We start from the raw sequence: 55,518 nt of genomic DNA, 5'->3' as shown, positions 1-55,518 counted from the left end.
CCAGAAACGTCGCCGACGCTGGTGTGGCTGACCGTGGGATCGGGCCGGGTCTCCGCACCGGCAGGCGCCCGATCGGAGCGGACGGCAGGCACTGCGAATCAGCGGAGGAGGCGCGTTCGCGTTGACGCGGCTTGCCGGCGTGCTTAACTGTTGGGCGATGACGCTCAGCTCGCGTGAGGTTGATCTGTTCGAGCGCTCCAGGGGCCGCCTGGAGGCGATCGCCTACCGCCTGCTGGGCTCGGCGGCAGACGCCGAGGACGCGGTCCAGGACACCTTTCTGCGTTGGCAGGCGGCCGACCGGGAACACATCGAAACGCCCGAGGCGTGGCTGACGAAGGTACTCACCAACGTGTGCCTCAACCAGCTCACGTCGGCGCGGGCCAGGCGCGAGACGTATGTCGGGCAGTGGCTACCGGAGCCCGTTCTCGCCGGGGATCGGATGCTCGGTCCGGCCGAGACCGCCGAGCAGCGTGAGCTGGTCTCGATCGCGGTGCTCACCCTGATGGAGCGGCTGTCGGCCAACGAGCGCGCGGTGTACGTGCTGCGCGAGGCATTCGGCTACTCGCACGGCGAGATCGCCCAGATCCTCGACATCACCGAGCCGAACTGCCAGCAGATCTACCGGCGGGCCAAGCAACACCTCGGCACCGACCGGACGCGCATGGAGATCGATGCCGCCGCCGCAGGGAAGATCGCCGAGGAGTTTCTCGCCGCCGCCCGCAGCGGCGACACCGAGCCGCTGGTCAGGCTGCTGACCGACGACGCGACGACCGTGGCCGACGGCGGCGGCCGGACCCCGGCCCGGACCACCCCGATTGTCGGCGCGCTCGCTATCGCTCGATTCCTACGGACCGTGTTCACGCCGACCGATGCCCAGCGGGCCGTCTTCCGGAGCGTCCTTGGCGGCCGCGTCGCCGTGTACGTCGCCGTCGTCAACGGCGGCCCGGCGCTGCTGGCCGTGGCCGGCGACCGGGTCGTCGGCGTCCTGTCGCTGGACGTGACCCCCGACGGCGTGGCTGCCATCCACGTCCAGGCCAACCCGGACAAGCTGGAGCGCGTCACTCGCCAGTGGGCGGTAGCCGAGCGCGGGGAGCCGCTCCTCGACGCTTGGTGACTCAGGTTACAAGCAACTCCTGTCAGGGATCGCGTCGCTGTCCGGTTCAGGAAGCGAGCAGGCCACACCAGACAGGAGGCGGAACATGAAGCACCGCATCGTCGTCCTCGGGGCCGGATATGCCGGAGCCCACACCGCCGGGCGTCTCGCCCGGCGGCTGCACTCCGACGACACCGAGATCACCCTGATCAACGCCGACCCGGAGTTCGTCGAGCGGATCCGGATGCACCAGCTCGCGGCCGGGCAGGACCTGCGGCGCCGGCCGTTGCGTGACGTCTACGCGGGTACGGGTGTCGCGGTACGACCGGCGCGGGTCACCGCCGTCGATGTCGACCGCAAGACCGTCGATATCGTCGACCAGCACGGCGCCGACGAGATCGGGTACGACACCCTGGTTTACGCCCTCGGCAGTACCGCCGCCGACCACGGTGTTCCCGGAGTCGCCGAGCACGCCTACCACGTCTCCGGCGAACAGGGTGCCCTGCGGCTGCGCGAGCGGCTGCACGACGTCGCCGCGGGCGGCACCGTGCTGGTGGTCGGCGGTGGCCTCACCGGCATCGAGGCGGCCACCGAGATCGCCGAGAGCAGGCCGGATCTCGACGTCGCGATCGCCGCCCGCGGTGGCGTCGGTGACTGGCTGAGTGACAAGGCCCGGCGGCACCTGCGCACGGTTTTCGACCGGCTCGGCATCACCGTCCACGAGGAGACCGACATCACGCACGTCGACGAGACCGGCGTACTCACCGGGGCCGCCGGGCGGATCCCGGCCCAGGTGACCGTCTGGACAGCGGGCTTCAGCACGCACCCGATCGCCGCCGCCACCACCCTGGAGGTCGCCGCCACCGGGCAGATCGTCGTCGACGGCACCATGCGCTCGGTCTCGCACCCCGACGTGTACGCCGTCGGCGACGCCGGGATCGCGCAGGGAGCGGGCGGCAAGCCGCTGCGGATGTCCTGTGCCTCGGGGATCCCGATGGCCTGGCAGGCCGCCGACGCCATCGCCGCGCGCCTGACCGGTCGCCAGGTTCCGGAGAAGACGATCGGCTACTTCCTGCAGTGCATCAGCCTCGGCCGCCGCGACGGCATCATCCAGTTCGTGACCCCCGACGACCAGGCCAAGCCGTCCGCCATCACGGGCCGGCCGGCTGCCCGGATCAAGGAGTTCGTCTGCGCGGGCGCGGCCTGGAGCATCGGCCACCCGACGGTCATGGTGCCGACCCGCCGCCGTCATGTCACGCCCGTCGAGACCGAGGCACTCCCGGTAACTGCCCACTGAGCCGCCCTGCTCGGATCGGGCGTCTTCGCCGGCCCTCCAGAGATCATCTGGAGGGCCGTTCCGTCTCTGTCCCCAGGGCCGCTCGCCAGCTCGTCCGGGGCTGCGGTGTGCCCGCCATGGTAGGAATGGGATCCAGCCGGAGGTCGGTGGTGTCGAGCGAGCGGGCTTCGCGTCCCAGTCAACCACCGAGGATCACACCGAGCTGCTCCGGGACGCCGAGCGGCAGCATGACGACCTGCGCCGACCCGATGCCGGCCCGGCCGGACATCTCGTACGCCGGTCGAGCCGGTTGGCCGGGCGATGACCGTGGGTTGAAAGGGTGGTGTGTTCTGCTCTTCCCACACGTCTGACCGGACGGGGAGAGTGCGGTGCCGGGACCACTGCCGGGGATGCCGGCGGAACCGACAGGAGGCGGGCGAATGTTGACCGGACTGGTGCTGGGAGCCGCCGCGATGACCACCGGGCTGGTGGCCGGGGTCTTCGTGCTGTACGCACACACGATCATGCCCGGGCTGGGCCGCACCGACGACCGTACGTTCGTGGGTGCGTTCCAGGCCGTCGATCGGGCGATCATCAACCCGTGGTTCATGTCCTGCTTCTTCGGGGCGCTGGTCCTCACCGGTGTCTCCGCCGCCCTGCACCTGCGGGCGGACGGGCACGGCGGGCTGCCGTGGATCGCCGTCGCGTTCCTGCTCTACCTGGTGGTGGTCGTGATCACGCTGGCGGTGAACGTACCGTTGAACGACGCGATCAAGGGGGCCGGTGACCCGGACCGGATCGCCGACCTCGCCCAGGTACGCCGGGACTTCGGCGAGGCGAGGTGGCGGGCGTGGAACCTGGTCCGCGTCGTACTCAGCTCCACGGCGTTCGGCTGCCTGCTCGTCGCGCTCGTCATGTACGGCCGCCGGCGCTGACCCCTCCCACCCGGCGAGCCGGCCGGTTGCCGGACCCCGTCGAAGATCGCCGGTAGCGAGCTCAGCACGATCGGCGCACAGCAGGTCACCGCATCGACCCGGCTCGCTGCACCGGCACCGTCCGAGGTTCAGGTCCGGTGATCGGCCGGGTTGCCGGCGGGACTTGCGAGTAGCCCCGAGGATGTAGCCATGGAGATTTTCCGGAACTGGTGGGTCCGCCTGACCGCAGTGCTCGGTACGGCGGCGTTGACAGTGTTCGTACCGGCTGTGGCCTGGGCGTCGAGCGGGCCCGGCGAGATGGTGGTGGAGGCGGCACGGGGACGCCGGGCCCGGGGCAGCTTCGGGATCTGGGGGCTGGTCTGCTGCCTGATCGTGGTCGGCGTGATCGTCGCCGTACTGGTCCTCGTGATGCGCAACCGCAGGTCGGGAGGGAAGCGCTGAGCAGCCGCGTCGGGTGACCCCGGCCCGGCGCACCGGCTGCTCGTCGCTCGCCGGGCGGGCCTCGCCGGTGTCCGGAAGGGGCCCCTCCGCCGCGGGGAGAACGGCGGGCGGGTCCCTTCGGCGGCTCAGCTGGTCAGCGCGGCGTTCGCCTGGCTGACGAAGGACGCCGCGGCGGTACGCGGGGAAGCCCTGCCGAACTGGACGTTCTCGGCCGCCTGGATCAGCAGTTGCTTGACCGTGGCGTGCCCCTTCGGCGGCGGCACCGGGGCCGGTCCGAACTTCTCCGTCATGGTGGTCTCGAAGGCGACCGACTGCTTCATGCTCTCGTCGGTCAGCGAGGCCTCCACGGTCCGCCGTACGTCCAGGTTGGCGCTCAGGCCCCGCTCGGTGCCGAGGATCTCGCCGGCCACGGCGTCGTTGACCAGGAAGTCGATGACGTGCACGACGGTCTCCGGATGGCGGGTACCCCGGAAGGCGGCCCAGTAGAGCGAGGCCCGGGCCCACTGCGCGGCCGGCTTGCCGGGATAGCTGACCACCTTGAGCCGGTCCCTGGTGAGCTTCTGCAACTCCGGGAGCTGGTTGGACCAGACGAACGAGGTCGCCGCCTGGCCGCTGGCCACCAGTTGCTTGGTCACGTCACCGCTGTTCGCCGGCTGGATCACCTGTGCCGGCGGGGCCGCCCCGCGCTTCCGCGCATCGGCCCACAGCTCGAACCAGCGAGCCAGGTCGCTCTCGGTGAAGCCCACCTGCCGACCCCGGTACAGCTCCTTGTCCTGGGAGCGCAGCCAGACCCAGAGCGCCTTGTAGTCCGCGGACGGGTCCATGGTGCCGTAGACCTCGCCGTCGGTGCGCTCGGTGATCCGCTCAGCCCACTCCAGATAGTCCTGGTAGGACATCCCGATCTGCGGCTCCGGCAGGTCGTACCGGTCGAGCAGGCTCTTGTTGTAGATCAGGCCGGGGGTGTTCTCCGCCGCCGCGGCGGCGACCGTACGGCCGGTCACCTGGCTGGACTGGGCGAGACCGGCGGGCAGCTTCCGCAGGTCCAGCACGTCGGCCCGGACATAGTCGGTCAGGTCCAGCAGAATCTCCCGCTGCGCGTACTCGGTGAGGTAGTTGTCGTCGATCTGGAAGATGTCCGGGGCGTTCCCGGCGGCGGCCTCGGTGGAGAGCCGGTCGAAGTAGCCGGCGTTGCCCTGGTAGGTGAACTTGAACGTGACGTCCGGATAGCGCTCGGTGTAGACCGCCAGCGCCTGCTTGGTCAGCTCGGCCCGGCGGTCGCCGCCCCACCAGAAGACGGAGAGTTCGACCTTGTCGTCCCGTGGCGCGGCGTTCTCGGCGGTGCAACCGGAGAGCGCGGTGACGACGACGAGCAGTGCGGCACCCAGACGCCGGCCAAGTCGGCCGGCCGGCGGTCTCTGGACCACGGGGGAGGGGAGGGGAAGAGGCACGACAACTCCTGACGACACCGGGTCAGCTGTGACGGCAACCGGATCATTTACACAGCCGACCTCGGCGGGTGTCAACGCCCGTACGGGCAGGATCGTCCCAACCGCCGCCCGGAACGGCCCGGGTGTCGGGGTCGGGCCGGCGACCCGGCCGACCTCGGGCCGCACCGGGTCCGGCCCGGCGACCGTGATGTACTTGGGCACGTGGAACTGCTGCATTCGGGCAAGGTCAGGGACGTCTACGCCGACGGCGACGACCTGATCCTGGTCGCCTCCGACCGGGTGTCGGTCTACGACGTGGCGCTGCCGACCCCGATCCCGGACAAGGGCAAACTGCTCACCGCGCTGTCGCTCTGGTGGTTCGAGCAGCTCGCCGACCTGGTGCCCAACCACGTCATCTCGGCCACCGACGTGCCGGCCGAGTGGGCGGGGCGGGCGATCCGGGTCCGCCGGCTGGAGATGATCCCGGTCGAGTGCATCGCACGGGGCTACCTGACCGGTTCCGGCATCACGGAATACGACAAGACCGGCGCCGTCTGCGGCGTACCGCTGCCGCCCGGGCTGGTGGAGGCGTCGATCCTGCCCGAGCCGATCTTCACCCCGACCACCAAGGCACCGCAGGGCGAGCACGACGAGGCGATCACCTTCGCCGACGTGGTGGCCAAGGTCGGCGCCGAGACCGCCGAGCGGCTCCGCGAGGTCACCCTTGCCGTCTACCGGCGCGGCGCCGAGCTCGCCGCCGACCGGGGCATCCTGGTCGCCGACACCAAACTGGAACTCGGCTGGGCGCCGGACGGCACCATGGTGCTCGGCGACGAGGTGCTGACCTCCGACTCGTCCCGGTTCTGGCCGGCCGCCTCCTACCAGCCCGGCCGCGACCAGCTCTCCCTGAGCAAGCAGTTCGTCCGGGACTGGGCGGTCGGCACCGGCTGGGACAAGACCGGACCGGCCCCCGAGATGCCGCCGGAGGTCGTCGAGGCCGCCCGGGCCCGCTACGTCGAGGTGTACGAGCGGCTCACCGGCCGCCGCTGGTAGCCGGCACCTCGGCCGGCGGGACGCGTACCGGCGCCACCTCGGCCGGCGGGACGCGTACCGGAAGGTCGTGTGCGGCCAGGAAGCCCGCCACCGCCGCCGACCACGGAAAGCGCTCGGCCTGCCGGCGCGCCGCCGCCCGGCGTTCCGGGCCCGGCCGGCCAGCCAGCTCCAGTACGGCGTCGGCGTAGCCCGGTCCCTCGCCCGGCGCGGCCAGCCCGGCCGGGCCGAGCACCTCCGGCAGCGCGCTCTCCGCGCTCGCCACCACCGGGGTACCGCTGGCCAGCGCCTCCAGGGCGGCCAGGCCGAACGTCTCCACCGGCCCCGGCGCCAGCACCACGTCGGCGGTGGCGAGCAGCCGGGCCAGCAGGTCGCGGTCGGCGACGTAGCGCAGGAACCGGACCGGCAGGTCGTCCCGGGCGGCGGTCGCACGCAGCCGCTCCCGGCGCGGCCCGTCACCGACCACCACCAGCACCGCGGGTACGCCCCGGTCCCGCAACCCGGCCAGCGCGGCGAGGGACCGCTCGGGGCGCTTCTCCGGCGACAGCCGGCCGCAGTGCAACAGGAGCAGCTCGTCCGGCTCGGCGTAGCCGGCGCGCAGCCGGGGGTCGTACCGGTCCGGCCGGAAGTGCTCGAGGTCGACGCCGAGCGGTACCTGACGGAGGTTGCCGGCGCCGATCCGCCGGAACTCCGCCGCCGCCCACGAGGTGGTGCAGACGATCTGGTCGTGCCCGGCGACGGTACGCAGGTTGAGCCGGTCGGCCACCCGGCGGAGCTGGCCACCGGGGAGCAGCCGGAGCAGCCCGTCGAGGCTCTCGTGCGACACCATCATGCTGCGTACGCCGTGCCGGCGGGCCCAGGCGCCGGTCCAGCGCAACGTCGTACGGTCGGAGATCTCCAGCCGGCCCGGGCGCAGCTCGCGCAGCAGCCGGGCCAGCCGTACCCGGTCGACGATCACCCGGTAGCCGCCCATCCCGGGTACGGACGGACTGGCCAGCGTGATCACCCGGCCCTGTTCGGTCTGCTCGTCGGTGTCGCGTCGGCCGGGCATCACCAGCACCGGTTCGTGCCCGGCGGCGGCGTACCCGGCGCCGAGCTGGCGCAGCGCGGTACGCAGCCCGCCCGAACTCTCGGTGATGAAGTTGGCCAGCCGCACGATCCGCACGCCGTCTCCCTGCTCTGTCCGTCGGCGGCCCGAAGTTCCGCACCGAAGAGATCGATCTGTTCGCCGCCCTGCCCGGAGGTCACCGGTTTCCCCATGGACAGGCCCGGTCACTTTCCCCATGGAGAGGCCCGGTCACGCGGCCGCCTGCCGCAGCCGGAACAGCCGGCCCGGCCGGGGACTGCCCACCGCCGGCGCCTCGGCGAGTACCGCCGTGTAGTGCCCGATCAGCTCGTCACCGATCGCCGCCCAGGTACGCCCGCGCACCGCGGCCCGCCCTGCCCGGCCGTACTCCGTCCGGCGGTCCGGGTCGGCGACCAGCCCGGCGATCGCGGCGGTGAACGCGTCCGGATCGTCCGGCCGGACCAGGTGACCGGTCCGGCCGTCCCGCACCAGGTCGAGCGGCCCACCGGCGGCCGGGGCCACCACGGGCAGCCCGCTGGCCATCGCCTCCTGCACCGTCTGGCCGAACGTCTCGTACGGGCCGGTGTGCGCGAAGACGTCGAGGCTGGCGTAGATCCGGGCGAGCTGCCGGCCGTGCCGGGGGCCGACGAAGAGCGCCTGCGGCAGTGCGCGGCGCAGCGCCGGCCCGGCCGGCCCGTCGCCGACCACCACCACCCGGACCCCGGGCAGCCTGCTCGCCCCGGCCAGCAGGTCCACCCGCTTCTCCACCGCCAGCCGGCCCACGTAGCCGACCAGTACCTCGCCGCCGGGGGCGAGGGCGCGGCGCAGCGCGGCGCTGCGGTGTTCCGGCCGGAACCGCTCGCTGTCCACGCCGCGCTGCCACAGCCAGATCCGCTGGATGCCGTGCTCGTCCAGGGCGCTCGCGGTGGCGCTGGACGGGACCAGGGTGCGGTTCGCCGCGTTGTGCACCCGACGCAGCCAGCGCCACGCCGCCGCCTCGGTCAGCCGTACCCGGTACGCCCGCGCGTACGCGGCGACGTCGGTCTGGTAGACGGCCACCGAGGGCAGCCCCATCGCGCGGGCCACCGCGACGCCCCGGGCGCCGAGCACGAACGGGCTGGCCAGGTGCACCACCTCGGCGTCGTGCCCGCGCAACGCCGCCGCCAGCTCCCGCCCGGGCAGGCCGAGGCGGAACTGCGGGTAGCCGGGCATGGGCACCGACGGCAGCCGTACCACCGGGTAGGGCAGCGCGTCGGCACCGTCCCGGGCGCCGGCCGCCGGCTGCGGTGCGATCACCAGGGGCCGGTGACCGCGCCGTACCAGGTGCTCGGCGACCCGTACGACCGAGTTCGCCACCCCGTTGACATCCGGCGGAAAGGACTCCGTGACGATCGCGATCCGCATGCGCTCACCGTCGTGCAGGTCCCCACCGTCCAGGTCACGGCATCATGACCTGCCGGCGAACTGTCAGCGACGAAGCGTGGAGCCGGTCGGCCGGACTGCGGAACGATCAGCGGCGCGCGCACGTTGCGCTTCGGGCTCGATCCCGCGGGTTCCGGGCTCCCGGGTGGCCGGGCCCGGCTGCTCAGCCCTGCTCGGAACGGTCGCCGTCGAGCAGGAACGTCCGCCGCTCGTCCGGGGTGAACGGCCGGGCGGCCCGGGCGGCCGCCGTGTCGAGCAGCTTCTCGACCGGACCGCAGATGTCGCAGCTCCAGATCCGTACCGAGCCGTCGGAGTGTACGGTGGCCACCCGTTCGCCGTCCGGGGCGAACGCGAAGCCGAGTGGCCCGGGGCCGAGGGTACGCAGGGTCACCGGCTCGGTGGCCCCACCGACCGCCCAGAGCTGGATCCCGGTCAGCTCCTCGCCACCGCCGAGGATCGCCAGGTGCCGCCCGTCGGGTGTGTAGCCGAGCCGGGTGGTGGCGGCGCCCTGGCCGGCGGAGGCGAGCACCACCCGGGCGGCCCCGCCGGTCGCCGGCCAGATCCGGATGGTGCTGTCCCGGCTCAGCCCGGCCACCGAACCGCCGTCGGGGCTGTCAGCCCGGTATCCCGTCCGTGACCAAGCGCCGGATCCGGGCTGCGGCCTGATCGGCGACGGGGTTGCCGGAAGGGCGGGTCACCAGGTCGCTGAGGGCGAACATGTCCAGCACCCGGCCCAGGTAGGCCCAGTCGTCGGCGAGCGGCAGGTCGGCCGGCTGGTGCTGCGCGAAGCCGGCCCGGAAACCGTCGACGAACTCCGCCGGATAGTCGGCGGCGAACCGCAGCATGTTGGCGGCGTCGCCGTACGGGCAGCCGGCGTAGCTGAACTCCCAGTCCAGTACGGCCACCACCCGCCATGCGTCGCCGTCCCGGCCGACCAGGATGTTCTTCGGGTTGATGTCGGCGTGCACCAGCCGGGCGTGCGGGTCGACCCGGGCCAGTGCCGGGGCGTGCGCCGCGCAGAGCTTCATCCAGTCATCCCGGGTGGCCCGGTCGAGCCGATCCGCCTGAACCGCGTCCATGCAACTCGCCGCGACCTCGGGCAACTGCACCGACCACGGCCGTTCGCCGCGTACCGTGAGCTGCCCGTCGGCGAAGAACCCCGGCCGGTCGTATGTCGCCGCGCCGATGTTGGCGACCACCCGGCCCACCTCGGTGCCGAGGTCGCCCAGCGGTGGCCCGGTCGACCCGTCGGCGCCGAGCACCTGCTCCAGCGGGGTGCCCGAGACGTACTCGATCACCATTGCGGGGCGGCCGGCCGGCTCCCCGCCGGCGGCAGCTACGACGAGCAGCACCTCGGGTACCGGGACGTGCCGGCGGGCCGTCGCCATCACCGCCGCCTCGACGGCCGGGTCCGGTCCGCCCAACCGGACCACGACCTGGCCGTCGGCGAGGGTGACCAGGCAGGTCTCGTGGGAAAACCCGCCGGCCAGCCGGCGGGTGGCCAGCACCCTGCTGCCCAGCGCCTCGGCGATCGTGCGGATCTCGTCCAAGGTCTGTCGACGGCGGCTGGGCGTTCGTGCCGTCACTCGTCCTCGACCCAGTCCAGGGTGCGGGCCACCGCCTTGCGCCAGTTGCGCAGCTCGCGGTCCCGGTGCGCCGGGTCCATCGCCGGCGTCCAGTCGGCGTCCTGGCGCCACTGGTCACGCAGCGTCGCCAGGTCCGGCCAGAAGCCGACCGCCAGGCCGGCGGCGTACGCGGCACCGAGGCAGGTGGTCTCGCTGACCTTCGGGCGGACCACCGGTACGTCGAGCACGTCGGCGAGGAACTGCATCAGCAGGTTGTTGGCGGTCATCCCGCCGTCGACCCGGAGCCGGCGCAGCGCCACGTCCGAGTCGGCGTTCATCGCGTCGACCACCTCGCGGGTCTGCCAGGCGCTCGCCTCCAGCACGGCCCGGGCGAGGTGGCCCTTGGTGACGTAACCGGTCAGGCCGGCGATGACACCCCGGGCGTCGCTGCGCCAGTGCGGCGCGAACAGCCCGGAGAACGCCGGTACGACGTAGCAGCCGCCGTTGTCCTGCACGGTCCGGGCCAGTTCCTCGATCTCCGGCGCGCTGGAGATCAGCCCGAGGTTGTCCCGCAGCCACTGCACCAGCGATCCGGTGACCGCGATCGCCCCCTCCAGGGCGTACGTCGCCGGCTGGTCCCCGATCCGGTAGCCGACCGTGCTGAGTAGCCCGTGCCGGGAGGTCACCGGGCTCTCGCCGGTGTTGAGCAGCAGGAAGCTCCCGGTGCCGTACGTGCACTTGGCCTCGCCGGGGTGGAAGCAGGTCTGCCCGAACAGTGCCGCCTGCTGGTCGCCGAGTGCGCTGGCCACCGGCACCCCGGCCAGCGGCCCGGTGCCGGAGAGGCCGTCGGCGGTGCCGGAGAGGCCGTCGGCGGTGCCGTAGACCTCGGCCGACGAGCGGATCTCCGGCAGAATCCCGGCCGGTACGCCGAGCACGTCGAGGAGCTCCGGATCCCAGTCGAGGGTCCGCAGGTCCATCAGCAGCGTCCGGCTGGCGTTGGTCACGTCGGTGACGTGCCGTCCGGTCAGCTTCCAGATCAGCCAACTGTCCATCGTGCCGAAGAGCACCTCGCCGCGGGCGGCCCGGTCCCGCAGGCCGTCGACGTTGTCGAGCAGCCAGCGCAGCTTCGGCCCGGAGAAGTAGGTGGCCAGCGGCAGCCCGGTGCGGTCCCGGAAGCGCTGCTCGCCGTACTCGGCGTCGAGCCGGCGCAGCAGCGGCCCGGTGCGGGTGTCCTGCCAGACGATGGCGTGATGCACCGGCCGACCGGTGACCCGGTCCCACACCACCGTGGTCTCCCGCTGGTTGGTGATGCCGATCGCGGCGAGCCGGTCGGCGCCGATCCCCGCCTCGGCCAGCGCCTCCGGCACCACCTGGCAGACGGCGGCCCAGATCTCCTCGGCGTCGTGCTCGACCCAGCCCGGGCGGGGAAAGATCTGCCGGTGCTCCCGCTGGGCCATCGACACGATGCCGCCCTCGGCGTCGAAGACGATGCAGCGGGACGAGGTGGTGCCCTGATCGATCGCGGCGACGAACTGACCGGCCATGCGCTGCACCGTACCCGGCCCCGTAGCCGCCGTCAGCCAGGGCCGCCGTCATCCGGGGAGCCGGCGTCCACACGCCAGGGAGGAGCAGTCACGCCGTCGGGTGTGCGGGGCCGGCGGGGCCCAGGTTGGCGCTGATCCGCACGGTGGTGCCCTCCGGGCCGCTGCGGACCAGCATCTCGTCGCTGAGCTGCCGGGCCAGCCAGAGCCCCCAGCCGCCGGCGATCTCCGGGACAGGCCGCCGCCGGTCGTCGAGCCGGTCGGCTCCGATGCCGGCCCCGGTGTCGGAGACGAGGCAGTGCAGAACCGCTCCGGTACGCCACAGCCGCAGCCAGCCCCGGCCGCCGCCGTGCCGTACGGCGTTGGTCATCAGTTCGTTGATGGCGAGCACGAAGTCGTCCAACCGCGGGCCGGCCAGACCGGCCGCCTCGACGCAGCCGGCGACAGCGTGTCGGATCTCGGTCACCCGGTCGCCGTCGAAGGTCTCGGCGAGTAGTGGCGGCGATCCGCCGGACGCGACGGCGGTGGGCGCGAGGGGATCTATGTCGCTCATGGCCGTCCCACCGCTGGTCGTCGAGTCCTTTCGTGGCTTTCCCACCCTACGTCAGGGTATGTAGCTGCGCATCCGGGCGCCGAGGTCGGCGCGGCCGGGTATGCGGGGTCGTCCCGCAGGGGAGGCTGTGCGATGGTCGGTTCGTGCCGGACTCGTCGAGCGACGCGCCGGGCGGCCGCCGCCGCGACCCGCCGGGCAGCCTCCAGGCGCCGCTGTGGCGGTCCATCGCCGTCTACCGGTTCGCCGCCCTGGCGTACGTGGCGGTGCTGGCGGTACGGAACCTGAACGACTACACCCATCCGGTGTCGGGTGCGGTGCTGCTGCTGGCGATGACCGGCTGGACGGTGTTCAGCGGCTACGCGTACGCCGATCCGGTCTGGCGGCGCTGGCCGCTGCTCCTGGCCGACCTGGCCGTGGTGCTGGCGGTGGTGGTCGCCGCTCCCCTGGTGGTCGGCCGGGACGTCATGAACGACGGCGGGATACCCCCACCCAGCGTCGCCTGGCTGGCCGGGCCGGTACTCGCCTGGGCGGTCTCCGGCGGGCGGCGGCGCGGCGTGGTGGCGGCACTGGTGATCGGCGGTACCGACCTGGTGGCCCGGGAGCGGTTCGCCCAGGCCTCGCTGACCGGCGCCGCGCTGATGCTGCTCGCCGGGATCGCGGTCGGGCACGTCGTCCGGCTTGCGGTGATCGCGGAGGAGCGGTTGCAGCAGGCCGTCGAGTTGGAGGCGGCGACCCGGGAGCGGGAGCGGCTGGCCCGGGGGATCCACGACTCCGTTCTCCAGGTGCTGGCCCTGGTCCAGCGCCGGGGCGCACACCTCGACGGCGAGGCCGGCGAGCTGGCCCGGCTCGCCGGCGAGCAGGAGGCGGCGCTGCGGTCGCTGATCGCGAGCCGGGCACCGAACGGGCTGGACCGGCAGGAGGTCGACCTGCGTTCGCTGCTCGGCCGGTACGCCTCGGCCACGGTCTCGATCGCCGCCCCGGCGACGCCGGTGCCGCTGCCCGCCGGGGTCGCCGGCGAGCTCGCGGCGGCGGTGGGCGCGGCGCTGGACAACGTGACCCGGCACGGCGGCGGGCGGGGCTGGGTACTGGTCGAGGACGACCGGGCGGCGGTCACCGTCTCGGTCCGCGACGACGGGCCCGGGATCCCGCCAGGGCGGCTCGACGAGGCGGCCGGTCAGGGGCGGCTCGGCGTGGTCCAGTCGATCGAGGGGCGGATCGCCGACCTCGGCGGGACCGTCCGGATCAGCTCCGCCCCGGGCGAGGGGACCGAGGTCGAGCTGCGGATACCCCGTGGCCCCGCGATCCCGGAGCAGCGCACGGACCGGTGACCGTACGGCCGGACGGCCCCGGGGCGGTGGACGGATTCGTGACGGTGCGGAGAGGTCGGGCTCGTCTAGGCTCCCCGGTGTGACCGACGAGGGCGTGCCGGCAGTCCGGGTGATGGTGGTCGACGACCATCCGATGTGGAGGGAAGGGGTGGCCCGCGACCTCACCGAGGCCGGCTACCACGTCGTCGCCACCACCGGTGAGGGGAGGCAGGCGGTCCGGGTCGCCCCGGCCACCCGGCCCGACGTCGTCGTACTCGACCTGCAACTGCCGGACGTCTCCGGCGTCGAGGTGCTCCGGGCCCTGCTGGCCGAGCTGCCCGAGGTGCGGGTGCTGATGCTCTCGGCCAGCGGCGAACAGCAGGACGTGCTCGACGCGGTGAAGGCCGGGGCCACCGGTTATCTCCTCAAGTCGGCCGGGCCGGCGGAGTTCCTGGACGCGGTCCGACGTACCGCCGCCGGGGACGCGGTCTTCACACCAGGGCTGGCCGGCCTGGTGCTCGGGGAGTACCGGCGGATCGCCGCCGCGCCGGCACCCCCCGGCGACGACCTGCCCCGGCTGACCGACCGGGAGACCGAGGTGCTCCGGCTGGTCGCCAAGGGGTTGTCCTACAAGCGGATCGCCGACCGGCTCGGTCTGTCGCACCGTACGGTGCAGAACCACGTGCAGAACACGCTCGGCAAGCTGCAACTGCACAACCGGGTCGAACTCACCCGCTACGCCATCGAGCAGGGGCTGGACGACTGATCCCCGGCGGGAGGCCGGGCACGGAGGTCCGCGCGGGAGGCCGGGTCACGGCGGCGGCTGCGTCTCGTTGATCGCCAACTCCTCGGCGCTCGCGCCGCCGCCCGCCGCACCCCGGTCGAAGGCGACGGAGTCGGTCTCGTCGTCGCCCCGGGCACCCTCGTCCGGTTCCACCAGCCGGCCGACCGGACCGCCGCCCGGCGCGTCGCCGAGGTTGCCGTGATCGTAGATCGAGACCGCAGAGTGCGGGTCGGAGGTGGGACCGGGGTCCATCACGTCCGCGTCGAGCTGTGCCTCGGCCGCAGCCTCGTCACTGTCCGCCTCGCCGGAGATCGCCTGGTCGACCGGGCCGGCCCGCGGATCGTCGACCGGCAGTTCGGGTTGCTCCTGGGCGAGTTTGTAGTCCAGCGGCTCGCCGTCGGCCTGCTCCTCGGCGGTGTTGCCGTACCGGTCCAGCGCCAGCGGCCGGTCGGTCGGAAGCGCGGCGGGATCCCAGCCGTCCGCCTCTCGACCGGTCGCGACGTCGTCACCGGCCGTCGAGTCGTCGTCGGCGGTGCCGGGCAGGCCCTCCGCCTCCGGGTCGGACACGGGCGTCGGAAACTCGTCATCGCGCATGACAGATCACTACCCGCTCCCGGGGTAACCGTAACCGGGCGAAGGTGGACCGGGCGCCCCGCTGGCCGCTGCCGCCGGGCGCCGTCCGTCGCCACGCGTCGTTCCCGGGCGGGCGGGCCGGCGGCCGTTGCCGACGTGGTCCGGTGGGAGCTGATCCGGTGGGAACCGCCTACTTCGCGGTCGGCCGGCCCGGTGCGGATTAGGTGGCGGCGAAACGGGAAGGACGGCGACGGCGCGGTCGGTGACCGGCTCCCGCGACGCCGGCCGTCGGCGACGGGGGGCCGGGCCGGTGGGGTCGGCGGACCGGTTTGCCAGGTTTCCGCTCGGTCCGCCGTGGTTAATGGGAGCCTCTGATCGAACGGCCCTAGCCAGCCCTAGCCGTCGCTGGAGGTGACCCATGCGCGTTGGCCTCGTCTGCGCACACGCCGGCCCGCCGCAGGAGCATCGTGGCCAGTTCGCCGGCACGCACCAGCACGTGGCCCGGGTGGCCGCCGAGCTGACCGGACGGGGCCACGACGTGCGGGTGTACGAGCGGCTCGACGACCCTGACGCGCCGCCGACCACCGAGATCGGCGGGTACCAGGTGGAACGGGTGCCGGTGGGTCCGTCCCGGCGTACCGCCACCGGCGAACTGGTGCCGCACGTGCCGGAACTCGGCCGCTGGCTGACCGATCGCTGGGCCGGGGACTGGGCCCCCGAGGTGGTGCACGGGCACTTCTGGATCGGCGGGCTGGCGGCGGCGAGCGCTGTCCGGGACACCGTCATCCCGGTCGTGCAGACCTTCCACTCGCTCGGCGTCGAGCAGCTCCGCCACCTCGGCGAGGCATACCGCGGGCCGGGCGAGCGGATTCCGCTGGAGCTGGCGCTGACCCGGGCGGTCGACATGGCGGTGGCGCAGTGCACCGACGAGGTCGACGAGCTGACCCGGATGGGCTTGCAGCGCGCCTCCGTGGTGGTGGTGCCGGCGGGCGTGGACACCGAACTGTTCGCCCCTGAGGGCGAGGCGGTGTCCCGGGATCGTCGACCGCGCATCCTGGCCGCCGGCGGCTTGGAGCCGGGACACGGGCAGGAGGACCTGATCCGGGCGTTGCGGCTGGTCGGGGACGTTGAGCTGGTCATCGCCGGCGGGCCGCCCGCTGACAAGCTGGGCAACCACGCCGAGGCCCGCCGGCTGCGGGAGGTCGCCGAGCAGAGCGGGGTCGCCGACCAGATCAGGCTGGTCGGCGCGGTGCCGCACGACCAGATGCCCGCCTGGTACCGCTCCGCCGACCTGGTGGCCTGCACTCCCCGGTACGCCTCCGCCGGCCGCATTCCGCTGGAGGCGATGGCCTGCGGGGTGCCGGTGGTGGGCTACTCGATGGGCGGCATCGTGGACACCGTGGTCGACGAGGTCACCGGCCGGCTCGTCCCGCCCGGCGACGTACGCGGGCTGGGCGTGACGCTGCGCCGGCTGCTCGCCGCCGACGCGGAGCGGTTCGCGTACGGGCACGCGGCGGTGGACCGGGTGCGGTGCAGCTACACCTGGGACCGTACGGCCGGCGCGCTGGAGCGCCTCTACGAGCGGGTGGTACGCCGCCGCCAGCCCGCCCCGAGCTGACCGACCGTCGCCGCTGGCCGATCGGGCCGGAGCGTCGCCGCTGGCCGATCGGGGCGGGGCGTCGCCGCTGGTTGGGCCGCCCGGCGAGCCGGTGGTCAGCGCGGGGGGACCGGTGCGATCGAGGTGGACCGGCGAGCCGGTGGTCAGCGTCGGGGGACCGGTGCGATCGACGTGGACCGGCGCCGGCTGGGCGCGGTCGACCTCGGCAGTCGTGCGGCGGGACGGGCCGGCAGCGCGGCCGGGGACCGTGCGGGCAGTTCCCGGCCCCGCTGGTCGGGCAGCAGAGTGTGCTGGTGCTGCGGCTCGGCGTACCGGGTCAGGCCGAGCACCGCGACCAGGGTGATCAGGAAGCCGACCCCGGCCAGCCACTCCCGGCCCGGCCAGATCCGGTCACCGAGCAGCAGCAGCCCGACGATCGCCGCCGGTACCGCCCCGGCGGCGTCCATCGCGGCCACCGCCGCGGTGGTCGAGCCGCGCTGCATCGCCAGGCCGAGCAGCAACTGGCCGACGATCGAGTGCACGATCAGCAGGTAGAGCAGGGGATCCCGGAGGAAGGCGTCGAACGAGTGCACCGAGGCGAGCGGCCGGGCAGCGACTGCGGCGGCCGAGAACGCCAATCCGGCCAGCGCGCCGAGCGCCACCGAACCCGGCACGCCGTGCAGGCGTACGGCGGGAAAACCGAGCGCGCCGATCACGGCGAGCGCGGCGACCAGGCCGACCACCCCGGCGGTCCCAAGCTGCCGGGACGGCGCCGGTTTCGCGGCCAGTACCAGTGCGGTGATCCCGGCCAGCAGGAGTACCAGCAGCAGGACCTCGGCGGCCGGCAGCCGCCACTTGAGCACCAGCACCCCGAGCAGGGCGGTGACGCCGAGCCCGGCCGCCACGCTCGCCTGGACCAGGAAGAGCGGCAGGTCCCGCCGGGCCAGGAAGGCGAGGACGAAGCCGAGCATCTGGCAGGTCAGCCCGACGAGATAGCTGCGGTGCCCGACCAGCCGCAGCAGCAACCCGGGGTCGAAGGTGTGGTGCAGGGTCGTCCGGGTCGCGGCCACCGACTGGAGCAGGTTGGCCACGCCGTACGCGAAGATCATGGCCGCGAGGAAGCACCAACCGGTGGACACCACCTGGCGAGGATAGAGGCTGCCGCGCCGCTTCGCTCGGCCGGCTAGCCGAGCCGGTCGAGCAGATCCTGGTGCAGTTTGCCGTTGCTGGCGATCGCGCTCCCGCCGCCCGGGCCGGGGCGTCCGTGAAGGTCGGTGAAGGTGCCGCCGGCCTCGGTCACGATCGGGATCAGCGCGGCCAGGTCCCACAGCGACAGCTCCGGCTCGACCATCGCGTCGACCGCCCCCTCGGCGACCAGCATGTAGCCGTAGAAGTCCCCGTACGCCCGGCTCCGCCACACCGTCCGGACGATGTCGAGCATCGGGTCGAGCCGGCCGGTCTCCTCCCAGCCGTGCAGCGAGGAGTAGCAGAAGCTGGCGTCGGCGAGCCGGCCCACCCCGGAGACCCGGATCGGGGTGGCGGCGGCCTGGTGCTTGCCCGCGTACGCCCCGAGGCCGGTCGCCGCCCACCAGCGGCGCCCGAGGGCCGGTGCGGAGACCAGGCCGACGACCGGGACGTCGCCGTCCATCAGCGAGATCAGGGTGGCCCAGATCGGCACTCCCCGGACGAAGTTCTTGGTGCCGTCGATCGGGTCGATCACCCACTGCCGGGGGCCGGCTCCGGCGGGCGCGGCGGAGGCGCCATACTCCTCGCCGAGCACGCCGTCCCGGGGCCGGGTGCGGGCCAGGGTGGCCCGGACGGCCCGCTCCACGGCGGTGTCGGCGTCGGTGACCGGCGTCAGATCCGGTTTCGCCTCCACGTGCAGATCCATGGCCCGGAACCGGGCCATCGAGATCGAGTCGGCGGTGTCGGCGAGCATGTGCGCCAGGGACAGGTCGTCCGCGTACCGGGCCATGGCGGAAACCTACTCGATCCGGTCCAGCCGGGTGCGTTAGCATCCCGCGCCGTGGCCACCGAACCGATTTCCGACGCGTCCCCTGAAATGCTGATCGGCCTGCTGGCCGAGCCGGACCGACTGGCCGCCTTCGCCGCCGTGGTGCTCGGCGCGGGCGAGGTGGCCGAGGTGGCGGAGCGGACCGGGCTACCCGCCCGGACCGTGCACGCCGCGCTGCGCCGGCTGGAGTCCGGCGGCCTGGTCGAGACGGTGGACGGCCGGGCGGTCGCCCTGGTCGGGGCGTTCAAGGAGGCGGTACGCGCCCATCCGCCCGCCTCCGCCGAGCCCGAAGCGGAGCTGGACCCGGACCGGGCCACCGCGACGGTGCTCCGGGCCTTCCTCCGGGACGGCCGGATCTCCCAGATGCCGGCCGCACACGGCAAGCGCCGGCTGCTGCTGGAACACGTCGTGACGACCTTCGAGCCGGGCGTGCGCTACTCCGAACGGGAGGTGAACGCCCTGCTCCGGGCCTGGTACGACGACTACGCCACGCTGCGCCGCTATCTGGTCGACGAGGTGCTGCTGACCCGCCGGGACGGCGTCTACTGGCGCAGCGGCGGCCCGGTGGACCTCGACCCGGGACCGACCGCGAGCGACCCCGACGGGCTGCCCGGGTAGTAGCTGCCAAGGAATCTCATACCGCAGAAGCGGTCGGCGATACCTCGACCCGAAGCCACACCGCGATAGCGCTCTGTTGTAGGTCAGATGTCCCGACCCGCCGCCCACAGGTGCTCGACGTGGGCGGCGTACCGGTCGAACAGCCCGCCGTCCTGCCGGCGCCGCAGATGCACTGTCGGCGAGTCGTGCCCCATCTGATCGGCGAGGTGCGTGCACACCAGCATGTCCGCGTCGAACCGGAACACGCTCAGCGCGATGTGCCGATCCGAGTAGCGGCCCGCCACCGACGGCGCGTCGTTCCGGAGCTTGCCCAACTCGTCCAGCGTCACCCGAATCCGGGTCGACACCGTGAGTGGAACGCTCTCGATCCGCTCCCGCTCGGCAGTGACCGGGCTGTCGGGGTCGCCGACCAGGAACCGCACCTCCACCCCGGCGTCGGCGCGCTTCCGCAGCACCCCGCGCAGGCCAGGCAGGTCCAGCCAGAGGAAGTAGTTCGTGTAGCCGGCGAAGAGCAGATCGTCCTTGGCCCCGCCGATCAGGTCACGCCACAGCGAGCGGGGAATCAGCGACCGGTTCGGGTAGAGGCTGACGATCTCCCGGTCGTAGCCGGTCTTGACGGCTGCCCGTACAGCCTCGGGCCACAGCATCTCCACGTCGACCTCCAGCGCGGCGGCGGACCGCGCACCGGTGACGCGGATGCGGCGTCCGACTGGCGTTGGCTACCCATCGGGACACGGTCTTCTCATCGACACCGACGGTGGACGCTAGGTCAGCTGGCCGCGCAGCATCGACGGCTGCCGGCCGTGCGGGTTGCCGGACTGCGGGCGCCTCGTGCTCGCCGGCACCTGGCTTGAGGTCCACGACCGGGGGTGGGTGCCGGGGGCGGTGCGTGCGCTGCTGCCGTCGAGTCGGCCGACGGATGACGACCTGCGCCGGATCACCGGCATCGGCTGACGAGAGGACGAGCCTGGTTGTGCATCGGGTCGCAGACAGCGGGAAGAGACGAGGTGTGGTGACCGGCTATTCGACCTCGCCGGCCCGGGAGGCCAGCAGCCGGCGGTACGACGCCAGCCGGCGCGGGTCGGCGTTGCCGGCCGCCACCCAGGCGTCCAGCGCGCAGTCGGCCTCGTCCGGGGTGTGCTCGCAGTTCGGCGGGCACTCGACGGTCCCCTCGACCAGGTCGGGGAAGCCGTGCAGCAGGCTCTCCGCCGAGACGTGCGCCAGGCCGAAGCTGCGGATCCCGGGGGTGTCGATGATCCAGCCGGGATGCACCCGCCGGTTGCCCCGCAGCGACGGCAGGCGCAGCGCGACGGCGCTGGTGGAGGTGTGCCGGCCCCGGCCGATCGCGCTGACCGTGCCGACCGCCCGGTCCGCCTCCGGAACCAGCCGGTTCACCAGCGTCGACTTGCCCACCCCGGAGTGCCCGACCATGACAGAGATCCGCTCGGCGAGTAGCCCGCGCAGCTCGTCGAGGTCCGAGCCGGGTCCGACGAGTACGTGTCGCAGGTCCAGCTCCGTGTAGTAGCCGAGCACCTCCTCGGGCGGCGCCAGATCCGCCTTGGTCAGGCAGAGCAGCGGCTCGATGTCGGCGTCGTACGCCGCCACCAGGCACCGGTCGATGAACCCGGTCCGCGGCGGCGGGTCGGCCAGCGAACTGACGATCACGAGCTGGTCGGCGTTGGCCACGACGACCCGTTCGAGCCGCCCCTCGGCGGTGGTCTCGTCGTCGTCGGCGGTGCGCCGCAGCACCGAGGTCCGCTCGGCGATCCGGACGATCCGGGCCAGTGCCCCGGTCGCGCCGGAGGTGTCCCCGACCAGTGCGACCCGGTCGCCGACCACCACCGACTTCCGGCCCAGTTCACGGGCCCGCATCGCGGTGACCGTCCCGCCGTCGGTCCGGTCGCCGTGCCCGGTCCCCGGGTCGTCGCCGACCACGCAGGTGTAGCGGCCCCGGTCGACGGCGATCACGAAGCCGTCGACCGCGTCGGAGTGCCGGGGCCTGGTCCGGGTACGCGGCCGCGACGAACGTCCGGGCCGTACCCGTACGTCGTCCTCGTCGTACTCCCGCCGTTTGCCCGCCAGCTCCGCTCCCTGTCTCGTCTTGCGGCGGCGATCAGCGAGGGGACGGATCGGTCCCGGCTATCGGCGCCCGCCGCCGCCGGTCACCATCGTCGACCATAGTGCCGGGAACTCGGGCATGGTCTTGGAGGTACACGCCACATCGTCCAATTCGATGCCCGGCACGGCGAGCCCGATCACCGCCGCCGCGTGTGCCATCCGGTGGTCGGCGTAGGTCCGGAAGGCGGCGCCGCGCAGTGGCCGGGGCCGGATCTCCAGCCCGTCGGCGGTGTCGGTGACGTCGGCACCGAGCCCGTTCAGCTCCCGGGCCAGCGCGGCCAGCCGGTCGGTCTCGTGGCCCCGGATGTGCGCCACGCCACGCAGCCGGGACGGCGAGTCGGCCAGTACGGCGAGCGCGGCGAGTACCGGCGTGAACTCGCTGACGTCGGAGAGGTCGGCGTCCAGCCCTCGGATCACCCCGGTGCCGCGTACGGTGAGGCCGTCGGTGCCCAGGATCACCTCGCCGCCCATCCGGGAGAGCAGTTCGCGCAGCGTGTCGACCGGTTGCAGGCTGCTGCGCGGCCAGCCGCGCAGGGTCACCCTGCCCCCGGTGACCAGCGCGGCGGCGAAGAACGGCACCGCGCCGGAGAGGTCCGGCTCGATGTCCCAGCCGCGCCCGGAGAGCCGGCCCGGCTCCACCGTCCAGACGTCCGGGGTGGTGTCGTCGACCGCGGCACCGGCGGCCCGGAGCATCTGCACGGTCATCCGCAGGTGCGGCGCGGACGGGACCGGCGGGCCGACGTGCCGGACCACGATCCCGCGCTCGAACCGGGCCCCGCCGAGCAGCAGCCCGGAGACGAACTGGCTGGACGCCGAGGCGTCGATCACCACCTCGCCGCCGCGCACCTGACCGGCGCCCTGCACGGTCAGCGGCAGGCTGGCGCCCTCGGTGGTGTCGATGCGTACCCCGATGGAGCGGAGCGCCCCGACCAGCGGGCCGAGCGGGCGCAGCCGCGCGTGCGGGTCGCCGTCGAAGGTGACCGGCCCCTCGGCCAGCCCGGCGACCGGCGGGACGAACCGCATGACCGTGCCGGAGAGGCCGACGTCGACGTGTGCCGGGCCCTGGAGCGGGTGGGGCCGGATCAGCCACCGCTCGTCATCCACGGTGGAAACGTGCGCGCCCATCGCGCGCAGCCCGCCGGCCATCAGCTCGGTGTCCCGGGCACGCAGCGGGTGACGCAGCGTGGAGGGGCCGTCGGCCACCGCGCTGAGCACCAGCGCCCGGGCCGTCAACGACTTGGAGCCGGGCAGCCGCAGCGTCGAGGCGACCGGGTCGGTCGCGGTCGGCGCGGTCCAAGGCTCGAGCGGGCGGACCGCCGTCAGGTTCGGCACCGGTACATTCTGCCCTGCCAGCGGGCGTACCGTATCGGAGCCTCGGCCCCTCCCGCCTGACGGGACGGCCAGCCGGCGCCGGAGGCGCTAGCGTGGCCACCATGTGCGGCAGGTACGCGACCACCCGCAGTGCGGCCGATCTGAGCGCTCTCTTCGAGGCGTTCGACGAGACCGGTGGCCGGCTCGCGGCCGACTACAACGTCGCGCCGACCGATCCGGTGCCGATCGTACGCGTCTGCCCCGACTCGGGCGGTCCGCTGCTTTCCGTGGCCCGTTGGGGTCTGCTGCCGCACTGGGCCAAGGACAGCCGAGGTGCCGCCCGCATGATCAACGCCCGGGCCGAGACGGTCGCCACCACCCGGGCGTACGCGCACGCCTTCGCCCGGCGCCGCTGCCTCGTCCCGGCCGACGGCTGGTACGAGTGGGTCCGCCAGGACGGCGGCAAGCAGGCGTACTTCATGACTCCGCGCGACGGCGGGGTGCTCGCCTTCGCCGGCCTCTGGTCGGTCTGGCACGGTGCCGGTGACCCGCTGCTCACCTCCAGCGTGGTCACCACGGCGGCGCTCGGCGAACTGGCCCTGGTGCACGGCCGGATGCCGCTGCTGCTGCCCCGGCAGCGCTGGTCCGACTGGCTCGACGGCGACGACGACCCGGCCCTGCTGCTCGCGCCGCCGGACGAGAAATCGCTGGCCGCGATCGAGATCCGGCCGGTGGGCAGGGGTGTCGGAGACGTCCGTAACGACGGTCCGGAACTCGTCGCCCGGGTCACCGCCGCGCCGCTGCGGGCGTTACCAGAAGAGCCCGTCGCATCGACGCTGTTCTGACTTCGGAACCGGGTATTCGCCTGCACCGATTTGCCACCGTTCGGGGTGGATCGTCGCCGGGAGTTTTCCACACCTTTGCTGAGAGCCCTTGTCACGCATAGTGGTGGTGCGATAGAACACAGCGCCGGCAGTGGGTGTCGGCTCGCACCGGGCGAGCGGCACTCATCGATCTTCGTCGGTCCCACGGGGGAGGTGGGTGAATGACACGGGCGCGGATGCCACGCCCGCACGAGGTTGCCGCGGCGCGTCGAGACCCGAGGATGCTTCGGGCACTCAGCGAGCGGTGCCTGGACGATGCCTGGCGTACCCGGGGGGTGTGTCAGAGCGTGGACCCGGAGACATTTTTCCCGGCACCCAGCGAGCCGGCCGACTCGGCCGTCGCGCTGTGCCGGACCTGTGACGTGCAGGGACCCTGCCTCGCCTGGGCGCTTGAGGTGGGTGACTGCCACGGGGTATGGGGAGCGACCACGCCGCGTGAACGCCGGGCGATGCTGGTCGCCTGGCGAGACCAGGTGGAGCGTGACCCGGACGCGGTCGTCGACGCCGGGCCACCGGTCCGGGACCGCCTGCTGACCCTCGTACCGCTCAGTTCCAGCCGCCGCTGACCCGTCCACCGCCGGCCACCGACCGGGCAGCACCGGTCGTCGGCCGGCCAGGTCGTGCCGGACCGGGTCGACACCGTCGGCCGGGCGCGGGTGGTGGCGCCCGACCGGCTACCGGCGGTGACACCGGGCGACCCGGCCGGGGTGCCATACAGTGGCGCCGTGCGGCGCGGCGACGAGATCGGCACTCCACGGGGTCCGGCCCGGGTGGACGTCGACCTGCCGCGGCCCGGGCCGACCACCCTGCTGGTGCTCGGGCACGGCGCGGGCGGCAGCGTGGACGCACCGGACCTGGTCGCGCTCCGGGACGCGGCGGTCGGGGCCGGGGTCGCGGTGGCCAGGGTGACCCAGCCGTACCGGGTCGCCGGGCGGCGGGCACCGGCCCCCGCCGGCCAGCTCGACGAGGCCTGGGTGGCGGTCGTCACCGCGCTGCTGGGCCGGTACCGCTCGACACCCACCCTGGTCGTCGGCGGCCGGTCCAGCGGCGCCCGGGTCGCCTGCCGTACCGCCGGCATGCTCGGCGCGTCCGGGATCGTCGCGCTCGCCTTTCCGCTCCATCCGCCTGGCCGGCCGGAGCGGTCCCGGGCGGCGGAGCTGCGTACCGGGCTGCCGACCCTGGTGCTGAACGGCGATCGGGACCCGTTCGGCGTACCGGCCGCGGAGCCGGGCGTCCAGGTGGAGGTACGGCCGGGCGAACGGCATGACCTGCGCGTCGACCCGGCCGGAACGGCCGAGCTGGTGCTCGGCTGGCTGCGCGAGCGCGGCTGGGCGGGCTGAGGCGGTGGCCGACCGGCCGTTTCTGTCCTGCCGGCGTGATCGTTGCTCCAACTGATGCCGGACACCGCCTGCGATTCTGCGAATCGGACGTGGCGCCCGGTTTCATCCTCCCAGGCCCTTCCTGGTCCCAGCCGTGGGAAGTCCGAACGGATTGGCCACGGCCGGGGCCAGGGATGGGCGGTGGACGGAATGCCTCGCCCGGTACGGCGGTTACAACTCCCGGAAGCATGTGGAGCCACAAGGGGGTTTGCCCGGTGTCGACCGAGACACGGAGCCTGGAGCACGACCGCGAGGCGCGGTGGCCCGACCGGAGGCGGAGCGGTCCTCCCTCCCGGTCGTCGGGTGACCGGCCCGGGGTGGGTACCGCCACCGCCCGAACCGAGTCGCCGGGCCGCGCTTTCCGCGTATCCTCGGCGGGACAGCCGAATAACGTTGCGGTGGTGGGGAAGAAGGTCACCGCGCCGGTTCGGTACCGAGGCGAGGGAGACGGCCGGTTGACAGCGGAGAAGACGGACGAGCGTAGGGCCCGGTTCGAACGTGACGCGCTGCCCTTCGTCGACCAGCTGTACGCCGCCGGTCTGCGGATGACCCGCAACCCCGCCGACGCGGAGGATCTGGTCCAGGAGACCTTCCTGAAGGCGTTCGCCGCGTTCCACCAGTTCGAAGAGGGTACGAACCTCAAGGCGTGGCTCTACCGGATCCTGACCAACACCTACATCAACTCCTACCGTCGGCGGCAGCGGCAACCCGTGCAGGCGCCGACCGAGGAGATCACTGACTGGCAGCTCGCCGAGGCGGAGTCGCACACCTCCAGCGGGCTGCGCTCGGCCGAGACCGAGGCGCTGGACCGGCTTCCGGACACCGACGTGAAAGAGGCGTTGCAGCAGCTCCCGGAGGAGTTCCGGCTCGCCGTCTACCTCACCGACGTCGAAGGGTTCTCCTACAAGGAGGTCGCCGACATCATGGGGACGCCGATCGGCACCGTGATGTCCCGGCTGCACCGTGGCCGGCGGAACCTACGGAAGCTGCTTGAGCGCTACGCTGCCGACCGGGGCTTCTCGTCCGCCCCGTCGACCAGGTCCGCTGCGGCTGGCCGGGAGGTGTGAGCGAATGAGTTGCGGTGAACCGCACGAGACGGACTGCCGTGAGGTCCTCACCGAGGTATACCTCTACCTCGACCTGGAGTGCGCGGACGAGCGGCGCAACCTGATCCGGGACCATCTCGACGAGTGCTCGCCCTGCCTGCGCGAGTACGGCATCGAGCAGGAGGTCAAGGCGCTGGTCGCGCGCTGCTGCGGCAACGAGACCGCGCCGGCCGACCTCCGGGAGCGGCTGCGGGTCCGCCTGGCCGAGCTGGTCTTCGAGACCGACTCCCGGGAATATCTCGCCGACTGAATCTTTCCCCACCTGAACCGCGCGGCGCTCACGCACCGCGTCCGTCCGACCCTGCGGTCCGCCGGACCGGCCGGACCGCCGGGGGAGGTCGAGGAAGGTTGACCGGGTGGGCGATCCGTCGGTACACCGCCGTTGTGGCGGATCGCCGGGCGGGCCGGGATGTGGCGAGCGCTCTGTCGCGATCGCCGACGGTCCCGTGCCCCGCCCGGCCGCCCAGGCTCGGCGCCGAGCTCAGGAGTTGGGGCGCTTGCCGTGGTTGGCGGCGCTCTTCTTCCGCGCCTTCTTCTTCCGTGACTTCTTCGCCATGCTGACCTCCGTCCGTTTCCGTGGGCGGCGCCGACCAGCGTCGTCGACCGCCCGTTTCCGCTCGCGCCGGGCAATCCTCCCATGGGCGCCGCGCGGCCCCGCCGAGGCGGTGTGCCCGCCCGTCCGGGAACGCACGCCGTTTCGGTAGCGCCCGTCCCCGGGTGCTCGGCGAACCCGGCCGGCGACGGACCGCCGCTGTGCCTGCCACGGCGGTCGTCGCATGATTGGATACCGTCGCAGGGCAACAGTCACGACAAGGGGGAATCCATGGCCGAGGAGATCCGCGCCGAGATGGTGGCGAACGTCTGGAAGGTCGTGGCCGCAGCCGGTGACACGGTGTCCGAGGGCGACACGCTGGTGATCCTCGAGTCCATGAAGATGGAGATCCCGGTGGTGGCCGAGTCGGACGGGGTGCTCCGGCAACTCGCCGTGCACGAGGGCGACGTCGTACAGGACGGCGACCTGATCGCCGTGATCGAATGAGCCTTCTTCCACCTCCCGTTGCGGTCCGTCGTGGCCGAAAGGAGAAGTCGGGGCGCACGCGCCGCGCGGTTCAGGTCGAGAAAGGTTCAGTGACCGGCCGCGCCGGGCAGGTCGCCCGGCGGGACCCGTCCGGGGCAGTGACCTGGGCGACGGCATGACCCGACGGAGCGAGGGAGCGGGATGACCGACCTGGTGGTCCGGATCGCCGAGCCGGCCGACTTCGACGCGATCGCCCGGCTCACCGTGGCGGCGTACCGGGCGGACGGGCAACTCGACGGCGAGCACGGGTACGAGCAGGTGCTCGCCGACGTACCGGCCCGGGCCGGTGCCGGGGAGCTGCTGGTCGCCGTCGACGAGGCCACCGGTGAGCTGCTCGGTGCCGTGCTGTTCGTGCTGCCCGGTTCGGCGTACGCCGAGCTGTCCGGGCCCGACGAGGCGGAGTTCCGGATGTTGGCGGTGGACCCGGGGGCGCAGGGCCGGGGTGCCGGCAAGGCGCTGGTCCGGGCCTGCCTGGACCGGGCGAGGTCGCTCGGCTGTGCCCGGGTGGTGATCTGCACCCGCAGCTTCTCCACCCCGGCGCACCGGCTCTACGCGGCGTTCGGTTTCGTCCGTACGCCGGACCGGGACTGGTCGCCCGCCCCCGGTGTGGACCTGCTCGCGCTCCGCCTCGACCTGACCCCCGCGCCGACCGTGCTGTCGGAGCCGAGCCGGAGCTGAGACCCGGAGCCGGACGTTAGCCGGCTGCGACGGTCGGGGTGCTGTCCGTCCCGGGTTCGGGCTCGCCGGGGCCGGTGCGGTCCTCGCCGATCCGGTCGAGCAGCTCGTTGGCGATCTCCAGCGCGAGTTCCTGCCGTTCGGTGCTGCTGATCTCGCCGCGCAGCGCGAAGAGACTGCCGTGTACGGAGAAGAGCGCCAGCGTCGCGCGGAGCTGTCCGGCCGGCGACGGGTCGGCCCGGGAGAGCAGTTCGGCGATCCGCAGCATCCGGTCCCGCATCATCTGGCCGGCGGGATGGTGCTTCACCACCGTCCGGTTCTGCTCGAAGAACTGCATCACGTTGCGACCGTCGTCGCCGAAGAACTCCTCGCAGTAGCGGCGCAGCGTCGTCCGGCGGCTGATGATGTCGTCCGGCTGCTTCGCGGCCCACTCGATCAGCCGGTCCAGCCGGTCGACTCGGTCGGACACGAAGCTGTCGACGATGTCGTCCTTGCTCTTGAAGTGGTAGTAGAGGGCCGCCTTGGTGACGCCCAGCCGTTCGGCGATCTCCCGTAGTGAGGTCTTCTCGTAGCCCTGCTCGGTGAAGAGTTCCAGGGCCACGGCCTGGATCCGGGACCGTGTGTCTCCTGTGCTGCCGGTCACCCGGACCACCTCTCGTAATTGCTTGACGGGAACCCGGCGCCCAGCTTACCGTGCGGCAGGTAGAATTCACTAGCCGGTCGGCAAGTAAGCGGTTGCACTCAGGGGGAGAGCCTACCGATGACGACGATGGCGGATGCGCCGCAACGACCAGTCAACATCAGAGTCGTCCTCGGCGGCCTGATGATCGCGATGATGCTCGCGATGCTCGACAACATGATCGTCAGCACCGCGCTGCCGAGGATCGTCGGCGAGTTCGGCGGACTCAACCACTTCACCTGGGTGGTCACGGCCTACGTGCTCGGGTCGACCGTCTCCACCCCGATCTGGGGCAAGCTCGGCGACCTCTACGGCCGCAAGACCGTCTTCCTCAGCTCGATCGTGCTGTTCCTGTTCGGGTCGGCGCTCTGCGGGATGGCCGGGTCGGCGATGCTCGGCGGCCCCGCCGACGGGATGACGGAGCTGATCGCCTTCCGCGCGGTGCAGGGACTCGGCGCGGGCGGCCTTATGGTCGGCGTGATGGCGATCATCGGCGACCTGGTCCCGCCCCGGGAGCGGGGCCGCTACCAGGGCATGATCGCCGGCATCATGGCCATCGCCATGGTGGCCGGTCCGCTGGTCGGCGGCTTCATCACCGACCATCTCTCCTGGCGGTGGGCGTTCTACGTCAACCTGCCGCTCGGCGGCGTGGCGCTGATCCTGCTGGCCACCCGGATGCACCTGCCGAAGTACCGCACCGAGCACCGGATCGACTGGCTCGGCGCCGCGCTGCTCTCGGTCGGGATCACCGCGATCGTGCTGGTGACCACCTGGGGCGGCAACGAGTACGACTGGATCTCCGGCCAGATTCTCGGCCTGGCCGCCGTCGCGGCACTCTCGCTGATCGCCTTCGCCGTGGTCGAGCGGCGGGTGCCGGAGCCGATCCTGCCGCTGAGCCTCTTCGCCAACCGCAACTTCGCGGTGATCTCGGTGATCGGCTTCCTGCTCGGCTTCGCGATGTTCGGCTCGATGAACTTCCTGCCGCTGTACCAGCAGACCGTGCAGGGCGCCTCCGCGACCAACAGCGGCCTGCTGCTGCTGCCGCTGATGTTCGGCATGCTGGTGGTGTCGATCGTGGTCGGCCGGGCGATCACCAGGACCGGCCGCTACCGGGCCTTCCCGATCGTCGGCGGGATCGTGATGACTGCCGGGATGGCGCTGCTGGCCATGCTCGACGTCGACACCGGCAAGCTGGAGTCCTCGCTCTACATGATCGTGCTCGGTGTCGGGATGGGCTTCCTGATGCAGACCTCGATGCTGATCGCGCAGAACAGCGTGGAGCAGAAGGACCTCGGTGCGGCGAGCGGTGCGGCCACCTTCTTCCGGTCGATCGGCGGCTCGTTCGGGATCTCGCTGTTCGGGGCGGTCTTCGCCAACCGGCTGGCCGACTCGCCCGCCGGGCCGATGATGACCGGCGGCGAGGGCGCCGGAGTCGACCCGGCCGCGTTGCGGGCGCTGCCGCCGGAGCAGCAGCACGCGGTGCTCAGCGGTCTCGCCGACGCGATCGGGGTGGTCTTCGTCTGGGCGGTACCGTTCGCGCTGGCCGTGGCCGTGCTGGCCTGGTTCGTCAAGGAGATCCCGCTGCGCGGCGGCCCCGCCTCCGCGGCCGACACTCCCGAGGAGCAGGCGGAGATCGCCCTGGCCAGCCCGCCCGTACGCTGACCTCCGCCGCGGGGGGGGCCCCCCCCCCCCCGGGGGGGGGCCGGGGGGGGGGCCCCCCCCCCCCGGCCCCCCCCCCCCCGCCCGCGCCCCCCCCCCCCCCCCGGGGGCGGCGCCGCCTTTGTCGCCCAGACCCGACCCGCCCTGCGGAACTCGGGTCCCGGCGGCCGGCCGTCCGGAGTTGAGCCGTGGGACCTGTCCGCGGTGCGGAGTTGAACCGTGGGGACCCGGCCGGCCGTGCGGAGTTTCAGCCGTGCCGGGTGAACCGCCGCCACATCCGGTCCAGTAGCCGGCCGAAGCGGCGCTGTCGGGGCGCCACCGCAGTACCGTCCCGGCCGAGCAGCAGCCGGGCGGTGTCGACCGCCGTCGGCTCGGCGGCCGGCGTGGCCAGCACGAGCTGGGCCAGCGAACGCAGCACGGTGACCGGCCGCCGCTGTGCCACCTCGACCGCGTCACCGAACCGACCGGCGATGACCCGGGCCACCTCGGTACGTACCGACGGGTCTACCCAGGCGGCGGTGACCAGGGCGAACAGCGCCGCCTCGGTGACCCAGTCCTCGACGCCCCAGATCAGGTCGAGCAGTACTCTGCGCCGGGTCGAGTCCGGCCACGGCTCGTCGGTGCGGTGGTGCAGCAGCCCGAGGCAGACCCAGACCTGAACACAGCGCACCCAGAGTGTCGGGTCGTGCCGGCTCAGCGTGCGGCCCAGTTCGGTCGGTGGCGGTGCCGGCGGATGGGCCAGCAGGCCGAGCAGGTCGTCGAGTTCGAGCGTGGCGAGCCCGACCGCCGCGTCGTAGGCCGCCGGCGGATGCGGCCAGGCGGGATGGGCCAACTGCTGGATCCGGCGCACCGCCACGTCGGTCGGCGCCGGCACGGCCGGTACGGCGGTGATGCCGGCGTACCGCCAGAGCTGGTGCCCGACCGGGCGGCGTGGTTCGCGCAGATCCGGCTCCGGGGTGGCGGCGACGGTGACGACCAGGGCCGGGGCCGCCCCGTGCAGCGTACGCATCGCGCTTGGCGGCTCCAGCCCGTCCAGCGGCAGCCGGGCGCCGTCAACCGGATCGCCGGTGGCCAGCCGCTGCCGCAGCGCCACCGCCACCGCCTCGGTGGCCGGCGGGACCCGGCCCAGCCACGGCTGGTTCTGGCAGCACTCGGCGAGGTCGCTGTGCTCGTGCGAGTCGTCCGGATGGTCCCGCTGGAAGTCGGCCAGCGCCACCAGGTGGCCGAGGTCGCCGTCCTGACGGTAGCGCAGCCGGTGACCGGTGTGCACCGCGCAGTCGAAGGACGGGTCCCGGGCCAGCGCCCGGTCGATCCAGTCCAGTGCCTCGTCGAGCCGGCCGTGGTCGGCGAGGGTGCCGGCGATGTCGGCGTACACCGAGAGGTCGTCGGGGTCGTGGTCCACGGCCCGGCGCAGCGCGGCGAGCGCCTCGGCGGTCCGCCCGGCGCTGCGGTAGGCGTAGCCGAGCCACACTTCGGAGAGCTTCGACGGCAGCTCCCGGGCTCCCTGGCCGGCCCATTCGACGGCCTGGCCGACCGCGCCGACCCGGCGGGCCAGCGCGGACGCCGCGCCGAGCAGCAGGCCGTGCCGGGGATGTGCCGCCACGGCGTGCCGGGCCAGCCGCAGGTAGGGCCAGAGCGGTTCGCGGGCGGTCTCCGGCACCGGGTCGGAGATGCCGGCGCAGACCTGCATCAGCACCCGGGCGATCCGGTCCGGATCGAGCAGGCCGGGGAGTTCGGGGGCGCTCACCCAGGGCACGCCGGCCCAGTCGGCCGAGGGGACGTGTCCGGTGGCGGCGGCGAGCAGTTCCAGCCCGTCGCCGGGGCGTCCGGCGGCGGCGAGCAGGTGCGCGCGGGCCACCACGGTACCGATGAACGGGTGCTGGTCGAGCGGGAAGAGCTCGACTCCGCCACCGGACCGAGCGGCGAGCTGTGCGAGCGCCTCGTGCACCTCGGGCATGGTCGGGGCGTACGCGATCGCTCCGGCCAGATGACCGGCGGCGTGCGTGAGGTCGCCCTCGTCCAGCGCCAGCCGGGCCAGCGCGAGTTCTCCCTCGGCCGAGAGCCGGGGGTCGTCCGTTCCCTCGGGCACCGAGTCGACCCTTCGTACGTGGAATTTCCCCTGGGTTGGGGAGCCTAGGGCATGGCGACGGCGGTTGGTGATCTACTGCGCAAAGCTGATCGTTAGATTGCTGTGAAGCGTACAATCGTGCAAAGCTGAGCATGGAACGCGCGGGAAACGCGCATGAGGAGGTCATCGTGGCGCAACCGGGAGCCGGCATGGCGGCGGACATCGCCGAGCAGCCGGAAGGCTTCGCGCGACTGCTGGAACCGGCCTCGACGGCCGCGATCGCGCAGGTGGCGGCCGTGATCGCGGAACGCCGGCCGAAGCACGTGGTGTTCACCGCACGCGGCACCTCGGACCACGCGGCGCTGTACGCCGCGTACCTGACCGAGATCCGGCTCGGGCTTCCCGCCGGGCTCGCCTCGCCGAGCACCATCACCGTCTTCGGCGCCCGGCCCGACCTGTCCGAGGCGCTGGTCGTCGGGGTGAGCCAGAGCGGCGGGTCACCCGACCTGACCGAGGTGCTGCGGGTGGCCCGGGAGACCGGCGCGCTGACCCTGGCGGTGACCAACGCGCCGGACTCCCCGCTGACCGGCGCGGCCGAACTCGCGATCGACGTGGCCGCCGGGCACGAACGGGCGGTCGCCGCGACCAAGACGTACACCGCCGAACTGCTCGCCCTGCTGCTGCTGGTCGAGGGGATCCGGGCCGGGGACGGGGTGGTGCCCGCCGAGGAACGGGCCGGGCTGGAGACGCTGCCGGAGCTGGCCACCCGTACCCTCGCCGACCCGACGCCGGGGCAACTCGCCGCCCGCTACCGCTTTGCCGACCGGATGGTCACCACCGGCCGGGGGTACGCGTACCCGACCGCCCGGGAGGCGGCACTGAAGCTGATGGAGACCTCCTACCTGCCGGCGCTCGCCTTCTCCGGCGCCGACCTGCTGCACGGCCCGCTGGCGATGACCGATCCGGACGTACCGGTGCTGGCCGTCGTCGGCGCCGGACCCGGCGGTACCGCCATGCGCGAGGTGGTCGCCAAGGTCGGCGAACGCGGCGCCGACCTGGTGGTGGTCGGGCCCGCCGGGGTCGCCGGGGCCGCCGCCCAGCTACCCGTGCCGGAGGTCGACGAGCGGTACGCCCCGCTGCTGGACATCCTGCCGGTGCAGCGGCTCGCCCTCGCCCTGGCACTGGCCCGGGGCGAGGACCCCGACGCCCCGCGCGGACTGCACAAGGTCACCGCGACCCTCTGACCCGACCCGCGCCCGGCGCTGTGATACCCGCACCGGGCGTGGTCGTGGCAGGCTTGCCCCGTGTCCACGCTGCGCGATCTCGCCGAGGAGCACACCAGGCTGCGACCGGTCGACATCGACCACCTGCACCGGGTGGCCGGCGACTGGCAACTCCTCTCCGACCTGTCCTTCGCCGACCTGCTGCTCTGGGTACCGGTCAGCGACACCGACGGGTTCGTCTGCGTCGCCCAGGTACGCCCGACGACCGCGCCGACCGCGTACCAGGACGACCAGGTGGGGCGGATCGTCGGCGGTCCCGAGGTGGCGCACCTGGCCATCGCGTACACCCAGGGGCGGATCTGGCGGGAGGGCGACCCGGTCTGGTACGGCGACACCCCGGCCCGGCACGAGGCGATCCCGGTCCGGCTGCGCTCCGGCGACGGCGAGTCGGGCGAGGTGATCGCCGTGGTGGGCCGGGACACCAACCTCTCCACCGCGCGCACCCCGAGCCAGCTCGAACTGAACTACCTGACCACCGCCGACGACCTGGCCCAGATGCTCTCCGACGGCACGTTCCCACCGGTACGCCACCCCGGCGAGACCACCACGGCGCCCCGGGTCGGCGACGGGCTGGTCCGGCTGGACGCCAACGGCAAGGTCACCTACGCGAGCCCGAACGCGCAGTCCGCGTACCGGCGGCTCGGGTTCGCCTCGCACCTGGTCGGCGAGGACCTGGCGGCGCTGAACGGCCGGCTGGCCGCCGATCCGCTGGAGGGCACCGAGGCGGCCAACCGGGTGCTCGCCGCGCTGCGCGGCGAGGCGCCGCCGCGCCGGGAGATCGAGGCCCGGGGCGCGACAGTACTGACCCGGGCCCTGCCGCTGATGCCCGCCGGGGTGCCGATCGGCGCGCTGGTGCTGGTCCGGGACATGACCGAGGTACGCCGGCGCGACCGCGCCCTGATCACCAAGGACGCCACCATCCGGGAGATCCACCACCGGGTGAAGAACAACCTCCAGACCGTCGCCGCGCTGCTCCGGCTCCAGGCCCGCCGGGTCGGCATCCCGGCCGCCCGGGCCGCGCTGGAAGAGTCGGTACGCCGGGTCGCCTCGATCGCCCTGGTGCACGAGACCCTCTCGATGTCCAGCGACGAGGCGGTCGAGTTCGACGGCATCGTGGACCGGGTGGCGGCGGCCGCCGCCGAGGTGGCCGCGACCGAGGTCCCGGTACGGGTACGCCGGCAGGGCAGCTTCGGCGTGCTGCCGGCGGAGATCGCCACCTCGCTGGTGATCGTGCTGAACGAGTTGCTGCTCAACGCGGTCGAACACGCCTTCCCGGAACCGGGTGAGAACTTGGCGGCGCCGCCGACGGCCGCCCTGGACGTGCTCGACTCGGATGCGTCCGCCCCGGATGGGCCCGCCCCGACCGAGCAGGGGCCGACGATCGACCAGGAGAAGGCGGATCGGCCGGTCGAGCCGGCCGAGGTGGTCGTCTCGGCGCACCGGTTCCGCAAGCAACTGCACGTCACGGTCGCCGACAACGGTCAGGGCCTGCCGGAGGACTTCGACGCCGACCAGGGCAGCCGGCTCGGCCTCCAGATCGTCCGCGCGCTGGCCACCGGGGAGCTGCGCGGCACCATCGAGCTGCGCAACCGGGCCGGTGCCGGCACCGAAGCGCTGCTGGTGGTCCCGCTGGCCCGGTAGCCCATTCGGGTCACGGCTGGCAGGGACACTCGCAGCGCCAGTTCCGGAGCGCGGCGGCCGGATGCCGCGTCGGGTCGTCCTCGATGCAGTTGTGCTCCTGGTCCCCTGCGGCCAGCGCGGTGGCACACCGGACGCACAGGTAGAACGGCACGGAAACGTTGGTCACGCTCGGGTCGGGCCTCCAGGACACGGCTGCGCTCCCTTCACCGAAGACGGCAGGTCCGGCCACGGAGCCCTGGTCGCGTAGCCGGACCGCCTTCCGCCCCGCCTGGTTTGCCGACCGGAGGGGCCTGCTGTCGCACCCCCACAGCTAGAGTTGGGTAGGCAATGGCTTCCCTTCGGTGCTTTCCTGTAGGTGCCGACCGGAGGGATCACCGTGCCACCGCGCTACCGCTATGAGGAAATAGCCGATGACCTGGAGAAGCGGATAGAGGCCGGAGAGTTCCCGCCCGGCTCCAGGTTGCCGAGCCGACGAGAGCTGATCGAGCACTACGGCGTGACGGAGCCGGTCGTCGACCGGGCCATGCAGAACCTCCGCGCCAAGGGCATCACGGAGACACTGCCCGGCGTCGGGGTGTACGTCCGGGAGCGCTGAGCAGAAGGCGGCCCAGTCCGGGGTTGCTGGCCAAGCTGCTCAGCGGGAGGTCGGAGGGCGGGACAGCAGAGCCACGGTGAGACCTGGCACCGTCCAGCTCCGGTCGAGCCGAAAACTGCTCCGGAGCGACTCCGTCCGGCTCGCGGGCACACCGGCCATTGGATCGGCGTGCTCCCCCCACAGCAGCAGCCAGAGCCGGTCGACCGGGGCCAAGCACTCCGCCGGCCGGGCGCACTCGGTCGCCCAGAAGTCGGCCCGGCGGATCTGATCCTGGCTCAGGAGCACGTCGCGCGGCCGGTCGGCCCGCAGGTAGTACGCGGTTGCCAGGTCGAGGAAGCCCCAGTCGTCCCGGGGCGCGTAGACGATGCCGTCGCCCGCCCGTTGATGTGCGGCGATGACGCGTACCGCCGCCGGGTAGTCCACCGGGGCGGTCCGGGGTGACTCGTGGGTGCGCCGCAGGGCGGCCTGCTCCGGTGCGCCGAGCAGGCCGGCGGCGAGTACGATCACCAGCCCGGCGCCCAGCCGGAGCGAGGCGAGCGTGGCGGCGGCCAGCAGGCAGGCGAACGGCAGCACGAAGAGCAGATAACGAGGTACGAACAGCGGGGTGAGCTGCCCGGCGACGAAGAGCAGCAGCGCCGGGAGCAGTACGGTCAGCCCGAGCACCACACCCGAGCGACCCCGGCTGGCGACTCCGACGGCGGCCAGCCCGAACAGCAGCCCGCCGACCGCCCCGGCCTGCACCACGCTGCCGGGCAGCCCCAGTAGGTCCCCGGCACCGGGGCGACCGACCCAGTCGAGTTGCCGGCTCTGCTGGGCGCGACCGAGCACCGCCAGCGGCGCCAGCAGCAGCCCGGCGGTACCGACAGCGAGCAGCCAGCGCAGGCGTACCCGATCACGTCGGCCGAGCAGCACGGCGAACGCGTGCCCCGCGACCAGGCTGACCGCGAACAGGTTGGCCAGGCCCAGCCCGGCGACCGCCGCCGCGTAGCCGGCCCAGCGCGGCCACGCCGACCGGTCCAGCGCCCGGCACAGCAGCAGGGTGGCCAGCACCGCGAGCAGCGTCGCCAGGGCGTACGGCCGGGCCTCCTGGCCGTACCGGGAGGTGCTCGGCAGTATCGCGAAGAGCAGTCCGGCGAGCAGCCCGGCCCGGCGGCCGAACAGCCGCGCGCCCAGCACGGTGGTCAGCGCGGCGGCTCCGGCCATGGCGAGCGCGGACGGCAGCCGCAGGGCGACGGCGGAGTCTCCGGCCACCGCCAGCCAGCCGTGCATCAGTAGGTAGTACGGGCCGCTGACCGCGTCGATCGTGCCGATCAGCCGGAGCAGGTCGCGCAGCGGCCGGGAGGCGGCGCTCCAGGTCGCCAGTTCGTCGCGCCAGAGCGGGGCGCGGTCGAGCTGGACGGCGGTGACGAGCAGGGTGGCCAGGCCCGGCCAGAGCCAGATCACCCGGCGGAACCGACCGGGCAGGACGATCCGGCGAAGGGGTCGAGCCGAACCGCGATCTATGGCCGACGAGGTGCCATCTGTCGCATTAGTTCCAATATTCGAAATCGTAGCGTGAAGCTGACCACAGCGGGTCCGCCAGGCGGGATCAGTGGTCGCGGGCGGTGGTCCGGCCGATACGGATGTGGCAGCATGACGGGTATGACCGCCGCCGTGCGCCGTTTCGCGAGGCCGGGATTCACCTCCCGCCGCCACGTGGACTACGGCCGCGTTCGCAGCGCGATCTGTCCGGCCCACTGACGCCGCCCGGACCTGTTCCGTCCCGGGCGTGCAGTGCGCCGGCTTCCCCGACACCGTCGTTCCCGACGCCGTCGTCTCCGGTCCGCCCCGGGCCGAGGCCGTCGCTCTGCGCGTCCACCGAGTCACACCGAACAACGGAGGACGCCGCGATGGCGGTCAGCGACACCCCGGCCCGGCCCGGCGCCACCAGCGCGCCGGCGGGCAGCAGCGCACGCGCGGCCCGACCGGCCCGTCGTCCGCGGGGCGAGGGGCAGTGGGCACTCGGGCACCGGGAGCCGCTCAACCCCAACGAGCGGACCAAGAAGGACGACAATCCGCTGAACGTACGGGCCCGGATCGAGAACATCTACGCGCACCGGGGCTTCGCCTCGATCGACCCGCAGGACCTGCGCGGGCGGTTCCGCTGGTGGGGGCTCTACACCCAGCGCAAGGCCGGCATCGACGGCGGGCGGACCGCCGTGCTGGAGCCGCACGAGCTGGAAGACGAGTACTTCATGCTCCGGGTCCGGATCGACGGCGGCCAGCTCAACCTGGAGCAGCTCCGGACGATCGCCGAGGTCTCCCAGACGTACGCCCGGGACACCGCCGACATCACCGACCGGCAGAACATCCAGTTGCACTGGATCCGGGTCGAGGACATGCCGGAGATCTGGCGCCGGCTGGAGGCGGTCGGCCTACAGACCACCGAGGCGTGCGGCGACTGCCCCCGGGTGGTGCTCGGCAGCCCGGTCGCCGGGATCGCCGAGGCGGAGGTGCTCGACCCGACCCCCGCGATCGACGAGATCGTCCGGCGTTACATCGGCGACCCGGCGTACTCCAACCTGCCGCGCAAGTTCAAGACGTCGATCTCCTGGCTGGTCGACACGCCGTACGAGGTCAACGACATCTCCTTCCTCGGTGTCGAGCACCCCGAGCACGGCCCCGGCTTCGACCTCTGGGTCGGCGGCGGGCTGAGCACCAACCCGATGCTGGCACAGCGGCTCGGCGTCTGGGTGCCGCTGGACGAGGTGCCGGACGTCTGGGCCGGGGTGGTCGGGATCTTCCGCGACTACGGCTACCGCCGGTTGCGGCACCGGGCCCGGCTCAAGTTCCTGGTCGCCGACTGGGGTGTGGCGAAGTTCCGGGAGGTGCTGGAGAAGGAATACCTGGGCCGCAGCCTGCTCGACGGGCCGGCGCCGGAACTGCCGGCGAAGCCGGTCGACCACATCGGAGTGCACCGGCAGCGGGACGGGCGCCACTACGTCGGCGCCGCCCCGGTGGTGGGGCGCATCTCCGGGACCCAGCTCGCCGAGCTGGCCGACGCCGCCGCCGAGCACGGCAGCGGCCGGGTGAGCCTCACCCCGTACCAGAAACTCCTGGTCCTGGACGTGCCGGCCGAGCGGACCGACTCGCTGGTCGCGGCGCTGCGCCGGATCGGCCTGGAGTCGTTCCCGTCCGTCTGGCGGCGCGACACCATGGCCTGCACCGGCCTCGAATACTGCAAGCTCGCCATCGTCGAGACCAAGGCCCGGGGCCAGGAACTGGTGGCCCGGCTGGAGGAGCGGCTCGCCGGCGCCGACCTCGGCGAGGGACTGAGCATCCACCTGAACGGCTGCCCGAACGCCTGCGCCCGGACCCAGACCGCCGACATCGGCCTCAAGGGCCAGCTCGTGGTCGGGCCGGACGGGCGCCAGGTCGAGGGCTTCCAGGTGCACCTCGGCGGCGGCCTGGGCATGGCCCAGGGCCAGTCCGCCGGCTTCGGCCGCAAGCTGCGCGGCCTGAAGACCACCGCGGCGGAGCTTCCCGAGTACGTCGAGCGGCTCGCCCGCCGCTACCTGGACGGCCGCACCGAGGGCGAGAGCTTCGCGAACTGGGTCGTGCGAGTCGACGAGGAGGAACTGCGATGAGTGGGGATACCCGAGCCGCACCTCTCTACTGCCCCTACTGCGGCGAGGAGGACCTGCGACCCAACGAGGCGTCGCACGGTGCCTGGGAGTGCCGGGCCTGCGCCCGGGTCTTCACGGTGAAGTTCACCGGCCTGCTCGCCACCGCCCTGACCGAAGGGAAGCAGTCATGAGCCCGGTTGTCGCGGCCGACCTCGGGTTGGTCAAGCTCGGTCCGGCGGTGCCGGCCGCCCCGGCCCGGCGGGACCCGGCGGAGCTGCGGGCGCTGGCCGAGGAGGCGAACCGCGAACTGGACGGCGCACCGGCCCAGGAGATCGTCCGCTGGGCGGTCGGTGAGTTCGGCGACCGGTTCTGCGTCACCAGCTCGATGGCCGACGCCGTACTCGCGCACGTGGTCTCCCGGGTGGCGCCCGGGGTGGACGTGGTCTTCCTGGACACCGGCCTGCACTTCCCGGAGACCCTTCGGGTACGCGACGCCGTGGCCCGTACCCTGCCGGTCAACGTACGCTCCATCCGGCCCCGGCAGACCGTCGGCCAGCAGGACGGCGAGTACGGTCCCCGGCTCTTCTCCCGGGCACCCGACGAGTGCTGCGCGCTGCGAAAGGTGGAGCCGCTGGAGCGGGCCCTGGCCGACTACGACGCCTGGGCCGCCGGGCTGCGCCGGGACGAGTCGCCGACCCGGGCCAACACCCCGGTGGTGGGCTTCGACCCGCGACGCGGCAAGGTCAAGGTGAACCCGATCGCCGCCTGGAGCCAGGCCGACGTCGACGCCTACATCTCCCGGTGGAACGTGCCGGTCAACGAGCTGTTCCGGCAGGGCTACACCTCGATCGGCTGCTGGCCCTGCACCCGGCGGACCAAGGCGGGCGAGGACCCCCGGGCCGGCCGCTGGGCCATGTTCGAGAAGACCGAGTGCGGCCTGCACGTGTGACCGCCGAGGCAGCCGGGGCGCCGGTGGCCGCGACTCCTGCCGGAGCGCCGGTGGCCGGGTCGGCCGCGACCGCTGCCGGAGCGCCGGTGGCCGGGTCGGCCCCGGCCCCGGTCGTGCTGGTGGCACACGGCAGTGGCGATCCCCGGGCCGCCCGGGCCACCGAGGCGCTGACCCGGGCGGTGGCGGCGGCCCGGCCAGGTCTGCTGGTCCGGGCCAGCTATCTCGACCACGGCCCACCCCGGCCCGGTGCGGTACTGACCGAGTTGGAGGCGGCCGGGCACCGGCAAGCCGTACTGGTGCCGCTGCTGCTCACGGCCGCGTACCACGGCCGGGTCGACATCCCCGGTGCAGTCGAGGCGGCCCGGGAGGCGGGGCTGCGCATGCCGGTGCGTACCGCCGAGGTGCTCGGCCCGACCGCGCGGGGGGTCGACCCAGGGCTGCTCGCCGGGCTGCTGCGCCGGCTCGCCGAGGCCGTCGGCCCGGCGTACCCGGGCGGCGCCGTCGACGCGTCCGCGTTCAGGGGCGGCGGGGTCGACGGCGTGGTGCTGGCTGCCGCCGGTACCCGGGACGCCGCCGCCCGGGACACCGTCGCAGAGGTGGCCGAGGCGCTCGGTGGCGTGACGGGGCTACCGACCCGGGTCGGCTACGCCTCCGCAGCCCCACCGACGGCCGGTACGGCGGTCGGCGCGCTCCGGGAGGCCGGCGCTCGACGGGTGGCGGTGGCCACGTACTTCCTGGCTCCGGGTCGGCTCTGCGAGACGGCCCTGGCGTCGGCCCGGGGGGCCGGTGCGATGGCCCTGGCCGCCCCGCTGGGCGACGCACCGGAACTCGTCCAGCTCGTGCTGGGGCGGCTGGATGCGGCGCTCGCCGCTGACCCTCGGTAACCGTTGTCGCCGCTTTGCGGCGACCCCTGGCGAGTGACGCAGAGTAGTTGTCCCCTGCAACGCACCGTAGTCGTCAACGGCCGGCGCTGCGGTTCGGTGCGGCACGGGGTCCCGGCGGTGTTCCGGCCAGCCGGCTCCGGTGCCGGTAATCGTCGTCGGAATCGCGGTCGACGGATGGGAATCGCCTTCGGATTCGGCGTCGGCGAATTGATCAGCGGAATGTCGTCGATCCACTATCCATCGTTACGACAACAGCAGAACGCGTTCTGGGAACAACAGAACGTGTTAACGCCGAACAGCAGAACGCCCCGGGGACGAGCCCCAGGGCGTCCGATGCGTGGTGCGGTCGGTCAGGCAGAGTGAGCGCGCAGGACCCGAAGGCCGCCACGGCGCTTGACGGCGCGCCGCTCTTCTTCGCTCATTCCGCCCCAGACTCCGGCGTCCTGACCGGATTCGAGCGCCCACTGCAGGCACTCGTCGGTCACGGAGCAACGCCGGCAGACGGCCTTGGCCTGCTCGACCTGCAGGACGGCCGGACCGGACGTTCCGATCGGAAAGAACAGCTCCGGGTCTTCGTCGCGGCAGGCAGCATGGTGGCGCCAGTCCATGGCGGCAACACTCCTCAATCTGGGTGGGCGGCAGTGCTTCGTGGATCTTTTCTATATGCATCCGCGGTGTCGATCACGACGGTGTGGAACCCATCGGTTCGGCAGCGCGAGAGCAGGCTTTGTGTGGTGGGACCCGCGGGGCGGCGGTCGTTGGTCGAACGCGCCCACGCAATGTCCCGGTAACTCAAGTTCGCTTGTGAATACTTTCACGAACTCCCGCGATGTCAAGGGTAGCGCCCGGAAAAACTCTGGACAGGTGAGACAGGTCACGGCCCTTTTGTCCGGATTTCCGCCCTCGTCGGCACCCGGTGCGCCACAGCCGAGAATCAATATAGTACAGTCCGCCCGACATTGCTGGCATTTCCGGCACCGCCCTCGTTGGATGCTTCGGAGGTTCGCTACCGGTCGCAGTACCCCAGGCTCAGCAGATTACTCGCAGTGCCGCCGGGACGGACGTGAATCGGAGTTTGTTCCGCTCGCCGAGGTAGTCACCGTCCAGCTGGAACGCCTGGGGCTGCTCCGCGACCAGGGTGAACTCCTCCAGGTCGTGCAGCCGCAGGATCTGCCGGCCCCGCGGATCCGGCCGCCGCGACAGGCTCTGGGTCACCATCCGGGTGGTGCTCGGTACCCGCAGCCGACGCAGCGCCAACACGTCCAGGCCCAGGTCGAACGAGGCGTCCGGATTCGGGTTGACCTCACGGTCCCCGACGTACGTCCAGGGTGCGGTGTTCTGGATGACCACGGTGGCCAGCTCACCCTCGGTGATCTCGCCCGGCTGCTCCAGCCGGATCGCCGGGTGACGCCGCTCCGCCCCGACGAGGTACTGGCTGACGATCGAGCGCAGGTACAGGCTCGGAGTGGAGACCCGGCCCCGCCTGCGGGCCCGCTCCACCCGGTGGATCACCGCCGCGTCCATGCCCAGCCCCGCGCAGAAGGTGAAGTACCGGTCGTCGGCGAGACCGAGACCGATGGTGCGGACCCGCCCCACCCGCAGCGCCTCCAGGATCACGCTGGTCGCCTCCGGCCACTCCCGGGGCAGCCCCAACGCCCGGGCGAAGACGTTGGTCGAGCCACCCGGTACGGCCGCGAGCGCGGGGAGTTGCCCGGCCGGTGGCCGGTCGTCGGCGGTGTGCGAGGGCCCGGTGGTCATCAGGCCGTTGACCACCTCGTTGACGGTGCCGTCGCCTCCGAGCGTCACGACCAGGTCGACGCCCTGCCGGGCGGCCTCCCGGGCCAGCGCGACCGCGTGCCCGCGCCGCCGGGTGTACTCGACCGTGAGGTCCACCTCGCTGCGGAGTGCGCGGACGAGAACGTCCCGACCCCGGCCCGTCGTGGTGGTGGCCTTGGGATTGACCACCAGGATGGCCCGCATGGGCGGCACTGTACCGCGAGCCGCCGAGGTATCGTGGCGGCCGTGACGAGGGACCCCGAACCGGCACCCGGCGCACTGCGCTGGGCGGTGTGGCTGCTGCGCGCCGAGGGGGTCGGGCTGGCCCTGCTGACGCTCTTCCTGGTTTACGAGCTGTTCGCCGCGACCGCGACCGACCTGCTCTCCGCACTCCTGGTCACCCTCTTCGCGGCGGGCGGCGCGGTGCTGCTCTGGGTGATCGGCACCGCGCTGGACCGGCGCCGACCGGCCGCCCGCGCCCCGGCGATCGTGTTGCAGCTCATGCTGCTGCCGGTCGGCTACTTCATGATCCTGGGCGGGCTGGCCTGGCTGGGCGGGCCGCTGATCGCGCTCGGTCTGCTGGTCGTCGGCCTGCTGATCAGCACCGCCACCAACCGGGCGCTCGGCTTCGACACCGAACGGGCCTGACCGGGGAGACCCGAACCGACCGGGCTCAGACCTCGGCGGCGCGTCGGGTCAACAGCGTGATGGTGGCCCGGTCGCCGGTCGCGACCGCCGTGGCGGAGGTGGTCAGTGCGGTCAGCACCTTCCAGGCGAACGACGACTCCGCCGGCAGCCGCGCTCCCCGGGCGGTGGGCACCGAGACCTCGACGGTGAGCGCGTCGTCGGTGACCGAGAAGCGGCAGTCCAACTCGGCGTCCCGGGTCGTGACGGCCAGCAGCATGGCGCACGCCTCGTCGACGGCGATGCGCAGATCCTCGATCTCGTCGAGGGCGAAGTGCAGGCGGGCGGCAAGGCCGGCGGTCGCGGTCCGCAGTACCCCGAGGAAGCCACCGTCGGCGGGCACGGTGAGCAGTACGACGTCGTCGCCGGTCGTCGGCGGTGTACTCAGCGAAGTCACCAGGCCAGTCCCCCCGTCTCGGACTCTACCGGGCCGTCGCGCCGACGTGCCGGCCGGATCCGTGGATCCAGCCGGCACGTCGCCGGCAACGTCCCGCCGGACCGGTGGCCGGCGGGGTGGCGGTACTCACGCCTGCTTGGTCTCCCAGAAGATCTTCGCGATCTCGTCGATCTTCTGCAGCAGCTCGTCGGCCTTGGACCCGTCGGTCGTGGCCTTGGTGCCCCCGCCGCCACCGGCGAGCTTGGTGGCCTCGTTGAACAACTGGTGCAACTGCGGGTACTTCTCGAAGTGCGGGGGCTTGAAGTAGTCGGTCCAGAGCACCCACAGGTGGTGCTTGACCAGCTCGGAGCGCTGCTCCTTGATGATCAGGGCCCGGGTGCGGAATTCGGGGTCGGTGTTCGCCGCGTACTTCTCGTCGATCGCCTTGATCGACTCAGCCTCGATCCGGGCCTGCGCCGGGTCGTAGACGCCGCAGGGCAGGTCGCAGTGGGCGTGCGCGACAGTTCGTGGTGTAAGGATGCGTGGAAGTCGCATGGGACCCTCCAAGGCACGTCTGTGATGATCCAGGATGACAGTACTCCTGCGATATGTCCCCGAAGGGGTGGAGGTGAAACTCGGTGTCCACCAGCCCCTCCACCGGCCCTTCCGCGACCGGTGGCCGGCCCGGTGCACCGGTGTTCGCCGTACTCGTGGTCGGGCCGTCGATGGTGCCGACGCTGCGGCACGGCGACGCGCTGGTGGTCCGGCGCGGCGGTCGCGCCGTCCGTCCCGGTGACCTGGTGGTCGGCGTCTTCCGTACCCGGCCGGACCTGCTGGTGGTCAAGCGCGCGGTACGCCCGCTCGACGGTGGCTGGGAGCTGCACGGCGACAACACGCTGGTGACCGACGACTCCCGGGTGTACGGCGTGGCCGACGTCCTCGGCCGGGTGGTGGCCCGCTACTGGCCCCGCCCGAAGTGGTTCTACTACCGGCCGGTATGACCCTGCGGGGCAACCGCGCTTCCCGACGCCACTATGCTCTGTAGTCCATACCCGGGTGACCCCCGCACCGCTGCCGGCGATCGCCGATCTCGCGTTCAGCCGGCCGCTCCCGAATGGAATGCAACGTCGCGATCCTTGGAGTCACCATGTCATCCGCCGCCGCCGTGGACCCGTCCGATCCCGCCTTCGAACTGCACCGGGGCGGCAAGCTGGCGGTCGCCTCGACCGTGCCGCTCGCCACGCGGGAGGACCTCTCCCTCGCGTACACCCCGGGGGTGGCCCGGGTCTGCGAGGCGATCGCCGCCGACCCCGCCCTGGCCGACGACTACACCTGGGTCTCGCGCACCGTCGCGGTGGTCACCGACGGCTCGGCCGTGCTGGGGCTGGGCAACATCGGGCCGCGCGCGGCGATGCCGGTGATGGAGGGCAAGGCGGTGCTCTTCAAGCAGTTCGGCGGGGTGGACGCCGTGCCGGTCTGTCTGGACACCCAGGACGTCGACGAGATCGTCGCGGTGGTGACGGCGCTGGCTCCGTCGTTCGGCGGCATCAACCTGGAGGACATCAGCGCGCCGCGGTGCTTCGAGATCGAGCGTCGGCTGGACGAGGCGCTGCCGATCCCCGTCTTCCACGACGACCAGCACGGCACCGCCGTCGTGGTGCTCGCCGCGCTGCGTAACGCCGCGACGCTGCTCAACCGCAAGCTCGGCGACCTGCGGGTGGTGGTCAGCGGTGCCGGTGCGGCCGGCGTCGCGGTGACCAAGATGCTGGCGGCCGGCGGAGTGAACCCGGCCGAGGTGGTGGTCTGCGACTCCCGGGGCATCCTGCACGGCGGCCGGCCGGACCTGACCCCGTCAAAGGCCGAGCTGACCGAGCTGACCAACGCCGCCGGCCGGGTCGGCGGGATCACCGAGGCGCTGCGCGACGCCGATGTGCTGATCGGGGTCTCCGGTGGACAGATCCCCGAGGACGCGGTGGCCGGGATGGCGCCCGGCGGTGCCGTCTTCGCGTTGGCCAACCCGACGCCCGAGGTGCACCCCGAGGTGGCCGCCCGGTACGCAGCCGTGGTGGCGACCGGCCGCAGCGACTATCCGAACCAGATCAACAACGTGCTCGCCTTCCCGGGCATCTTCCAGGGCGCGCTGGCGGCCCGGGCGATCCGGATCACCGAGGGCATGAAGGTGGCGGCGGCGGACGCGATCGCCGCCGTCGCGGTCGAGGTGGCCTGGTCGGACGGGACACACCAGGCCGGCTCCGAGGCCGGGCAACTCCGGGTCGATGCCATCGTGCCCTCGCCGCTCGACCCCCGGGTCGCCCCGGCGGTGGCCGACGCGGTGGCGGAGGCGGCCCGTCGCGACGGCGTGGCCCGGGCCTGACGCGGGCCACACCAGGGGCCTGTCTCCTGCGGTCGGCCGGTGGTCCGGCGGAGAGCGGCGGTTATCGACCGGGTGTACCGTGTCGATCATGCGTGCCGCCTACGCCTCGACGTTCGATGCCGACGATCCGCTCGCCGCATTGGTCGTCGGGGATCGGCCCGACCCGGCCCATCCGGAGCCGGACTGGGTGACGGTGGAGGTGCGGGCCAGCTCGCTCAACCATCACGACGTCTGGTCGCTGCGCGGGGTCGGGCTGGCGGCCGACCGGCTGCCGATGATCCTCGGCTGTGACGCCGCGGGTGTCGACCCGGGCGGCAACGACGTCGTGATCTACCCGGTGATCCCGGATCCGGCCGACCCCCGTGGGCTGTCGCTGCTCTCCGAGCGGCATCCCGGCACGCTCGCCGAGCGGGTCGCGGTGCCCCGCGCCAACCTGGTGCCCAAGCCGTCGGGGCTCTCCTTCGCCGAGGCGGCCTGCCTGCCCACGGCCTGGCTGACCGCGTACCGGATGCTCACCACCCGGGGGCGGGTGGACGCCGGGGAGTCGGTGTTGGTGCAGGGGGCCGGTGGCGGCGTGGCGACCGCCGCCGTGATGCTCGCGGTGGCGCTCGGCAAGCGGGTGTACGCGACCAGCCGTCACCCGGGCAAGCGGGAGCGGATCACCGCGCTGGGCGCGACCGCGCTGGAGCCGGGGGCCCGGTTGCCGGAGCGGGTGGACGTGGTGATCGAGACGGTCGGCGCCGCGACCTTCGACCACTCGCTGAAGTCGGCCGCCCCGGGCGCCCGGATCGTCGTCTCCGGCGCGACGGCGGGGTACGAGCCGCCGGTGAACCTCCGCCGGGTCTTCGCGATGCAGTTGGAGATCCTCGGCTCGACCATGGGAACTCCGGCGGAGCTGGCCGAACTGCTCGGACTGCTGGTGCGGCGGGGGATCCGGCCGGTGATCGACGGGACGTACCCGTTCGCCGAGGCCCGTACGGCCTTCGCCCGGCTGCTCTCCGGGGACGTCTTCGGCAAGGTGGTGCTGGAGCACACCGCGTAGCGGGGCGACTTCCGCGACCGTTGCCGGCCTGAGCTGGCGTGATCACGGCTCGAACACGCGCGGTGACAGGATTTGAAAATCCGGACGTTTTGCCCGGGATCAAAGCGGACAGCCGGGCAGGATAAGTCCAACGCAATGCACCGGAAAGTCGGGGTAAAGCCTGACTTTAGGAAAAATAAAGGTTTGATTTTCGCCCTTTCCTTCGCGTCTCCGTCCGCTTGAGGTCGGCGGGTACAGTCGTCCCGTTCCGCCCCTCTGATCGCGGACGAATCTGTACGGCGAAGGAGTCGGATCTTGATGAGTTTCTCTGTGGCGGGTCAGCACAATCAACAAGGACCGCCATCCCGTCGCGCTCCCGGGCGCGGCTGGCGTACCCCGCGATCCCTGGTGGTGGGTTCGGCGACGTTGGGGATCATCCTTGCCGGGATCGGCGTGGCCGTCGCCAGCAGCGGCGACGGGTCGATGACCATTACCCGGGACGGGACCGTGCTGGACGGCCGCAAGATCGATGGGTACGTACACATCAAGGCGGACGACGTCACGATCAGAAATAGCACGATCAAGTACGGCGGAGCGCACACCGTACGGATTTTCGACGGCTTCACCGGGGCGCTGATCGAGAACACCAGAATCCTGTGCACCCGGCCCGAGACGAATGGTCTCGTCTTCGGCAACTACACGGCCCGCAAGGTGCGCGTCTCCGGTTGCAAGAACGGTTTCATGCACTCGCCGGAAGCGCCCGCGACGATCATAATGTCGACCTGGAACGGGAAGCCGGTCGCCGCCGGTGACCTGCCGTCCACCGCCCGGCCGGAGCCGACCCCCGACCCCACGACCCCGGCGCCCGAGGACTCTCCGGAGGGGCCGGATCCGGCCGCCGCGGCGACCATGACCAGGGCGCCGGCCAGCCGGGCACCCTCCTCCTTCCCCGGCCCCGACAACACCGGTGTGCCGGCCGGCACCACGCTCCGGGCCTCAGGTTCGATCAAGGTCACCCAGGACGGTCAAGTGCTCAGCGGGCTGAACATCACCGGCTGCGTGACGGTCACCGCCAAGAACGTCGTCATCCGGAAGTCCCGGATCACCTGCGACGGGATCTACTCGATCCGTACGATCGACGCCGTCAACCTGGTGGTGGAGGACGTCGAGATCAACGGCAGGGGAAAGAACTCGGCGGCGGTCTGCTGTGGCGAATACACGCTGCGCCGGGTCGACATCAGCAACGTCATCGACGGGCCCCGACTCGGCAGTGACGTGGTCGTCGAGGATTCCTGGATCCACCACCTGACCCGGGGACCCGGGTCGCACAACGACACGCTCCAGACCACCGGTGCCTCGAATATCGTGGTCCGGGGCAACACGCTGGATGCGTACAACCCGGCGACCAGAGATCCGTTCAACGCCTGTCTCATGATCGGATCGACCACCGGGCCGATCGTCTCGAATCTGGTCTTCGAGGGCAATTACTGCAACGGCGGAAACTATTCCATCGGCGTGCGTGCGGATCTCAACGCCTCGAACATCCGAATGAGCGGCAACGTGTTCGGGCGAAACCACAGGTACGGCGTGATAGCCCGACCCGACCAGCGCGGTATCACCTGGGACCGGACGACCAACCTCTACGCGGACAACCGGAGGCCGGTGGTGGGCTGACCCCACCCTCGCGGGCGTGGCCGGTCGGGCCAGGACCGGCCGCGCCCGCCCCGCAGCCGCCGCCACGGACCGTCGGGACCGCCGCCGGCCGTGATCCGGGCACGGCACGGCTCGGGAAGCCTGCGGCTGGACTCCGCGACGACGCTGGCCGGCACGCCGGGCGAGCGTCGTCAGAGCCGGTCGTCGAGGGTGGCCAGCCCGCCCCGGGCCGCCTGGGTCGGCAGCCGCCGGAGCGCCCGGTCGTCGCCGTACAGGGTCCAGCGGAGGAACTCGACGGTCGTGTCGCTGACCACGTCGAGAGCACGCTCGTCACTGCCGAGCAGTGCGCCGACGTGGTCGCCGTCCGGCAGTGTCAGCATCGCCTTGGGCCAGGGGACCCGGTCGTACGCCGCCTTGCCGGCCCGGTACGACACCACGTCGTCGTGCTCGCCATGCACGAAGAGCTGCGGTGCGGCCGCCCCGCTGAACGCGGTGCCGACGCCGAGAGCGGTACCGGCGAGCACGATGCCGGCGTCGAGCCGAACGTCCCGCCCGGCCGTGAACAGCCCGATGGTGGTGACGCCGCCCGCCGAGTGCCCGGCTGCGGCCACCCGGTCGACGGCGAGATGGCCACGCAGCGGATCATCGGCTGCGCGGTCCAGCGCCAGCACCCGGGTCAGCACGTACGACGCATCGGCCGGCTGGTTGACCACGTCGAGTACCTGGAAGTCCGACGCGCCCCGGCTCGTGTGCGGATAGCTCGGCGCGACCACCACGAAGCCCGCCGCCGACCAGCGCACCAGCAGCGTCCGGTAGTCCGACGGCCGGCCGGTCAGGCCGTGGCTGAACAACACCACCGGAAACCGCCCGTCGGCCGCCCGGGCATTCCGGTCCGGGGAGCCGCCCGGAGTGCCGGCGGCCGGATACCAGACGGTGACCGGCAGCCTGCGGTCACCGCCCCGGTTGTAGCTCAACTCCCGCACGCCGACCGCGAATCGCCGGCTCGGTGCGACGCCGGCCGGAGCCGGGCTGGCCGGGGCGGTAGCGCCGGGAGTCGGACTTCCGGTCGGCGCGGGCCGCTCGGCGGCGGAGCGGCCGGACCGGGCGGAGCAGCCGGTCAGGGTCGCGGCCAGGGCCGCCGTGACGGTCGCGGCGGCGAGCGCGGCACGGAGGGGATGTCGGCGCATGAGATCGATTCTGCCTCGCCCGCCGGCCGGCCGAGGTGCTCACGGCCGGAGCGACGGCGTGACCGCGTCGGCCCGGTTGGTCCAGAGCCAGCCGGACCAGCCCTCGGGCACCGCGTCCAGGTCCGTGGGCCGATCGAAGCCCCCGTGCGGTCCGGGGGACCCGGAGGTCGGACGTGGCACGTGAGCGTCGTGCGGTTCAGGTTGCAGAAGGTTCAGTCGAGACGGTCGGCGAAGACGGTGGTGCCTGGTGCGGTGGCGCCGGCCGGTAGGTCACGCCGGGCCCGGGCGTCGCCGTAGAGCGTCCAGCGCAGGAACTCCGTCGTCGCGGTCAGCGTCTGGGGGAAACCGCGCCGGCCCGGGATGAGGTATTCGCCGTGCCCCTGGCCGCGCACGGTGAGGAACGCCTTGGGCCACGGCACCCGGCGGAAGGCGTCCCGACCCCGTCTCACCGGTACGACCCGGTCGGCGTCGCCGTGCACGAAGAGCAGCGGTGCCGGCGGCCCGCCGAAGGTGGATCCGGGCATCCCGGCGCCGCCGATCACGATGCCGCCGCGCAGCCGCTCCGAGTGCCCCGGCGCGAACAGCCCGGCGGTGGTGTAGCCACCGGCGGAGTGTCCCACCGCGCCGATCCGGGTCACCGCCAGATGCCCGGCGAACCGGTCGCCGGCGACCTGGTCCAGCCGGCTGATGTACTGGATCACCCGCCAGGCGTCACCTGGCTGGCGGCGGATGTCGCTGCGGTCGAACCGGCGCGCCGCGCGCTTCGTGTGCGGATAGGCCGGGGCGGCGACCACGAAGCCGGCGGAGGCCCACCGGATGGTCAGCGGGGCGTGCAGTTCGGGCAGGCTGTGCAGGCCGTGGCTGAACAGCACGATCGGAAACCGGCCGGCCGCGACCGGCGCGTCCCGGCGGGGCACGGTCGGCCTGGCGGCGGCACTGGCGGGCCGGTCGTCCCGGGCCGGATACCAGACGGTGACCGGGAGCGGGCGGGCGGTGCCGCGACCGAGATCGAGCGTACGCACGCCGACCGCGTACGTCCGACTCGGGGCTGAACCGGGCAGTGCCGCGGGAGCCGGAGCGACCACCACCCACCCGCTGGCGGTGAGCGCGATCGGCAGTAACAGGGCGAAGAGCCCCGCGACCTTGGGGTTCACGCGCACAGCATCGACGCTAGACGGTGGAACGCCGTACGAGGCCAGCTTTCCGGTCCTCGTACGGCGGCCACCCGGACGGTTTGTCCCACCGTCCGCCCCCGATCCGGGTTGCCCGGCAACCCGTCCCCCCGCTTGATCGTCTCAGCGTGCCGACGACCCGACCTTGATCGGCACACCCTGCGGCAGCCCGCCCGGCGGGACCTCGTCGGGCGAGAGCCGAGGCAGCCAGCCCAGCCACCGGGGCAGGTACCAGTTCCGCTCCCCGAGCAGCACCATCACCGAGGGCAGCAGTACCGCCCGGACGATGGTCGCGTCGATCAGCACCGCGATCGCCAGGCCGAAACCGAGTTCCTTCATCGACACCACCGTTCCGGTGGTGAAGAGGGCGAAGACCGCGACCATCACCACAGCGGCGCTGGTGATCACCCCGGCGGTACCCCGGATGCCCCGGGAGACCGCCAGTTTGCTCGGCCAGCCCCGGTCGTGTCCCTCCCGGATCCGGCTGAGTACGAAGACGTGGTAGTCCATCGACAACCCGAACAGGATCACGAAGAGGAACAGCGGTACCCAGTTGGTGATCGAGCCCACCGACTCGAAGCCGAGCAGCGCCTCGCCCCAGCCGTGCTGGAAGACCAGCACCAGCAGCCCGTACGCGGCGGCCACCGAGAGCAGGTTGAGCACGATCGCGGTCACCGCCACCACCAGGGACCGGAACGACACCAGCATCAGCAGGAACGCCAGCCCCAGCACGAACCCGAAGACCAGCGGCACGCTGCGGCCCAGCGCCGCGTTGAAGTCGACCGAGTCGGCGGCCAGGCCGGTCACCAGTACCTCGGCGCCGTCCACGCCCTGCACGGTGCGTGGGATGACCTGTTCGCGCAGGGTGCGTACCGCCCGCTCGGAGGCGGCGTCGACGCCGGAGCCGGAGAGCCCCACCTTGACCACCGCGACGGTCCGGTCCGGGTTGACCCCGACGGTGACCGGCTCGTGCAGTTGGCCGGTGGCCAGTGCCCGGGTCTTCAGGTCGTCGATCGCGGCGGTCAGGGCCGGGGTGGTCACGTCGTCCGCCCTGATCGCCACCACCGCCGGTTCGGCGCCGCCGGGGAAGGCAACCTTGACCCGGAGGAAGGCGCTCAGCGCCGGGGCCGGGTTCTTCAGTGCCGTGATGTCCTCCTCGGCGGTCCGCATCCCGAGCAGCGGCACGGCCAGGGTCAGCAGGGTGGCGGTGGCCAGCATGGCGGAGAGCCCGGGCCGGCGCAGCACCACGCCCATCGTGGTGCGCCAGAACCGGCCGCTCGACTGCCGGCGGTAGAGCCCGGGTACCCGGCCCAGGTCGATCCGGTCGCCGAGCTTGCTCAGCACCGCCGGCAGTACGGTGAGCGCCCCGACGGCGGCGGTGGCCACCACCAGGATCGTGCCGGTCGCCAGGCTGATGAACGTGGTGTCCTGGGTCAGGAACATCCCGGACATCGCGATGATCACGGTCAGCGCCGAGATCAGCACCGACCGGCCGGAGGTCGCGGCGGCGATCGCGAGCGCCTGTTCGGGATTCGCACCCCGGGCCCGCTCCTCACGTTCCCGCCGCAGATAGAACAGGCAGTAGTCCACCCCGACCGCGAGCCCCATCAGCAGCATCAGGTGCATGGTGGTGTCGACCGCCGGAGCGAACCGGCTGGCCACGGCGAGCAGCCCGAGCGAACCCAGGAACGCGGTCAGGGCCAGTCCCATCGGCAGTACGGCGGCGAGCAGCGCCCCGAACGCCACGATCAGGATGCCCAGCGTCACCGGGATGGAGAGCATCGACAGCCGGTGCATGTCGGCGTCCAGCGTCTTGCCGATCGCCTCGCCGATGCTGGCCCCGCCGGTCTGCGCCACGTACAGCTCGGGATGGTCGCGTTGCACGGCGGCGACCGCGTCGCGTACCGGCCCGACCCGGTCGGCGGCGCCCTCGGCCGGTCCGGTCAGGTCGAAGGTGACCAGTACGGCGTGCCGGTCGCCGGAGACCGCGTCCGACCGGACGTCCAGCACCTGGCCGGTGCCTTCGACGGCGGCGACCGTGTCGGTGACCGCGGCCCGGAAGGCGGGATCCTCCGCGACCAGGCGGTCGCTCTGGATGAGTACCATCTCGGCCGCCCGGTCGGGGAAGCCGGCGGCGGCGATGATCTCGTCCGCCCGGCCGGAGTCGCCGTGCCCGGACTCGCTGTTCTTCGCCTCGACGGTGCCGACGACGGCGCTGAGCGCGGTCGCCGCGATCACGAACAGCAGCCATCCGAGGACGGCCATGCCCCGGTGCCGGGCGCTCCAGCCGGCGATTCTCGCGGCCAGGTTGCCCTTGCGGGAGGTCGCCGGGCCGGCGTCGGAGCCGGTGGCCGGCGGCGGCAGAATGGTCGACGTGGTCATGCACCGACGCTATGAGCCGCACCGATCCGGTTCGATCCGGTGAGCACCCCGGCCCGGGGTAGGGACGGCCCCTGGTCCGCGGTAGGGACGGCCACGCCGCGAGGGTAGGGCGAGCCTGACCGTGCACCGGTTCGCTATGGTGCTCGGCATGGCTGATCAGCACCCTGACCCCAGCGGCAACACCGAGGCGTTCCGGGCCTTCGTGCACTCTCCCGAATCGGCGACCGCCGAACCGCCGTCCAGGCTGCCGCTGATCATCGGGATCGCGGTCGCGGTCGTCGTGGTGGTCGCGCTGGTCGGCTGGCTCGCGCTCGGCTGAGCTGCCCGCCGGGATCCGACCACATCGTGGGAGCATCGTCAAAATTCTTGGCGAACTATGATCCACGGCGAACTGTCATGTCCCGGTAGATGTGTCAAGGGTGTGTCCCGGGACATGTGTCAGTTGATGATGTTCGATATTGGGGTGAGGCGTGTGTAGGTCTTCTTGTCTCGTGGGGCGGTGGTGTGGCCGATGGGGTGGCCGTTGCTGGCGTAGACGGTGATGTGGTTGCCGTCGCGGATGGCGGTGACGGTGTGGCCGCGCCAGATGCAGCCGAGACCGATGCGGGTGTAGCCGACGTTGATTGCGCCGGTGTCGGAGACGGTGGGGTGGTGGACGGTGGCGTCGGTTTGGATGGGTAGGGCTTGTGGTCCGCCGTGGTGGGGTGCGGTGGTCCAGGCGTGGTGTGGGGTGACGCGGCCGGGTAGGGCGCTGTGTCGGCGGTGGTGGTTGTAGTGGTGGCGGTAGGTGTCGAGTAGGCGTTGGAGTTGTCGCAGGGTGTGGGGTTGGTGGGGTTGGGCGGTGAGCCATCTTTTGAGGGTTTGGTGGTGGCGTTCGACTTTGCCGCAGGTTTGTGGGTGGTAGGGGCTGGAGTGGATGAGTCGGGTGCCGTGATGGTGGACGGTTTCGGCGAACGGGGACGGGCCGGCGTTGTCCTTGAGGAGTCGGTGGGTGAAGATCGTGCCGTTGTCGGACAGGACGATCGCGGGTGGGCCGTGGTCGGTGAAGGCCCTGCCGATGGCGGCGATCGCGGCGGTGCTGGTCTCGGCCGGCGCGGCCCGGCAGGCGACGAGCATGCGGGTGCAGTCGTCGAGGACGTCGAAGACCGCGACGAGTTGGCCGTTGGCGAGGCGGATCCTGGTGGCGTCGATCTGGTAGCAGTCGCGGGGCTGGGCGTAGGCGAAGCGGCGCCAGGTGCCGCGGGGTCGTTTCGCGGGGTTGCGGTCGAGCAGGTCGTGGCGGGACAGGACCCGGTTGATCGTCGACCGTGACGGCACCCTCCAGCCAGGGTCGGTGAACGCGTGGATCAGCAACAGCTCGTCACGGATCTGGTCCGCGCCGTTGTCGACACCAAGATCGTTGCGGAGTTTGCAGATCCACGCGTCGAGCTCCGGCGGGGTGATACCAGGACTGTGATGCGGCCGGCGGGATCGCTCCCGCCAGACACCCTCGGCCTGTACCCGGGCGCGGTGCCGGTAGAAGGTGCGTGGGTTGACGTTGTTGTCATCGCACCACTGCTGCACGTTGTCGATCCGCACGCCCGCCGCGAGCAGGGCGTCCATCGCGGTCATGACCTGACGTCGATTCGCCATGCCCAGCAGTCATACCGCCCACCAGACCGATCATGTGACACATGTACCGGGACACAACCTGCGACAGATGTCATGGGACTGAACA

General features: G+C 72.6%; 56 protein-coding genes. 30 read left to right on the top strand and 26 right to left on the bottom strand.

All coding sequences use genetic code 11. From position 1 onward, the window contains the following. Positions 1–157: 157 nt before the first annotated feature. The 4 genes from sigJ to R6Y94_RS42185 all read left to right on the top strand — a co-directional run bounded on the left by sigJ (position 158) and on the right by R6Y94_RS42185 (position 3,745). Entirely contained in the window at positions 158–1,114 is a 957-nt protein-coding gene (gene sigJ / locus R6Y94_RS42200; protein WP_318402750.1) for an RNA polymerase sigma factor SigJ, read from the top strand. An 85-nt stretch (positions 1,115–1,199) separates the two neighbouring features. Beyond that, a complete protein-coding gene (locus R6Y94_RS42195) occupies positions 1,200–2,390 on the top strand; it encodes an NAD(P)/FAD-dependent oxidoreductase (protein WP_318402748.1) in 1,191 nt (396 codons plus the stop codon). A gap of 419 nt (positions 2,391–2,809) precedes the next feature. Then, positions 2,810–3,304, top strand: coding sequence for a DUF1772 domain-containing protein (locus tag R6Y94_RS42190; RefSeq protein ID WP_318402746.1), 495 nt, complete (start codon positions 2,810–2,812; stop codon positions 3,302–3,304). A gap of 189 nt (positions 3,305–3,493) precedes the next feature. Further along, positions 3,494–3,745, top strand: coding sequence for a hypothetical protein (locus tag R6Y94_RS42185; RefSeq protein WP_318402744.1), 252 nt, complete (start codon positions 3,494–3,496; stop codon positions 3,743–3,745). Between the two features lie 125 nt (positions 3,746–3,870). Here R6Y94_RS42185 and R6Y94_RS42180 read toward each other — a convergent pair whose 3' ends face one another. Next, positions 3,871–5,193, bottom strand: a complete 1,323-nt coding sequence (locus tag R6Y94_RS42180) for an ABC transporter substrate-binding protein (RefSeq protein WP_318402742.1) — start codon at positions 5,191–5,193, stop codon at positions 3,871–3,873. 201 nt (positions 5,194–5,394) lie between these two features. Between R6Y94_RS42180 and R6Y94_RS42175 the strand changes: the two genes are divergently transcribed. Continuing rightward, a complete protein-coding gene (locus tag R6Y94_RS42175; protein ID WP_318402740.1) occupies positions 5,395–6,225 on the top strand; it encodes a phosphoribosylaminoimidazolesuccinocarboxamide synthase in 831 nt (276 codons plus the stop codon). Here R6Y94_RS42175 and R6Y94_RS42170 read toward each other — a convergent pair. From R6Y94_RS42170 to R6Y94_RS42145, 6 genes are all read right to left on the bottom strand, one after another. Continuing rightward, entirely contained in the window at positions 6,206–7,387 is a 1,182-nt protein-coding gene (locus R6Y94_RS42170) for a glycosyltransferase (RefSeq protein WP_318402738.1), read from the bottom strand. The genes R6Y94_RS42175 and R6Y94_RS42170 overlap by 20 nt on opposite strands. 132 nt (positions 7,388–7,519) lie before the next feature. After that, positions 7,520–8,692, bottom strand: a complete 1,173-nt coding sequence (locus R6Y94_RS42165; protein WP_318402736.1) for a glycosyltransferase family 1 protein — start codon at positions 8,690–8,692, stop codon at positions 7,520–7,522. 181 nt (positions 8,693–8,873) lie between these two features. Then, a complete protein-coding gene (locus R6Y94_RS42160) occupies positions 8,874–9,305 on the bottom strand; it encodes a WD40 repeat domain-containing protein (RefSeq protein WP_318402734.1) in 432 nt (143 codons plus the stop codon). A gap of 19 nt (positions 9,306–9,324) precedes the next feature. Then, positions 9,325–10,260, bottom strand: a complete 936-nt coding sequence (locus R6Y94_RS42155) for a phosphotransferase (RefSeq protein ID WP_318402732.1) — start codon at positions 10,258–10,260, stop codon at positions 9,325–9,327. Positions 10,261–10,292: 32 nt separating this feature from the next. Then, the gene (gene glpK / locus R6Y94_RS42150; protein ID WP_318402730.1) at positions 10,293–11,819 is read right to left on the bottom strand and encodes a glycerol kinase GlpK; all 1,527 of its coding nucleotides are present in this window, start codon (positions 11,817–11,819) and stop codon (positions 10,293–10,295) included. An 88-nt stretch (positions 11,820–11,907) separates the two neighbouring features. Next, positions 11,908–12,369, bottom strand: coding sequence for an ATP-binding protein (locus R6Y94_RS42145; RefSeq protein WP_318402729.1), 462 nt, complete (start codon positions 12,367–12,369; stop codon positions 11,908–11,910). A 143-nt stretch (positions 12,370–12,512) separates the two neighbouring features. On the opposite strand from R6Y94_RS42145, the gene macS reads away from it, so the two are divergent. Both macS and R6Y94_RS42135 read left to right on the top strand, forming a co-directional pair. Then, complete coding sequence (gene macS, locus R6Y94_RS42140) at positions 12,513–13,697, top strand: MacS family sensor histidine kinase (protein ID WP_318402728.1); 1,185 nt, start codon at positions 12,513–12,515, stop codon at positions 13,695–13,697. Between the two features lie 112 nt (positions 13,698–13,809). Further along, complete coding sequence (locus R6Y94_RS42135; RefSeq protein WP_318402803.1) at positions 13,810–14,442, top strand: response regulator transcription factor; 633 nt, start codon at positions 13,810–13,812, stop codon at positions 14,440–14,442. 45 nt (positions 14,443–14,487) lie between these two features. Here the strand turns inward: R6Y94_RS42135 and R6Y94_RS42130 are convergent, their stop codons facing one another. Next, positions 14,488–15,054, bottom strand: coding sequence for a DUF5709 domain-containing protein (locus tag R6Y94_RS42130; RefSeq protein WP_318402726.1), 567 nt, complete (start codon positions 15,052–15,054; stop codon positions 14,488–14,490). A 397-nt stretch (positions 15,055–15,451) separates the two neighbouring features. On the opposite strand from R6Y94_RS42130, the gene R6Y94_RS42125 reads away from it, so the two are divergent. Then, entirely contained in the window at positions 15,452–16,651 is a 1,200-nt protein-coding gene (locus R6Y94_RS42125; RefSeq protein WP_318402724.1) for a glycosyltransferase, read from the top strand. A gap of 143 nt (positions 16,652–16,794) precedes the next feature. On the opposite strand, the gene R6Y94_RS42120 is transcribed toward R6Y94_RS42125, so the two are convergent. Next, positions 16,795–17,739: a hypothetical protein gene (locus R6Y94_RS42120; RefSeq protein ID WP_318402801.1), complete on the bottom strand. Its 945-nt coding sequence runs from the start codon at positions 17,737–17,739 to the stop codon at positions 16,795–16,797. A gap of 74 nt (positions 17,740–17,813) precedes the next feature. Next, positions 17,814–18,605 (bottom strand): histidinol-phosphatase, encoded by a 792-nt coding sequence (hisN, locus tag R6Y94_RS42115; protein ID WP_318402722.1) that lies wholly within the window; start codon positions 18,603–18,605, stop codon positions 17,814–17,816. Between the two features lie 51 nt (positions 18,606–18,656). Between hisN and R6Y94_RS42110 the strand changes: the two genes are divergently transcribed. Then, complete coding sequence (locus R6Y94_RS42110; protein ID WP_318402721.1) at positions 18,657–19,262, top strand: DUF2087 domain-containing protein; 606 nt, start codon at positions 18,657–18,659, stop codon at positions 19,260–19,262. Positions 19,263–19,345: 83 nt separating this feature from the next. Here the strand turns inward: R6Y94_RS42110 and R6Y94_RS42105 are convergent, their stop codons facing one another. The 3 genes from R6Y94_RS42105 to aroA all read right to left on the bottom strand — a co-directional run bounded on the left by R6Y94_RS42105 (position 19,346) and on the right by aroA (position 22,712). After that, positions 19,346–19,909: an XRE family transcriptional regulator gene (locus R6Y94_RS42105; protein WP_318402799.1), complete on the bottom strand. Its 564-nt coding sequence runs from the start codon at positions 19,907–19,909 to the stop codon at positions 19,346–19,348. 373 nt (positions 19,910–20,282) lie between these two features. Next, the gene (gene rsgA, locus R6Y94_RS42100) at positions 20,283–21,230 is read right to left on the bottom strand and encodes a ribosome small subunit-dependent GTPase A (protein WP_318402719.1); all 948 of its coding nucleotides are present in this window, start codon (positions 21,228–21,230) and stop codon (positions 20,283–20,285) included. A 171-nt stretch (positions 21,231–21,401) separates the two neighbouring features. Further along, on the bottom strand, positions 21,402–22,712 hold the full coding sequence (gene aroA, locus R6Y94_RS42095; RefSeq protein WP_318402717.1) for a 3-phosphoshikimate 1-carboxyvinyltransferase: 1,311 nt from the start codon (positions 22,710–22,712) through the stop codon (positions 21,402–21,404). 101 nt (positions 22,713–22,813) lie between these two features. Here aroA and R6Y94_RS42090 point away from each other — a divergent pair, with 101 nt between their 5' ends. The 5 genes from R6Y94_RS42090 to rsrA all read left to right on the top strand — a co-directional run bounded on the left by R6Y94_RS42090 (position 22,814) and on the right by rsrA (position 26,310). After that, positions 22,814–23,536: an SOS response-associated peptidase gene (locus R6Y94_RS42090; protein ID WP_318402716.1), complete on the top strand. Its 723-nt coding sequence runs from the start codon at positions 22,814–22,816 to the stop codon at positions 23,534–23,536. Positions 23,537–23,736: 200 nt separating this feature from the next. Continuing rightward, the gene (locus tag R6Y94_RS42085) at positions 23,737–24,141 is read left to right on the top strand and encodes a WhiB family transcriptional regulator (protein ID WP_318402714.1); all 405 of its coding nucleotides are present in this window, start codon (positions 23,737–23,739) and stop codon (positions 24,139–24,141) included. Positions 24,142–24,300: 159 nt separating this feature from the next. Beyond that, entirely contained in the window at positions 24,301–24,915 is a 615-nt protein-coding gene (locus R6Y94_RS42080) for an alpha/beta family hydrolase (RefSeq protein WP_318402712.1), read from the top strand. Between the two features lie 227 nt (positions 24,916–25,142). Then, the gene (locus tag R6Y94_RS42075) at positions 25,143–26,021 is read left to right on the top strand and encodes a sigma-70 family RNA polymerase sigma factor (protein ID WP_318402710.1); all 879 of its coding nucleotides are present in this window, start codon (positions 25,143–25,145) and stop codon (positions 26,019–26,021) included. 4 nt (positions 26,022–26,025) lie between these two features. Then, complete coding sequence (gene rsrA / locus R6Y94_RS42070; protein ID WP_318402708.1) at positions 26,026–26,310, top strand: mycothiol system anti-sigma-R factor; 285 nt, start codon at positions 26,026–26,028, stop codon at positions 26,308–26,310. Positions 26,311–26,541: 231 nt separating this feature from the next. Here the strand turns inward: rsrA and R6Y94_RS45505 are convergent, their stop codons facing one another. Further along, the gene (locus R6Y94_RS45505) at positions 26,542–26,616 is read right to left on the bottom strand and encodes a 50S ribosomal protein bL37 (RefSeq protein ID WP_369814844.1); all 75 of its coding nucleotides are present in this window, start codon (positions 26,614–26,616) and stop codon (positions 26,542–26,544) included. Positions 26,617–26,883: 267 nt separating this feature from the next. Between R6Y94_RS45505 and R6Y94_RS42060 the strand changes: the two genes are divergently transcribed. After that, positions 26,884–27,099, top strand: coding sequence for a biotin/lipoyl-binding carrier protein (locus tag R6Y94_RS42060; RefSeq protein ID WP_318402703.1), 216 nt, complete (start codon positions 26,884–26,886; stop codon positions 27,097–27,099). Between the two features lie 180 nt (positions 27,100–27,279). After that, on the top strand, positions 27,280–27,816 hold the full coding sequence (locus R6Y94_RS42055; protein WP_318402701.1) for a GNAT family N-acetyltransferase: 537 nt from the start codon (positions 27,280–27,282) through the stop codon (positions 27,814–27,816). A gap of 16 nt (positions 27,817–27,832) precedes the next feature. On the opposite strand, the gene R6Y94_RS42050 is transcribed toward R6Y94_RS42055, so the two are convergent. Next, positions 27,833–28,456, bottom strand: coding sequence for a TetR/AcrR family transcriptional regulator (locus R6Y94_RS42050; RefSeq protein WP_318402699.1), 624 nt, complete (start codon positions 28,454–28,456; stop codon positions 27,833–27,835). Positions 28,457–28,573: 117 nt separating this feature from the next. Here R6Y94_RS42050 and R6Y94_RS42045 point away from each other — a divergent pair, with 117 nt between their 5' ends. Beyond that, positions 28,574–30,154 carry an MDR family MFS transporter gene (locus tag R6Y94_RS42045; RefSeq protein WP_318402697.1) on the top strand — a complete coding sequence of 527 codons (1,581 nt, stop codon included), beginning with the start codon at positions 28,574–28,576 and terminating at the stop codon, positions 30,152–30,154. Positions 30,155–30,398: 244 nt separating this feature from the next. On the opposite strand, the gene R6Y94_RS42040 is transcribed toward R6Y94_RS42045, so the two are convergent. After that, the gene (locus tag R6Y94_RS42040; protein WP_318402695.1) at positions 30,399–32,240 is read right to left on the bottom strand and encodes a tetratricopeptide repeat protein; all 1,842 of its coding nucleotides are present in this window, start codon (positions 32,238–32,240) and stop codon (positions 30,399–30,401) included. A 188-nt stretch (positions 32,241–32,428) separates the two neighbouring features. Between R6Y94_RS42040 and R6Y94_RS42035 the strand changes: the two genes are divergently transcribed. Then, positions 32,429–33,463, top strand: coding sequence for an SIS domain-containing protein (locus R6Y94_RS42035; protein ID WP_318402797.1), 1,035 nt, complete (start codon positions 32,429–32,431; stop codon positions 33,461–33,463). Positions 33,464–33,523: 60 nt separating this feature from the next. Continuing rightward, entirely contained in the window at positions 33,524–35,143 is a 1,620-nt protein-coding gene (locus R6Y94_RS42030; protein WP_318402693.1) for a histidine kinase N-terminal domain-containing protein, read from the top strand. Between the two features lie 10 nt (positions 35,144–35,153). Here R6Y94_RS42030 and R6Y94_RS42025 read toward each other — a convergent pair whose 3' ends face one another. Continuing rightward, positions 35,154–35,333 (bottom strand): hypothetical protein, encoded by a 180-nt coding sequence (locus R6Y94_RS42025; protein WP_318402691.1) that lies wholly within the window; start codon positions 35,331–35,333, stop codon positions 35,154–35,156. A 165-nt stretch (positions 35,334–35,498) separates the two neighbouring features. On the opposite strand from R6Y94_RS42025, the gene R6Y94_RS42020 reads away from it, so the two are divergent. Beyond that, positions 35,499–35,738 carry a winged helix-turn-helix domain-containing protein gene (locus tag R6Y94_RS42020; RefSeq protein ID WP_412103000.1) on the top strand — a complete coding sequence of 80 codons (240 nt, stop codon included), beginning with the start codon at positions 35,499–35,501 and terminating at the stop codon, positions 35,736–35,738. A gap of 39 nt (positions 35,739–35,777) precedes the next feature. On the opposite strand, the gene R6Y94_RS42015 is transcribed toward R6Y94_RS42020, so the two are convergent. Next, a complete protein-coding gene (locus R6Y94_RS42015; protein WP_318402689.1) occupies positions 35,778–37,181 on the bottom strand; it encodes a glycosyltransferase family 39 protein in 1,404 nt (467 codons plus the stop codon). Positions 37,182–37,627: 446 nt separating this feature from the next. On the opposite strand from R6Y94_RS42015, the gene R6Y94_RS42010 reads away from it, so the two are divergent. From R6Y94_RS42010 to R6Y94_RS41995, 4 genes are all read left to right on the top strand, one after another. After that, positions 37,628–39,364, top strand: a complete 1,737-nt coding sequence (locus R6Y94_RS42010; protein ID WP_318402687.1) for a nitrite/sulfite reductase — start codon at positions 37,628–37,630, stop codon at positions 39,362–39,364. Then, complete coding sequence (locus R6Y94_RS42005) at positions 39,361–39,534, top strand: hypothetical protein (protein ID WP_318402686.1); 174 nt, start codon at positions 39,361–39,363, stop codon at positions 39,532–39,534. The genes R6Y94_RS42010 and R6Y94_RS42005 overlap by 4 nt, the downstream gene beginning before the upstream one ends. Next, positions 39,531–40,292, top strand: a complete 762-nt coding sequence (locus R6Y94_RS42000) for a phosphoadenylyl-sulfate reductase (RefSeq protein ID WP_318402683.1) — start codon at positions 39,531–39,533, stop codon at positions 40,290–40,292. Before R6Y94_RS42005 ends, R6Y94_RS42000 begins: the two co-directional genes overlap by 4 nt. 86 nt (positions 40,293–40,378) lie before the next feature. After that, on the top strand, positions 40,379–41,176 hold the full coding sequence (locus tag R6Y94_RS41995; protein WP_318402794.1) for a sirohydrochlorin chelatase: 798 nt from the start codon (positions 40,379–40,381) through the stop codon (positions 41,174–41,176). Positions 41,177–41,526: 350 nt separating this feature from the next. On the opposite strand, the gene R6Y94_RS41990 is transcribed toward R6Y94_RS41995, so the two are convergent. Both R6Y94_RS41990 and R6Y94_RS41985 read right to left on the bottom strand, forming a co-directional pair. Next, positions 41,527–41,784: a WhiB family transcriptional regulator gene (locus R6Y94_RS41990; RefSeq protein ID WP_130464821.1), complete on the bottom strand. Its 258-nt coding sequence runs from the start codon at positions 41,782–41,784 to the stop codon at positions 41,527–41,529. A gap of 421 nt (positions 41,785–42,205) precedes the next feature. After that, positions 42,206–43,156: a diacylglycerol/lipid kinase family protein gene (locus tag R6Y94_RS41985; RefSeq protein ID WP_318402682.1), complete on the bottom strand. Its 951-nt coding sequence runs from the start codon at positions 43,154–43,156 to the stop codon at positions 42,206–42,208. A 42-nt stretch (positions 43,157–43,198) separates the two neighbouring features. Between R6Y94_RS41985 and R6Y94_RS41980 the strand changes: the two genes are divergently transcribed. Next, the gene (locus tag R6Y94_RS41980; protein WP_318402680.1) at positions 43,199–43,600 is read left to right on the top strand and encodes a hypothetical protein; all 402 of its coding nucleotides are present in this window, start codon (positions 43,199–43,201) and stop codon (positions 43,598–43,600) included. Positions 43,601–43,625: 25 nt separating this feature from the next. On the opposite strand, the gene R6Y94_RS41975 is transcribed toward R6Y94_RS41980, so the two are convergent. Next, a complete protein-coding gene (locus R6Y94_RS41975) occupies positions 43,626–44,033 on the bottom strand; it encodes an anti-sigma regulatory factor (protein ID WP_318402678.1) in 408 nt (135 codons plus the stop codon). Positions 44,034–44,159: 126 nt separating this feature from the next. Beyond that, complete coding sequence (sodN, locus tag R6Y94_RS41970; protein WP_318402676.1) at positions 44,160–44,567, bottom strand: superoxide dismutase, Ni; 408 nt, start codon at positions 44,565–44,567, stop codon at positions 44,160–44,162. Positions 44,568–44,737: 170 nt separating this feature from the next. Here sodN and R6Y94_RS41965 point away from each other — a divergent pair, with 170 nt between their 5' ends. From R6Y94_RS41965 to R6Y94_RS41950, 4 genes are all read left to right on the top strand, one after another. Next, on the top strand, positions 44,738–45,013 hold the full coding sequence (locus tag R6Y94_RS41965; protein ID WP_318402792.1) for a S24/S26 family peptidase: 276 nt from the start codon (positions 44,738–44,740) through the stop codon (positions 45,011–45,013). 146 nt (positions 45,014–45,159) lie between these two features. Beyond that, complete coding sequence (locus R6Y94_RS41960) at positions 45,160–46,386, top strand: NADP-dependent malic enzyme (RefSeq protein WP_318402674.1); 1,227 nt, start codon at positions 45,160–45,162, stop codon at positions 46,384–46,386. Positions 46,387–46,465: 79 nt separating this feature from the next. Beyond that, entirely contained in the window at positions 46,466–47,428 is a 963-nt protein-coding gene (locus tag R6Y94_RS41955) for a zinc-binding dehydrogenase (protein ID WP_318402672.1), read from the top strand. Positions 47,429–47,725: 297 nt separating this feature from the next. Further along, positions 47,726–49,081 carry a hypothetical protein gene (locus tag R6Y94_RS41950; protein WP_318402671.1) on the top strand — a complete coding sequence of 452 codons (1,356 nt, stop codon included), beginning with the start codon at positions 47,726–47,728 and terminating at the stop codon, positions 49,079–49,081. A gap of 170 nt (positions 49,082–49,251) precedes the next feature. Here the strand turns inward: R6Y94_RS41950 and R6Y94_RS41945 are convergent, their stop codons facing one another. The 3 genes from R6Y94_RS41945 to R6Y94_RS41935 form a co-directional block, all read right to left on the bottom strand. Beyond that, positions 49,252–50,247: a chlorophyllase/cutinase-like alpha/beta fold protein gene (locus tag R6Y94_RS41945; protein WP_318402669.1), complete on the bottom strand. Its 996-nt coding sequence runs from the start codon at positions 50,245–50,247 to the stop codon at positions 49,252–49,254. A 212-nt stretch (positions 50,248–50,459) separates the two neighbouring features. Then, on the bottom strand, positions 50,460–51,407 hold the full coding sequence (locus R6Y94_RS41940) for an alpha/beta hydrolase (RefSeq protein ID WP_318402667.1): 948 nt from the start codon (positions 51,405–51,407) through the stop codon (positions 50,460–50,462). A gap of 135 nt (positions 51,408–51,542) precedes the next feature. Further along, positions 51,543–53,801 carry an MMPL family transporter gene (locus R6Y94_RS41935; RefSeq protein ID WP_318402665.1) on the bottom strand — a complete coding sequence of 753 codons (2,259 nt, stop codon included), beginning with the start codon at positions 53,799–53,801 and terminating at the stop codon, positions 51,543–51,545. A gap of 148 nt (positions 53,802–53,949) precedes the next feature. Here R6Y94_RS41935 and R6Y94_RS41930 point away from each other — a divergent pair, with 148 nt between their 5' ends. Next, positions 53,950–54,120: a hypothetical protein gene (locus tag R6Y94_RS41930; protein ID WP_318402663.1), complete on the top strand. Its 171-nt coding sequence runs from the start codon at positions 53,950–53,952 to the stop codon at positions 54,118–54,120. A gap of 119 nt (positions 54,121–54,239) precedes the next feature. Here the strand turns inward: R6Y94_RS41930 and R6Y94_RS41925 are convergent, their stop codons facing one another. Then, positions 54,240–55,433: a DDE-type integrase/transposase/recombinase gene (locus R6Y94_RS41925; RefSeq protein WP_318398518.1), complete on the bottom strand. Its 1,194-nt coding sequence runs from the start codon at positions 55,431–55,433 to the stop codon at positions 54,240–54,242. Between the last annotated feature and the right edge of the window lie 85 nt (positions 55,434–55,518).

The organism is Plantactinospora sp. KLBMP9567, assembly GCF_033446045.1.
Lineage (GTDB): Bacteria > Actinomycetota > Actinomycetes > Mycobacteriales > Micromonosporaceae > Plantactinospora.
This window is presented reverse-complemented; position numbering and strand designations above follow the sequence as displayed.

Excerpts from the sequence above, each read along its gene's own strand:
- R6Y94_RS42130 (WP_318402726.1), bottom strand. The coding sequence starts at position 15,054 with ATGCGCGATGACGAGTTTCCGACGCCCGTGTCCGACCCGGAGGCGGAG.
- R6Y94_RS42190 (WP_318402746.1), top strand. The coding sequence starts at position 2,810 with ATGTTGACCGGACTGGTGCTGGGAGCCGCCGCGATGACCACCGGGCTG.
- R6Y94_RS42125 (WP_318402724.1), top strand. The coding sequence starts at position 15,452 with ATGCGCGTTGGCCTCGTCTGCGCACACGCCGGCCCGCCGCAGGAGCAT.
- R6Y94_RS42055 (WP_318402701.1), top strand. The coding sequence starts at position 27,280 with ATGACCGACCTGGTGGTCCGGATCGCCGAGCCGGCCGACTTCGACGCG.
- R6Y94_RS42045 (WP_318402697.1), top strand. The coding sequence starts at position 28,574 with ATGACGACGATGGCGGATGCGCCGCAACGACCAGTCAACATCAGAGTC.
- R6Y94_RS42085 (WP_318402714.1), top strand. The coding sequence starts at position 23,737 with ATGACACGGGCGCGGATGCCACGCCCGCACGAGGTTGCCGCGGCGCGT.
- R6Y94_RS42185 (WP_318402744.1), top strand. The coding sequence starts at position 3,494 with ATGGAGATTTTCCGGAACTGGTGGGTCCGCCTGACCGCAGTGCTCGGT.
- R6Y94_RS42145 (WP_318402729.1), bottom strand. The coding sequence starts at position 12,369 with ATGAGCGACATAGATCCCCTCGCGCCCACCGCCGTCGCGTCCGGCGGA.
- R6Y94_RS42035 (WP_318402797.1), top strand. The coding sequence starts at position 32,429 with ATGGCGGCGGACATCGCCGAGCAGCCGGAAGGCTTCGCGCGACTGCTG.
- R6Y94_RS41935 (WP_318402665.1), bottom strand. The coding sequence starts at position 53,801 with ATGACCACGTCGACCATTCTGCCGCCGCCGGCCACCGGCTCCGACGCC.
- hisN (WP_318402722.1), bottom strand. The coding sequence starts at position 18,605 with ATGGCCCGGTACGCGGACGACCTGTCCCTGGCGCACATGCTCGCCGAC.
- R6Y94_RS41925 (WP_318398518.1), bottom strand. The coding sequence starts at position 55,433 with ATGGCGAATCGACGTCAGGTCATGACCGCGATGGACGCCCTGCTCGCG.
- R6Y94_RS41985 (WP_318402682.1), bottom strand. The coding sequence starts at position 43,156 with ATGCGGGCCATCCTGGTGGTCAATCCCAAGGCCACCACCACGACGGGC.
- R6Y94_RS42005 (WP_318402686.1), top strand. The coding sequence starts at position 39,361 with ATGAGTGGGGATACCCGAGCCGCACCTCTCTACTGCCCCTACTGCGGC.
- glpK (WP_318402730.1), bottom strand. The coding sequence starts at position 11,819 with ATGGCCGGTCAGTTCGTCGCCGCGATCGATCAGGGCACCACCTCGTCC.
- sodN (WP_318402676.1), bottom strand. The coding sequence starts at position 44,567 with ATGCGACTTCCACGCATCCTTACACCACGAACTGTCGCGCACGCCCAC.
- R6Y94_RS41990 (WP_130464821.1), bottom strand. The coding sequence starts at position 41,784 with ATGGACTGGCGCCACCATGCTGCCTGCCGCGACGAAGACCCGGAGCTG.
- rsrA (WP_318402708.1), top strand. The coding sequence starts at position 26,026 with ATGAGTTGCGGTGAACCGCACGAGACGGACTGCCGTGAGGTCCTCACC.
- R6Y94_RS41930 (WP_318402663.1), top strand. The coding sequence starts at position 53,950 with ATGGCTGATCAGCACCCTGACCCCAGCGGCAACACCGAGGCGTTCCGG.
- R6Y94_RS42120 (WP_318402801.1), bottom strand. The coding sequence starts at position 17,739 with ATGATCTTCGCGTACGGCGTGGCCAACCTGCTCCAGTCGGTGGCCGCG.
- R6Y94_RS42195 (WP_318402748.1), top strand. The coding sequence starts at position 1,200 with ATGAAGCACCGCATCGTCGTCCTCGGGGCCGGATATGCCGGAGCCCAC.
- R6Y94_RS42000 (WP_318402683.1), top strand. The coding sequence starts at position 39,531 with ATGAGCCCGGTTGTCGCGGCCGACCTCGGGTTGGTCAAGCTCGGTCCG.
- sigJ (WP_318402750.1), top strand. The coding sequence starts at position 158 with ATGACGCTCAGCTCGCGTGAGGTTGATCTGTTCGAGCGCTCCAGGGGC.
- R6Y94_RS41950 (WP_318402671.1), top strand. The coding sequence starts at position 47,726 with ATGAGTTTCTCTGTGGCGGGTCAGCACAATCAACAAGGACCGCCATCC.
- R6Y94_RS42060 (WP_318402703.1), top strand. The coding sequence starts at position 26,884 with ATGGCCGAGGAGATCCGCGCCGAGATGGTGGCGAACGTCTGGAAGGTC.
- R6Y94_RS42010 (WP_318402687.1), top strand. The coding sequence starts at position 37,628 with ATGGCGGTCAGCGACACCCCGGCCCGGCCCGGCGCCACCAGCGCGCCG.
- R6Y94_RS41965 (WP_318402792.1), top strand. The coding sequence starts at position 44,738 with ATGGTGCCGACGCTGCGGCACGGCGACGCGCTGGTGGTCCGGCGCGGC.
- R6Y94_RS41960 (WP_318402674.1), top strand. The coding sequence starts at position 45,160 with ATGTCATCCGCCGCCGCCGTGGACCCGTCCGATCCCGCCTTCGAACTG.
- R6Y94_RS41945 (WP_318402669.1), bottom strand. The coding sequence starts at position 50,247 with ATGCGCCGACATCCCCTCCGTGCCGCGCTCGCCGCCGCGACCGTCACG.
- R6Y94_RS42165 (WP_318402736.1), bottom strand. The coding sequence starts at position 8,692 with ATGCGGATCGCGATCGTCACGGAGTCCTTTCCGCCGGATGTCAACGGG.
- R6Y94_RS42075 (WP_318402710.1), top strand. The coding sequence starts at position 25,143 with ATGTGGAGCCACAAGGGGGTTTGCCCGGTGTCGACCGAGACACGGAGC.
- R6Y94_RS42090 (WP_318402716.1), top strand. The coding sequence starts at position 22,814 with ATGTGCGGCAGGTACGCGACCACCCGCAGTGCGGCCGATCTGAGCGCT.
- R6Y94_RS42105 (WP_318402799.1), bottom strand. The coding sequence starts at position 19,909 with ATGCTGTGGCCCGAGGCTGTACGGGCAGCCGTCAAGACCGGCTACGAC.
- R6Y94_RS42135 (WP_318402803.1), top strand. The coding sequence starts at position 13,810 with ATGGTGGTCGACGACCATCCGATGTGGAGGGAAGGGGTGGCCCGCGAC.